This is a genomic window from Bradyrhizobium canariense (genome assembly GCF_018130465.1).
Classification (GTDB): domain Bacteria; phylum Pseudomonadota; class Alphaproteobacteria; order Rhizobiales; family Xanthobacteraceae; genus Bradyrhizobium; species Bradyrhizobium canariense_C.
Genome location: NZ_JAFCKJ010000006.1, coordinates 170469 through 227727 on the forward strand (window position 1 = coordinate 170469; position 57259 = coordinate 227727).

The 57259-nt window shown below is 64.4% G+C and carries 53 protein-coding genes and 1 other RNA gene (2 of these 54 only partly in view); 42 read left to right on the forward strand and 12 right to left on the reverse strand.

The genetic code is table 11. The features are described from left to right. The 7 genes from feoB to ssrA all read right to left on the reverse strand — a co-directional run. Positions 1 to 1163: the 5' portion of a ferrous iron transporter B gene (gene feoB, locus JQ591_RS18260; protein WP_211397401.1), read on the reverse strand. It extends 709 nt beyond the left edge of the window; the window shows 1163 of its 1872 coding nt (coding positions 1–1163); its start codon is at positions 1161 to 1163; its stop codon lies beyond the left edge, outside the window. A 34-nt stretch (positions 1164 to 1197) separates the two neighbouring features. Then, complete coding sequence (locus tag JQ591_RS18265) at positions 1198 to 1473, reverse strand: FeoA family protein (RefSeq protein WP_007600961.1); 276 nt, start codon at positions 1471 to 1473, stop codon at positions 1198 to 1200. Positions 1474 to 1600: 127 nt separating this feature from the next. Next, positions 1601 to 1855, reverse strand: coding sequence for a ribbon-helix-helix domain-containing protein (locus JQ591_RS18270; RefSeq protein ID WP_211397402.1), 255 nt, complete (start codon positions 1853 to 1855; stop codon positions 1601 to 1603). Next, positions 1852 to 2040 carry a DUF4169 family protein gene (locus tag JQ591_RS18275; RefSeq protein ID WP_211397403.1) on the reverse strand — a complete coding sequence of 63 codons (189 nt, stop codon included), beginning with the start codon at positions 2038 to 2040 and terminating at the stop codon, positions 1852 to 1854. The genes JQ591_RS18270 and JQ591_RS18275 overlap by 4 nt, the downstream gene beginning before the upstream one ends. Before the next feature lie 279 nt (positions 2041 to 2319). After that, on the reverse strand, positions 2320 to 3822 hold the full coding sequence (gene fumC, locus JQ591_RS18280; protein WP_211397404.1) for a class II fumarate hydratase: 1503 nt from the start codon (positions 3820 to 3822) through the stop codon (positions 2320 to 2322). An 87-nt stretch (positions 3823 to 3909) separates the two neighbouring features. Further along, on the reverse strand, positions 3910 to 4428 hold the full coding sequence (locus tag JQ591_RS18285; RefSeq protein WP_211397405.1) for an SspB family protein: 519 nt from the start codon (positions 4426 to 4428) through the stop codon (positions 3910 to 3912). Positions 4429 to 4540: 112 nt separating this feature from the next. Beyond that, positions 4541 to 4907: a transfer-messenger RNA gene (gene ssrA / locus JQ591_RS18290) on the reverse strand. A gap of 84 nt (positions 4908 to 4991) precedes the next feature. Between ssrA and JQ591_RS18295 the strand changes: the two genes are divergently transcribed. The 11 genes from JQ591_RS18295 to JQ591_RS18345 all read left to right on the forward strand — a co-directional run bounded on the left by JQ591_RS18295 (position 4992) and on the right by JQ591_RS18345 (position 14688). Next, the gene (locus tag JQ591_RS18295; protein WP_211397406.1) at positions 4992 to 5609 is read left to right on the forward strand and encodes a chromate transporter; all 618 of its coding nucleotides are present in this window, start codon (positions 4992 to 4994) and stop codon (positions 5607 to 5609) included. Continuing rightward, positions 5606 to 6136 carry a chromate transporter gene (locus tag JQ591_RS18300; protein WP_211397407.1) on the forward strand — a complete coding sequence of 177 codons (531 nt, stop codon included), beginning with the start codon at positions 5606 to 5608 and terminating at the stop codon, positions 6134 to 6136. Before JQ591_RS18295 ends, JQ591_RS18300 begins: the two co-directional genes overlap by 4 nt. Positions 6137 to 6231: 95 nt before the next feature. Further along, complete coding sequence (locus JQ591_RS18305) at positions 6232 to 6993, forward strand: tripartite tricarboxylate transporter TctB family protein (protein ID WP_211397408.1); 762 nt, start codon at positions 6232 to 6234, stop codon at positions 6991 to 6993. Between the two features lie 7 nt (positions 6994 to 7000). Continuing rightward, a complete protein-coding gene (locus tag JQ591_RS18310) occupies positions 7001 to 8566 on the forward strand; it encodes a tripartite tricarboxylate transporter permease (protein WP_211397409.1) in 1566 nt (521 codons plus the stop codon). Positions 8567 to 8788: 222 nt separating this feature from the next. After that, the gene (locus JQ591_RS18315) at positions 8789 to 9583 is read left to right on the forward strand and encodes a thymidylate synthase (RefSeq protein ID WP_211397410.1); all 795 of its coding nucleotides are present in this window, start codon (positions 8789 to 8791) and stop codon (positions 9581 to 9583) included. 5 nt (positions 9584 to 9588) lie between these two features. Further along, positions 9589 to 10074, forward strand: a complete 486-nt coding sequence (locus JQ591_RS18320) for a GNAT family N-acetyltransferase (RefSeq protein ID WP_211397411.1) — start codon at positions 9589 to 9591, stop codon at positions 10072 to 10074. Further along, complete coding sequence (locus JQ591_RS18325) at positions 10074 to 10583, forward strand: dihydrofolate reductase (protein ID WP_211397412.1); 510 nt, start codon at positions 10074 to 10076, stop codon at positions 10581 to 10583. Before JQ591_RS18320 ends, JQ591_RS18325 begins: the two co-directional genes overlap by 1 nt. 154 nt (positions 10584 to 10737) lie before the next feature. Beyond that, the gene (gene hflK / locus JQ591_RS18330; RefSeq protein WP_211397413.1) at positions 10738 to 11874 is read left to right on the forward strand and encodes an FtsH protease activity modulator HflK; all 1137 of its coding nucleotides are present in this window, start codon (positions 10738 to 10740) and stop codon (positions 11872 to 11874) included. Further along, entirely contained in the window at positions 11871 to 12767 is an 897-nt protein-coding gene (gene hflC, locus JQ591_RS18335) for a protease modulator HflC (RefSeq protein ID WP_211397414.1), read from the forward strand. The genes hflK and hflC overlap by 4 nt, the downstream gene beginning before the upstream one ends. Positions 12768 to 12838: 71 nt before the next feature. After that, positions 12839 to 13045: a DUF2065 domain-containing protein gene (locus JQ591_RS18340; RefSeq protein ID WP_211397415.1), complete on the forward strand. Its 207-nt coding sequence runs from the start codon at positions 12839 to 12841 to the stop codon at positions 13043 to 13045. Between the two features lie 143 nt (positions 13046 to 13188). Beyond that, entirely contained in the window at positions 13189 to 14688 is a 1500-nt protein-coding gene (locus JQ591_RS18345) for a Do family serine endopeptidase (RefSeq protein WP_211397416.1), read from the forward strand. Positions 14689 to 14847: 159 nt separating this feature from the next. Here the strand turns inward: JQ591_RS18345 and serB are convergent, their stop codons facing one another. Then, the gene (gene serB / locus JQ591_RS18350; RefSeq protein WP_211397417.1) at positions 14848 to 15753 is read right to left on the reverse strand and encodes a phosphoserine phosphatase SerB; all 906 of its coding nucleotides are present in this window, start codon (positions 15751 to 15753) and stop codon (positions 14848 to 14850) included. Positions 15754 to 15764: 11 nt separating this feature from the next. On the opposite strand from serB, the gene miaA reads away from it, so the two are divergent. The 11 genes from miaA to JQ591_RS18405 all read left to right on the forward strand — a co-directional run bounded on the left by miaA (position 15765) and on the right by JQ591_RS18405 (position 29630). Further along, positions 15765 to 16721, forward strand: a complete 957-nt coding sequence (miaA, locus tag JQ591_RS18355; RefSeq protein ID WP_211397418.1) for a tRNA (adenosine(37)-N6)-dimethylallyltransferase MiaA — start codon at positions 15765 to 15767, stop codon at positions 16719 to 16721. 329 nt (positions 16722 to 17050) lie between these two features. Continuing rightward, positions 17051 to 18826 (forward strand): acetolactate synthase 3 large subunit, encoded by a 1776-nt coding sequence (locus tag JQ591_RS18360; RefSeq protein WP_211397419.1) that lies wholly within the window; start codon positions 17051 to 17053, stop codon positions 18824 to 18826. 4 nt (positions 18827 to 18830) lie between these two features. After that, positions 18831 to 19814, forward strand: a complete 984-nt coding sequence (locus JQ591_RS18365; protein ID WP_211397420.1) for a threonine dehydratase — start codon at positions 18831 to 18833, stop codon at positions 19812 to 19814. 24 nt (positions 19815 to 19838) lie between these two features. Then, positions 19839 to 20381 carry an acetolactate synthase small subunit gene (gene ilvN / locus JQ591_RS18370; RefSeq protein WP_007613340.1) on the forward strand — a complete coding sequence of 181 codons (543 nt, stop codon included), beginning with the start codon at positions 19839 to 19841 and terminating at the stop codon, positions 20379 to 20381. Positions 20382 to 20384: 3 nt separating this feature from the next. Then, the gene (locus tag JQ591_RS18375) at positions 20385 to 21074 is read left to right on the forward strand and encodes a class I SAM-dependent methyltransferase (protein ID WP_211397421.1); all 690 of its coding nucleotides are present in this window, start codon (positions 20385 to 20387) and stop codon (positions 21072 to 21074) included. Between the two features lie 69 nt (positions 21075 to 21143). Beyond that, positions 21144 to 22037, forward strand: coding sequence for an EamA family transporter (locus JQ591_RS18380; protein WP_211397422.1), 894 nt, complete (start codon positions 21144 to 21146; stop codon positions 22035 to 22037). 2 nt (positions 22038 to 22039) lie between these two features. Further along, positions 22040 to 22642: a LysE family translocator gene (locus JQ591_RS18385; RefSeq protein WP_211397423.1), complete on the forward strand. Its 603-nt coding sequence runs from the start codon at positions 22040 to 22042 to the stop codon at positions 22640 to 22642. Between the two features lie 147 nt (positions 22643 to 22789). After that, positions 22790 to 23809: a ketol-acid reductoisomerase gene (ilvC, locus tag JQ591_RS18390; protein ID WP_007600992.1), complete on the forward strand. Its 1020-nt coding sequence runs from the start codon at positions 22790 to 22792 to the stop codon at positions 23807 to 23809. 372 nt (positions 23810 to 24181) lie between these two features. Beyond that, the gene (locus JQ591_RS18395) at positions 24182 to 27565 is read left to right on the forward strand and encodes a bifunctional diguanylate cyclase/phosphodiesterase (protein ID WP_249137200.1); all 3384 of its coding nucleotides are present in this window, start codon (positions 24182 to 24184) and stop codon (positions 27563 to 27565) included. Between the two features lie 57 nt (positions 27566 to 27622). Next, positions 27623 to 28717, forward strand: a complete 1095-nt coding sequence (locus JQ591_RS18400; RefSeq protein WP_249137202.1) for a DUF2336 domain-containing protein — start codon at positions 27623 to 27625, stop codon at positions 28715 to 28717. Between the two features lie 61 nt (positions 28718 to 28778). Next, complete coding sequence (locus JQ591_RS18405; RefSeq protein ID WP_211397426.1) at positions 28779 to 29630, forward strand: SDR family oxidoreductase; 852 nt, start codon at positions 28779 to 28781, stop codon at positions 29628 to 29630. 7 nt (positions 29631 to 29637) lie between these two features. Here JQ591_RS18405 and JQ591_RS18410 read toward each other — a convergent pair whose 3' ends face one another. Continuing rightward, complete coding sequence (locus tag JQ591_RS18410) at positions 29638 to 30258, reverse strand: hypothetical protein (RefSeq protein ID WP_211397427.1); 621 nt, start codon at positions 30256 to 30258, stop codon at positions 29638 to 29640. A gap of 106 nt (positions 30259 to 30364) precedes the next feature. On the opposite strand from JQ591_RS18410, the gene JQ591_RS18415 reads away from it, so the two are divergent. The 3 genes from JQ591_RS18415 to JQ591_RS18425 all read left to right on the forward strand — a co-directional run bounded on the left by JQ591_RS18415 (position 30365) and on the right by JQ591_RS18425 (position 33531). Next, complete coding sequence (locus JQ591_RS18415; protein ID WP_249137205.1) at positions 30365 to 31018, forward strand: TetR/AcrR family transcriptional regulator; 654 nt, start codon at positions 30365 to 30367, stop codon at positions 31016 to 31018. Positions 31019 to 31212: 194 nt separating this feature from the next. Then, positions 31213 to 32925, forward strand: a complete 1713-nt coding sequence (locus JQ591_RS18420) for a sulfatase-like hydrolase/transferase (protein ID WP_211397428.1) — start codon at positions 31213 to 31215, stop codon at positions 32923 to 32925. A gap of 228 nt (positions 32926 to 33153) precedes the next feature. Further along, on the forward strand, positions 33154 to 33531 hold the full coding sequence (locus JQ591_RS18425) for a rhodanese-like domain-containing protein (RefSeq protein WP_211397429.1): 378 nt from the start codon (positions 33154 to 33156) through the stop codon (positions 33529 to 33531). Positions 33532 to 33557: 26 nt separating this feature from the next. On the opposite strand, the gene JQ591_RS18430 is transcribed toward JQ591_RS18425, so the two are convergent. Together JQ591_RS18430 and JQ591_RS18435 are read right to left on the reverse strand one after the other, a co-directional pair. Then, entirely contained in the window at positions 33558 to 35117 is a 1560-nt protein-coding gene (locus JQ591_RS18430) for a glycine betaine ABC transporter substrate-binding protein (protein WP_211397430.1), read from the reverse strand. Next, positions 35114 to 35896 carry an ATP-binding cassette domain-containing protein gene (locus JQ591_RS18435; protein WP_211397431.1) on the reverse strand — a complete coding sequence of 261 codons (783 nt, stop codon included), beginning with the start codon at positions 35894 to 35896 and terminating at the stop codon, positions 35114 to 35116. The genes JQ591_RS18430 and JQ591_RS18435 overlap by 4 nt, the downstream gene beginning before the upstream one ends. Positions 35897 to 36038: 142 nt before the next feature. On the opposite strand from JQ591_RS18435, the gene JQ591_RS18440 reads away from it, so the two are divergent. Then, positions 36039 to 36857: an ABC transporter ATP-binding protein gene (locus JQ591_RS18440; RefSeq protein ID WP_211397432.1), complete on the forward strand. Its 819-nt coding sequence runs from the start codon at positions 36039 to 36041 to the stop codon at positions 36855 to 36857. Further along, entirely contained in the window at positions 36857 to 37642 is a 786-nt protein-coding gene (locus tag JQ591_RS18445) for an ABC transporter permease (RefSeq protein ID WP_018454351.1), read from the forward strand. The genes JQ591_RS18440 and JQ591_RS18445 overlap by 1 nt, the downstream gene beginning before the upstream one ends. A gap of 39 nt (positions 37643 to 37681) precedes the next feature. On the opposite strand, the gene JQ591_RS18450 is transcribed toward JQ591_RS18445, so the two are convergent. Continuing rightward, entirely contained in the window at positions 37682 to 38131 is a 450-nt protein-coding gene (locus JQ591_RS18450) for a cupin domain-containing protein (RefSeq protein WP_085350257.1), read from the reverse strand. Between the two features lie 137 nt (positions 38132 to 38268). On the opposite strand from JQ591_RS18450, the gene JQ591_RS18455 reads away from it, so the two are divergent. The 15 genes from JQ591_RS18455 to JQ591_RS18525 all read left to right on the forward strand — a co-directional run. After that, on the forward strand, positions 38269 to 39294 hold the full coding sequence (locus JQ591_RS18455) for an ABC transporter substrate-binding protein (protein WP_211397433.1): 1026 nt from the start codon (positions 38269 to 38271) through the stop codon (positions 39292 to 39294). Between the two features lie 29 nt (positions 39295 to 39323). Continuing rightward, positions 39324 to 40028: an NUDIX hydrolase gene (locus JQ591_RS18460; RefSeq protein WP_211397434.1), complete on the forward strand. Its 705-nt coding sequence runs from the start codon at positions 39324 to 39326 to the stop codon at positions 40026 to 40028. 95 nt (positions 40029 to 40123) lie between these two features. Continuing rightward, the gene (locus tag JQ591_RS18465; protein WP_211397435.1) at positions 40124 to 41446 is read left to right on the forward strand and encodes an ABC transporter substrate-binding protein; all 1323 of its coding nucleotides are present in this window, start codon (positions 40124 to 40126) and stop codon (positions 41444 to 41446) included. A gap of 31 nt (positions 41447 to 41477) precedes the next feature. After that, entirely contained in the window at positions 41478 to 42248 is a 771-nt protein-coding gene (locus JQ591_RS18470) for an ABC transporter ATP-binding protein (RefSeq protein ID WP_211397436.1), read from the forward strand. Next, positions 42248 to 42952 carry an ABC transporter ATP-binding protein gene (locus tag JQ591_RS18475; RefSeq protein ID WP_211397437.1) on the forward strand — a complete coding sequence of 235 codons (705 nt, stop codon included), beginning with the start codon at positions 42248 to 42250 and terminating at the stop codon, positions 42950 to 42952. Before JQ591_RS18470 ends, JQ591_RS18475 begins: the two co-directional genes overlap by 1 nt. Positions 42953 to 42965: 13 nt before the next feature. Beyond that, a complete protein-coding gene (locus tag JQ591_RS18480) occupies positions 42966 to 43847 on the forward strand; it encodes a branched-chain amino acid ABC transporter permease (protein ID WP_211397438.1) in 882 nt (293 codons plus the stop codon). Beyond that, complete coding sequence (locus JQ591_RS18485) at positions 43844 to 44863, forward strand: branched-chain amino acid ABC transporter permease (protein ID WP_211397439.1); 1020 nt, start codon at positions 43844 to 43846, stop codon at positions 44861 to 44863. Before JQ591_RS18480 ends, JQ591_RS18485 begins: the two co-directional genes overlap by 4 nt. Continuing rightward, a complete protein-coding gene (locus JQ591_RS18490; RefSeq protein WP_211397440.1) occupies positions 44823 to 45758 on the forward strand; it encodes a polyphosphate kinase 2 family protein in 936 nt (311 codons plus the stop codon). The genes JQ591_RS18485 and JQ591_RS18490 overlap by 41 nt, the downstream gene beginning before the upstream one ends. An 850-nt stretch (positions 45759 to 46608) precedes the next feature. After that, entirely contained in the window at positions 46609 to 48939 is a 2331-nt protein-coding gene (locus tag JQ591_RS18495; RefSeq protein WP_211397441.1) for a mechanosensitive ion channel domain-containing protein, read from the forward strand. A 104-nt stretch (positions 48940 to 49043) separates the two neighbouring features. Further along, complete coding sequence (locus JQ591_RS18500) at positions 49044 to 50057, forward strand: tripartite tricarboxylate transporter substrate-binding protein (RefSeq protein WP_211397442.1); 1014 nt, start codon at positions 49044 to 49046, stop codon at positions 50055 to 50057. Between the two features lie 324 nt (positions 50058 to 50381). Then, complete coding sequence (locus JQ591_RS18505; protein WP_349630388.1) at positions 50382 to 52034, forward strand: NAD-dependent malic enzyme; 1653 nt, start codon at positions 50382 to 50384, stop codon at positions 52032 to 52034. Between the two features lie 349 nt (positions 52035 to 52383). After that, a complete protein-coding gene (locus JQ591_RS18510) occupies positions 52384 to 52776 on the forward strand; it encodes a BlaI/MecI/CopY family transcriptional regulator (protein WP_211397443.1) in 393 nt (130 codons plus the stop codon). Then, positions 52773 to 55292, forward strand: a complete 2520-nt coding sequence (locus JQ591_RS18515) for a M56 family metallopeptidase (RefSeq protein WP_211397444.1) — start codon at positions 52773 to 52775, stop codon at positions 55290 to 55292. Before JQ591_RS18510 ends, JQ591_RS18515 begins: the two co-directional genes overlap by 4 nt. A gap of 166 nt (positions 55293 to 55458) precedes the next feature. Beyond that, positions 55459 to 56925, forward strand: coding sequence for a DUF1800 domain-containing protein (locus JQ591_RS18520; protein WP_211397445.1), 1467 nt, complete (start codon positions 55459 to 55461; stop codon positions 56923 to 56925). 2 nt (positions 56926 to 56927) lie between these two features. After that, positions 56928 to 57259 carry the 5' end (the start) of a DUF1501 domain-containing protein gene (locus JQ591_RS18525; RefSeq protein ID WP_211397446.1) on the forward strand. The gene runs 919 nt beyond the window's last position, so 332 of the gene's 1251 nt are visible here — the first part of the coding sequence; it begins with the start codon at positions 56928 to 56930; the stop codon falls past the right edge of the window.

Genomic DNA, 57259 nt, shown 5'->3' on the forward strand with positions numbered 1-57259 from the left:
GGAATGAAGGCGGAGATGATCAGCGTGTAGACGGGAATGCGCGCCGAGCAGGTCATCAGGGGCGCGATCAGGATCGTGGTCAGCCGGTCGCGCTTGTTGTCGATCACGCGCGTCGCCATGATGCCGGGGATGGCGCAGGCAAAGCTCGACAGCAGTGGAATGAAGGCGCGGCCGTGCAGGCCGGCGCCGCCCATGATGCGGTCCATCAGGAACGCGGCGCGCGCCATGTAGCCGAAATCTTCCAGCAGCAGGATGAACAGGAAGATGATGATGATCTGCGGCAGGAACACGATCACGCTGCCGACGCCGGAGATCACGCCGTTCTGAAGGAAGCTCTGCAGCAGGCCGGCGGGCAGGGTAGCATGCACGAACTCGCCGAGCGAGTCGAAGCCCGAGTTGAGCAGCTCCATCAGCGGCTGCGCCCAGGCGAACACCGCCTGGAACATCACGAACAGGATCGCCGCGAGCACGATCAGCCCGCCGACGGGATGCAGCACGATCGCGTCGATCCGCGCGGTCCAGGTGTCGGGCCGGCTCGGGAGGCTGACGCAGTCTGCGATGATGCGGTCGGCTTCGCGCTGGGTGGCGCGCAAGTCGGCCACGCTGAGCGCCCGCCAATTGTTCTCCCCCGGTTCGGCGGCGAGCTTTGCCGAAATCTCGTCGGTCAGCGACAGCAGGTCGGCCGTGCCGCCCTTGCGCACTGCGATCGAGGTCACCACCGGCACGCCAAGCTCGCCGGCGAGACGCTCGACGTCGACAGTGATGCCGCGTCGGTTCGCGATGTCGAACATGTTGAGCACGAGGATCATCGGCCGGCCGGTGCGCTTGAGCTCGAGCAGCAGGCGGATGGTCAGTCGCAGATTGGTCGCATCGGCGACGCACAGCACGAGGTCGGGCACGGTCTCGCCGGTGGCCTTGCCGAGCACGAAGTCGCGGGTGATCTCCTCGTCCGGGCTGCGGCCGCGCAGCGAATAGGTGCCGGGCAGGTCGACCACGGAGACCTGGCGTCCCAACGGCGTGACGAAGAAGCCTTCCTTGCGCTCGACGGTGACGCCGGGATAGTTCGCGACCTTCTGCCGGCTGCCGGTCAGCGCATTGAACAGCGAGGTCTTGCCGCTGTTTGGCGTGCCCACCAGGGCGAGATGCAGCAGGGGTGCTTCCATGTGATTAAAGGCCTGGAATTGGGGTCCGGTCGCTTCAGGCGACGATAATGGCCATGGCTTCGCGCCGACGCACCGCGATGGTGATGCTGTCGACCCGCACGGCGATCGGGTCGCGCCCGACCAGCCCCTCGTGCAGGACCTCGACCCGGGCGCCTTCGACGAAGCCGAGCTCGATCAGCCGGCTCTCGAGCTCGATGTCCGAGAGCGCCGAGCCCGCGTCCTTGGGGGAAAGGTGCTGGATGACGCCGGTATAGCCGCGCTGGGCCAAGCCTAGCGGCATCTGCGGACGCGTATCATGGATGTCGGTCATGCCCTGTATTTTCAACGCAGGGCATCGAGGTCAAGCGCGCTCGGTCGTCGAAACTGCACCTTAGAGCGATTTTAAAGTACGAGCTTCGTGACGGAGGCGATTGGCGCCAGGATCAGTGTCAACTCGGCTACTGGGCCGGGACCTTTTCCGGCTGGATCGCGGCCATGGCGCGGCTCTTGAAGTAGTCGAGGACGAACAGGCGGATCGCCGAGGACAGATTGCCCTGCTGGCGGTTGCCGTCGATCTCGCCGACCAGCTCGGACAACGTCATGTTGCGCAGGCCCGAGATCTCCTTCATGCCTTTCCAGAACGCCTCTTCCAGGCTGACGCTGGTCTTGTGGCCGGCGACGACGATCGACCGTTTCACGACGGGCGACTTCATGGCTGCTCCTCGCGATCGATCTGGTGCTGGTCCAGGTGTGCCTTCGCCTGGTCCGCGCGCGTCTCCTCCGCCGACCGCTCCGCCTTCGTGCGGCCGAACTTCGTTCGGTTGGCGTCCGCCTGCTTCGCCGTGGCTTCCCGCTCGGCGCGCTTCCGGAAACGATTCAGGTTGATGACGTTCCCCATGCCGCGTCTCCATCATCCGATCCTCCGTGGGCAGGATGAAACATTCAGAAACTGGGTGCCGCGTTGCGCCCTACAAGACTTGATCGCCATTCGCTCGCCCTCGTCAATCGGCCCTTTGGGCCATTAAACGATGAATTTCGCCCCGTGGAGGGCAGAGGGGCTGCGTAACACGCTTTCCCGCCGCGACATTGACGGTAATCAAATCCCGTCCTTTAAGCCCTACATTTAATGGAGTTTGCAGCTCCGTATCATTACGGATGACTATCGGAATTCGGAATTTTATCCCGGGCTGGTCATCTTCTCGGGGCGCACCAGGCGGTCGAACTCGTCCGCCGAGACGAAGCCGAGCCGGAGCGCCTCCTCCTTCAGCGTGGTGCCGTTGGTATGCGCCGTCTTGGCCACCTTGGCCGCGTTGTCGTAGCCGATTTTCGGGGCGAGCGCCGTCACCAGCATCAGCGAACGCTGCATCAGCTCCTTGATGCGCTTCTCGTCGGCGCGGATGCCGCTGACGCAATGCTCGGTGAAAGAGCGAGCGGCGTCCGCCATCAGTCGGATCGAGTGCAGCATGTTGTAGGCCAGCACGGGCTTGTAGACGTTGAGCTCGAAATGCCCCTGGCTGCCGGCGACCGTGATCGCGGTGTGGTTGCCGAACACCTGGCAGCACACCATGGTCATCGCCTCGCACTGCGTCGGATTGACCTTGCCCGGCATGATCGAGGAGCCCGGCTCGTTCTCCGGCAGCATCAGTTCGCCGAGGCCCGAACGCGGACCCGATCCGAGCAGGCGGATGTCGTTGGCGATCTTGAACAGGCCTGTCGCGACCGAATTGATGGCGCCGTGCGCCAGCACATAGGCGTCGTTCGAGGCCAGCGCCTCGAATTTATTGGCCGCGCTGGTGAAGGGCAGCTTCGTGATCCCGGCGACGTGCTTTGCGAACAATTTTGCAAAGCGCGGCTTCGAATTGAGGCCGGTGCCGACGGCGGTGCCGCCCTGCGCCAGCGGATAGAGCTCCTTCACCGCGACCTTGAGCCGGGCGATGCCGCTCTCGACCTGCGCGGCATAGCCGGAGAATTCCTGGCCGAGCGTCAGCGGCGTCGCATCCTGGGTGTGGGTGCGGCCGATCTTGACGATTTTTGCGAACTCCTTCTCCTTCTTGCGCAGCGCGCGCAGCAACTCGCCGAGGGCAGGGACGAGATCGACGGTGATGCGGCTTGCCGCCGCGATATGCATCGCGGTCGGGAACGAGTCGTTCGACGACTGGCTCATGTTGACGTGATCGTTGGGATGCACCGGCTTCTTGGTGCCGAGCTCGCCGCCCAAGAGCTCATTGGCGCGGTTGGCGATGACCTCGTTGAGGTTCATGTTGCTCTGCGTGCCCGAGCCGGTCTGCCACACCACCAGCGGAAAATGATCGTCCAGCTTGCCCTCGATCACCTCGCGCGCGGCGCGGATGATGGCGTTGGCGCGGCGCTGGTCGAGCAGGCCGAGCTCCTGGTTGGTCTGCGCCGCGGCGAGCTTGACGATGCCGATCGCATGCACGAGCGAGATCGGCATGCGATCGATGCCGATGCGAAAATTCTGGCGCGAGCGTTCGGTCTGCGCCCCCCAATAGCGATCGGCGAGGACCTCGATGGGGCCGAAGCTGTCGGTCTCGGTGCGGGTCGCCGGGCGCGAGGAGCGGTCGGTCTTCGCGCGGGAAGTCTTCGAACTGGAGGTCTTCGAACTGGAGGTCTTGGAGCGGGAAGTCTTGGAGCGGGAAGTCTTGGCCATGAGCACATCCATTCCGCCGCACGAAATGCCGCGCGGCCTCTTCATGTGCCTCTATATAGGGAGTTTGGCCGCCTGCGACGGGCTCTGGCCCAATCTAGATCATTTCTTGCGGAAACGATCCAATCGCACGACTTCGGCGCCGCCCTGGTTCGGAGCCGCCGGCTCTTCAGCGCCTTCCGCAGGTTCGGTGGCAGGCGTCGTGACCGCGACCGCGGACGGGGCGGGAGTGGCCGGCAATGTCTCGGGCGAGACGTCGGCGACATCGGAGGTGTCGAACTGGAGGCCGAATTTCACGGACGGATCGAGGAAGCTTTTGATCGCGCTGTACGGCACGATCAGCCGCTCCGGAATGCCGCCGAAGGACAGCCCGACCTCGAAGCGGTCCTCGAGCACGGTCAGATCCCAGAACTGGTGCTGCAGGATGATCGTCATCTCTTCCGGATATTGCGCCAGCAGCCGCGACGACAGCTTCACGCCCTCGGCCTTCGACACGAAGGTGATGAAGAAATGGTGCTCGCCCGGCAGGCCATGAGCCGCGGCATCGGTCAGCACCTTGCGCAACACGCCGCGCAGCGCGTCGCGTGCCAGCACATCGTATCGGATATGATCGGTCGCCATGGTGGTCCTGTTGCATTCCAGGAGCTGGGCCCTGCCGGCCCGACTCGCCAAGCCGCAATAGTACCGCGCCTGACGGGTCAGCAGGAGTCCCCGCCAGTAGGAAATAGAGGTAAGTGGAGGCTTCTGTTGCCAGGTGCCTCCGAACCCCGCCTAACGGAGCTTAACCCGTTAGGACTTCAGAATGGTCTTTCAAACTGCGTTACGCAGCCTGAGCAACCGGAGCAAAGTTGTCGTTGGCAACTATTGCATAGCCCGATAACGGCGGAACAATACCGAGAAAAAGAACGCCCTTTACGCCCTCGTCGATCCTATTTCGCCCCCGCCAAAACCCGCTTTCAGGGCTAGCCCGCTGGTGGGCTTTGGTGGAGGCGCCGGGTACCGCCCCCGGGTCCGAATGGTTTATTGCGACGACCGTTTATTTCCATAGCCGGCGAACCGGCACCCCCAATATAGGGGGCAAAGGTTTCAAATGACAGGTGTTTCGAGCGACCGTCCCGAGGTTCCCTTTGGATAGGTTCCCGACAGGCTTGGCCGCGCAACGGCCGGCGTTCTAAGCTCCTGACATGTCCGAGGATTCCGCACCGCCTGCCCAGGAACGCGATCGAGAGCCGGACCGTCCGGCCACGCGCGCCGTTCCGCCGGGTTTGCTCGCGCTGTTCCTGGCCTTCGCCCGGATGTCGCTGGCGGGTTTCGGCGGGGTCTTGGTCTTCGCCCGGCAGGCCATCGTCGAGCAGCACCGCTGGATGACGGCGGACGAGTTCAACGAGACCTTTGCGCTCTGCCATTTCCTGCCCGGGCCCAACATCGTCAATCTGTCGATGGTGTTCGGCGCGCGGCTGCGCGGGATCGCCGGCGGTATTGCCGCCTTCGCAGGGCTGTTGCTGCCACCCACGCTGATCATGACGGTGCTCGCGATCATCTACGCCCGGTTCGGCGATGTGGAGGTGCTGCGCCGCATCCTCGCGGGCATCTCCTGTGCGGCCGTCGGCCTCTTGATCGCGGTGGTCTTCCGGATGATGACGCCGCTGCTCAAGCGGCTGGACGCCGTCGCGCTCATCCTGATGCTGGGCGTGTTCCTCGCCATCGGGGTCGTTCGCCTGCCGCTCCAGGCCGTGCTCCTGGTCGCGATCCCCGTCAGTGTCGGCGCCACCTTCCTGATGCGGCGGAAGGTAGCAGCATGAACGCCGAGAATCCGATCTGGGCGCTGATCTCCACCTTTGGTCTGATGTCGCTGTTCGCAGTCGGCGGTGCCGCGGCGGCGGTGCCCGAGATGCACCGCATCGCGGTCGATGTGCATCACTGGATGACCGACAAGCAGTTCGCCGACGCCTATGCGATCGCGCAGCTCTCACCAGGTCCGAACGTGCTTATCGTCACGTTAATCGGCTATGCCGTCGCCGGCATCCCCGGCGCGCTGGCGGCGACCTTGGCCATGTGCCTGCCCACCGCGCTGCTTGCCTATTATGTCAGCCGGCTCCTCAACCAGCCCAGCCAATCGCGCTGGCCCGGGCTGATTCAGGCTGCACTGGTTCCGCTCTCGATCGGATTGATGGCGGCGAGTGCCCTGATCCTGGCCCTGTCGACCGATCGCACCATTGCTGCGCTGCTTCTGACCGCGACGGTTGCAGTGATCGCCTCGGTCTCGCGCATCAATCCACTATGGCTTTTGCTCGTCGGGGGCCTGTTGGGTTTTGCTGGCATTGTGTAATGAAAATCGCTAGGCAGTGATCCGGGCGGGGGGATCGTTTTCCAGCCGATTAGAACAACATTGCTCGTGGCTTACGGGTCGCGGAGGAGACAGGCATGGCCGATACGATGGGCCACTCGGCGACAGCCAACCGAAACACGTCGGTGGTGGTCAGCTTTTGTCTGCTGGCCATAGCGCCGCAGATTTTCGAATTCATCTGGTCGTTCGGGACGATCTTTGGCTGGGGCGCGGGACGCGGCCCGGCCACCGTCGTGATCAGCCACGCCACGGCGCTGCTCGCGGGCGCCCCCGGCGCGCTGATCGGAGCGATCGGCGGTGACACCAAGAAGGCGTCATCCGATGTGCTGCTGGCGCTGATCTATTCCTATCCGATCTTTGCGGTGGCAATCCTGACGATCTTCATGACGATCAGGTCGGCGCAGGACTATGTCGGCGGGATCGTTCTGATGGCGCTCGCCTTGTTCGCGCTGTGGGCTTCCAGCGATTTGCAGGGGATGCGCGGCTTCTCCTTCGGCGCCGGCACGGCACCGCGAATGTTTGGCGGGCTGCTCGTCGCACTTGGCGCCGGCATCGCGTTGACGGGACTGCTGACCGATGGGCCGGGCATGGCGCACTATGCCTGGCGTGGGCCGCTCTTCGTGATGATCTCGATCGTCTTCTTCGCGCTGGCGATTCGTCCGCTTGGGGTGGTGGTTACGGCGTTCACGAGCTTCCTGATCGCGGCGATGGGCACGCATGAGACGCGCTGGGTCGAAGCGATCATCGTCGGCGCCTGCCTGACGCTCGGTTGCGCGCTGCTCTTCCCCTACGTGCTCGGGCTGCCGATGCCGATGTTCCCGCGCTTCCTGGTTCAGTGAGGGTGTGATGTTCGATCTCTTCCACAATCTGGGCCTCGGTTTCGGTGTGGTGTTTCAGATCTCCTGGTGGTCACCCTGGTGGCTCTACGGTCTGTCGCTCCCGATCTCGATCAACATTCTCATGTGCCTGATTGGCGCATTGGTCGGCACGCTGGTCGGCGTGCTGCCCGGTATCGGCACCGTCGCAACCGTGGCGATGCTCCTGCCAATCACGTTCGGATTGCCGCCGGTCGGCGCGCTGATCATGCTCGCCGGCATCTATTACGGTGCCCAGTACGGCGGCTCGACCACCTCGATCCTGGTCAACATTCCCGGTGAGGCGACCTCGGTCGTCACGGCCATCGACGGCCACCAGATGGCGAAGCAGGGCCGTGCCGGCCCGGCGCTGGCGATCGCGGCGATCGGCTCGTTCTTCGCCGGCTGCGTCGCGACCGTGCTCATCGCCGTGCTCGGTGCGCCGCTGACCAAGCTCGCGCTGGCGTTCGGTCCGGCCGAATATTTCTCGCTGATGGTGCTCGGTCTGATCTTCGCGGTGGTGCTGGCCAAGGGCTCGGTGCTGAAGGCGATCGCGATGATCGTGTTCGGCCTGTTGCTGTCGATGGTCGGCTCTGACATCGAGACCGGCGCCTCGCGCATGGCGTTCAACATTCCGGAGCTCGCCGACGGCCTCGGCTTCGCAACGGTGGCGATGGGCGTGTTTGGTTTCGCCGAGATCATCCGCAACCTCGACGCCGGCGCCGAGATGAACCGCGATCTCGTGCAGCAGAAGATCACCGGCCTGATGCCGACCAGGAAGGACCTGATCGACTCGGCGCCCGCGATCCTGCGCGGCACCGTGCTCGGCTCGATCCTCGGCATCCTGCCGGGTGGCGGCGCGGTCATCGCGTCCTTTGCGTCCTACACGCTCGAGAAGAAGATCGCCAAGAACCCGTCGCGGTTCGGCCGCGGTGCGATCGAGGGCGTGGCGGCGCCGGAAAGCGCCAACAACGCCGCGGCACAGACCTCCTTCATCCCGCTGCTGACGCTCGGCATCCCTCCGAACGCCGTGATGGCGCTGATGGTGGGCGCGATGACCATCCACGGCATCGTGCCGGGCCCGCAGGTGATGCAGAAGCAGCCGGAGCTGGTCTGGGGCATGATTGCCTCGATGTGGATCGGCAATCTGATGCTGATCATCATCAACCTGCCGCTGGTCGGAATCTGGGTGCGGCTGTTGCGCGTTCCCTACCGGCTGATGTTCCCCTCGATCGTGATCTTCTGCGCGATCGGCATCTACTCGGTGAACAACGCGCCGGTCGACGTCATCCTCGCAGGCGTGTTCGGTCTGGTCGGCTACTGGCTGATCAAGCACGATTTCGAGCCGGCGCCGCTGCTGCTCGGCATGGTGCTCGGACCGCTGATGGAAGAGAACCTGCGCCGCGCGCTGCTGATCTCGCGCGGCGACTGGAGCGTGTTCCTGACGCGTCCGCTGTCGGCCGTGCTGCTCGCGATTGCGGCATTCCTGCTCGTGCTCACGGTGCTGCCCGCGTTGCGTGCCAAGCGCGACGAGGTGTTCACCGAATCCGAGAACTGAGGGCGACGCGCCTGCGTCGGCGCGCCGTGGCTGGAGCCCGAGCCGGCAAGTTGGCCAGCAAGATCAATCTGATAGACGAGGGCGGGACGCCGAGCTCCGCCCCTTGTCGTTTGCACCGGGAACGCTCACTTTTCCGGGTATAATGCGTATGGATGGCGAATCGCCGCTGTCGCAGCGCGGGGGCGGCCGCTAAGTTCGCCGCCTCCCCAAAGGCTCACGCACATGCACCAGTATCAGGACCTGCTCGAGCGGATTCTTTCAGACGGCGCCGAAAAGACCGACCGGACCGGCACCGGCACGCTGTCGGTGTTCGGCCATCAGATGCGCTTCAACTTGTCCGCCGGTTTTCCGATGCTGACCACCAAGCGCCTGCCGCTGAAGGCGATCGTGCATGAGCTGTTGTGGTTCCTGAAGGGCGATACCAACATCAAATATCTGCGCGACAACGGCGTCACCATCTGGGACGAGTGGGCCGACGCCAATGGCGATCTCGGCCCCGTCTACGGCCATCAGTGGCGCTCCTGGCCCGCACCGGACGGACGCAGCATCGATCAGATCGCCAACGTGATCGACATGATCAAGCGCAATCCGGACTCGCGCCGCCTGATCGTCTCGGCCTGGAATCCGGCCGAGGTCGACAAGATGGCGCTGCCGCCGTGCCACTGCCTGTTCCAGTTCTACGTCGCCAACGGCAAGCTGTCGTGCCAGCTCTATCAGCGCTCGGCCGACGTGTTCCTCGGCGTGCCCTTCAACATCGCCTCCTACGCGCTGCTCACCATGATGGTGGCGCAGGTCACGGGCCTGAAGCCCGGCGACTTCGTGCATTCGTTCGGTGACACCCATCTCTATTCCAACCATCTGGAGCAGGCGAAGCTCCAGCTCACGCGCTCGCCGCGCGTGCTGCCGGTGATGCGGATCGCCCCCGACGTGAAGGACATCTTCTCCTTCCGTTACGAGGACTTTGAGCTCGTCGGCTACGATCCGCATCCGCACATCAAGGCCGCGGTCGCGGTCTGACGCCGATGTCGCTCAATATCCGCAGTGCGCAGCCTGGAGAAGCCGGGCTCGTTCTTGCTTTCATCCGCGAGCTTGCCGAGTACGAAAAGCTTTCGCACGAGGTCGAGGCGACCGAGGCGATGATCGCCGACGCACTCTTCGGCGAGCGACCGCAGGTCCATTGCGCCCTTGCCGAGTGGAACGGCGAGCCGGTCGGCTTCGCGGTGTGGTTTGCGAATTTCTCCACGTTCAGCGGCCGCCACGGCATCTATCTCGAAGATTTGTATGTGCGGCCGTCGCATCGGGGCAGGGGCCTCGGCAAGGCTCTGCTCGTGCACCTTGCCAGGGAATGCGTCGAGAACGGCTGGTCGCGGCTGCAATGGGCGGTGCTCGACTGGAACGCGCCGTCGATCGCGTTCTACAAATCGCTTGGTGCCGTCATGCTGGACGACTGGACGCTGTGCCGCGTCACCGGGCCTGCGCTGAGCCGGCTTGCCGGGAGCGCGTCCTGATGGAAATCGTCTTCGTGGTGGCGATCGCGGAGAACGGCGTCATCGGCGCCGGCAACGCGATGCCGTGGCGAATGAAATCCGACATGGCGCGCTTCAAGGCGCTCACCATCGGCAAGCCCGTGATCATGGGCCGCAAGACCTTCGAATCCCTGCCCCGGCCGCTTCCGGGCCGCACCAACATCGTGATCACGCGCGATGCGGATTATCGCGCCGCTGGTGCCATTGTCACGACATCGGCCGCGGATGCAGGCGCGGTCGCACTTGGCGATGCCCTGCGGCGTTCGGTCGCCGAGATCGCCGTGATTGGCGGCGCCGAAATCTATTGGCAATGGCTCGATCGCGCCGATCGCCTCGAAATCACTGAAGTGCATGCGCGCCCCGAAGGCGACACGCATTTCGACATCGACAGGGCAGAGTGGGATGAGGTTGAGCGCATCCGTCATCCTGCTGGCCCCCACGACAGCGCCGACTACTCCTATGTGACATATCGTCGGCGGGCGGGCCATTAACTGCATTTGCCAATGTTAACATTGACTTTTCTGCCCCCAAGCTTAGCTCGGAGGGCGGCGAGGGCTGCGTTGTAAGGGACCTGCCTGTCCCCTATAAAGCCGGACCGGACAAAGCGGGCGGGGGGCGATTTCACCCTGCCGAGGAGAGCGTCGAATGCCGTGGAAGAATCAGGGCGGTGGCCCATGGGGCTCGGGTCCGAAGGGGCCATGGGGCAACGGCCCGCAACCGGTCGGGCCGAGGCCGCCGGATCTGGAAGACCTTCTGCGTCGCGGCCAGGACCGCCTCCAGCAGATCATGCCGGGCGGCTATTTCTCCGGCATCGGCATCACGCTGATCGTGCTGCTGATCGTCGCATTCTGGCTGCTGTCGGGCTTCTTCCGGGTTCAGTCCGAAGAGCTCGGCGTCGTGCTGCGCTTCGGCAAGCATGTCCGCACCGTGGATCCCGGCCTGAACTATCATCTGCCCTATCCGATCGAGACAGTGCTGCTGCCAAAGGCATTGCGCGTTTCCACCATCTCCATCGGCATGACGCTGATCGACGATCCGGCGCGGCGCGGCCGTTCCATTCGTGACGTGCCGGAAGAGAGCCTGATGCTGACCGGCGACGAGAACATCGTCGACGTCGACTTCACCGTGCTCTGGCGCATCAAGCCCAACGGCGTCGGCGATTTCCTCTTCAACATCCAGAATCCCGAAGGCACCGTGAAGGCGGTCGCCGAGAGTTCGATGCGCGAGGTGATCGGCCGCTCGCAGATCCAGCCGATCCTGACCGGCGCGCGCAACGTCACCGAACAGGGCGTGCAGGAACTGATCCAGAAGACCCTGGACACCTACGGCGCCGGCATTCAGATCAGCCAGGTGCAAATGCAGAAGGTCGACCCGCCGGCGCAGGTGATCGACGCCTTCCGCGACGTCCAGGCGGCGCGCGCCAATCTCGAGCAGCTGCAGAACGAGGCGCAGACCTATGCCAACCAGGTCGTGCCGCAGTCACGCGGACGTGCGGCGCAGATCATGCAGGCCGCCGAAGGCTACAGGGAGCAGACGGTCGCCGAGGCCAAGGGCCAGAGCTCGCGCTTCCTGAAGGTTTACGAGGAATACAAGAAGGCGCCCGACGTGACGCGTGAACGGATTTATCTGGAGACGATGGAGCGCGTGCTCGGCGGCTCGGAAAAGCTCATCTATGACGGCGGCCAGTCGGGCCAGGGCGTCGTGCCTTATCTGCCGCTCAGCGAATTGACGACCAAACGGCCGCCTGCAACCGGCCAGCAGACGACCGGAGGCAACCGATGAGGTCTCCAGTTACAGGCATCGTCACGCTGCTCGGACTCCTGCTCGTCGTGATCGTGGGCTACATGTCCCTGTTCACGGTGGCGCAGACCGAGCAGACCATCGTGCTGCAGTTCGGCAAGCCCGTCGACGTCGTCACCGATCCCGGCCTGCACTTCAAGGCGCCGTGGAATTCGGTGATCAACATCGACAAGCGCATCCTCGATCTGGAGAACCCGTCGCAGGAAGCGATCGCGTCCGACCAGAAGCGCCTGGTGGTCGACGCCTTCGCACGCTACCGCATCAAGGACGCGCTGCGCTTCTATCAAAGCATCGGCTCGATCCAGGCCGCCAACATCCAGCTCACCACGCTCTTGAACGCGGCGCTGCGCCGCGTGCTCGGCGAGGTCACCTTCATCAACGTGGTCCGCGACGATCGCGAGAAGCTGATGCAGCGCATTCGTGATCAGCTCGACCACGAGGCCGACGGCTACGGCATCCAGGTGGTCGACGTCCGGATCCGCCGCGCCGATTTGCCGGAGCAGAACAGCCAGGCGGTCTATCAGCGCATGAAGACGGAGCGCGAGCGCGAAGCCGCCGAGTTCCGCGCGCAGGGCGGCCAGAAGGCACAGGAGATCCGCTCCAAGGCCGACCGCGAGGCGACCGTGATCGAGGCAGAAGCAAGGTCGCTGGCCGAGCAGACGCGCGGCGTCGGCGATGCCGAGCGCAACCGGCTGTTCGCCGAAGCCTACGGCCAGGATGCGGAGTTCTTCGCCTTCTACCGCTCGATGACCGCCTATGAGAACGGGCTGCGTGCGAACGATACCCGCTTCCTGCTGCGGCCGGACTCGGATTTCTTCCGGTTCTTTGGTAACCCGTCCGGCAAGACGGCGACCACGACGCCAGCGAAGCCGTAAGCTAGACGAGGACGGCAGGTCTGGCCGCCCTTCGTCCAGACAAGAACAGCACAACGGGAGGTTCCAATCCGATGAGGTCCATTGCGTTCGCCGACTTCCTCATCGGTTTGGGCATCCTGTTCGTACTGGAAGGCTTGATGTTCGCGGCCAGTCCGGCCTGGATGCGCAAGGCCATGAAAAGCGCCATGGCCACACCGGACAATGTCCTGCGCGCGGTCGGCATTGGTTCGGCCGTGGTCGGCCTGGTCCTGATCTGGGTTATGCGACGTCCAATTTAGCCGTCGCGCCAACGCCAAAGTGAAGGCGAGGGACGGGTTTTCGCCTTATTATACAGGTTTGAGGCCCGTTAAGGTCCGCGCTTGCGCCGTCCCCCCGTTCGAGCGCAGTCTTGACGCCGAATCCTTGTTTTCTGGAGATCACAATGACCGCTGCCACCATTGCCCCGACCCGTTTGCGCTTAGGGCTGGCCGCGCTCGCCGTTGGCGCTTTCAGCGCATTCGGCGCACCGGCCTATGCGCGCGGACCGGACGGCATCGCCGATGTCGCCGAGAAGGTGATCGACGCGGTCGTCAACATCTCGACCTCGCAGACCGTCGAAGCCAAGGGTGGCGGCGGCGGCAATGCCATGCCGCAACTGCCGCCCGGCTCGCCCTTCGAGGAGTTCTTCGACGACTTCTTCAAGAATCGCAAGGGTCCCGGCGGCGGCAGCAAGGGCGGCGAGAACGGCCAGGCGCCGCGCAAGACCAACTCGCTCGGAAGTGGCTTCATCATCGACACATCAGGCGTCGTCGTCACCAACAACCACGTCATCGCGGACGCCGACGAGATCAACGTCATCCTCAACGACGGCACCAAGATCAAGGCCGATCTGGTCGGCGTCGACAAGAAGACCGACCTTGCCGTGCTGAAGTTCAAGCCGCCGAAGCCGCTGGTGTCGGTGAAGTTCGGCGATTCCGACAAGCTGCGCCTCGGCGACTGGGTCGTCGCGATCGGCAATCCTTTCAGCCTCGGCGGCACCGTGACGGCCGGTATCGTCTCGGCGAAGAACCGTGACATCTCGTCAGGTCCCTACGACAGCTACATTCAGACCGACGCCTCCATCAACCGCGGCAATTCCGGCGGTCCGCTGTTCAACCTCGATGGCGACGTCATCGGCGTCAACACACTGATCATCTCGCCCTCCGGCGGCTCGATCGGCATCGGTTTCGCCGTACCGTCGAAGACGGTCGCGGGTGTCGTCGACCAGCTGCGCCAATTCGGCGAATTGCGCCGCGGCTGGCTGGGCGTGCGCATCCAGAGCGTCACCGACGAGATCGCCGAGAGCCTCAACATCAAGCCGCCGCGCGGCGCGCTGGTGGCCGGCGTCGACGACAAGGGCCCGGCCAAACCGGCCGGCATCGAGCCCGGCGACGTCGTCGTCAAGTTCGACGGCAAGGACGTCAAGGACCCGAAGGATCTCTCTCGCGTGGTCGCCGACACGGCAGTCGGCAAGGAGGTCGACGTCGTCGTCATCCGCAAGGGGCAGGAGGAGACCAAGAAGGTCACGCTCGGCCGGTTGCAGGATCCCGACAAGGTGCAGGCCGCAGTGAAGACCGACGAGCCCGCGCCTGAAAAGACTGTGACGCAGAAGGCGCTCGGCCTCGATCTCGCGGCGTTGAGCAAGGATCTGCGTACGCGCTACAAGATCAAGGATACGGTCAAGGGCGTGGTCGTAACCAATGTCGACGCCAATTCGGATGCCGCCGAGAAGCGCCTCTCCGCCGGAGACGTCATCGTCGAGGTGGCGCAGGAGGCCGTTTCCAGCGGCGCCGACATCCAGAAGCGCGTCGACCAGCTCAAGAAGGACGGCAAGAAGTCGGTGCTGCTGCTGGTGTCGAACGCCGACGGCGAGCTGCGCTTCGTGGCGTTGAGCGTGCAGTAAGGCACGCTGCTGCCTCATACACCGCTGTCATGCCCCGCGAAAGCGGGGCATCCAGTACGCTGCGGCTCTTCGGTTCCAGCGTCGCCGCCTTTGGAATCCTGGATCACGCAGTTCAGTGCGCGATTGCGCAAAAGGCGGGTTACGACGGCGGAGAGGACACTACGCCTCCACGAACTCCTCGCGCCGATACCCCTGCGCATACAGCAGCGCGGTGAGGTCGCCATGATCGATCCGCGCCGCCGCAGCCGCGGCCACCGCAGGCTTGGCATGATACGCCACGCCGAGCCCCGCCGCCTGGATCATCGCGAGATCATTGGCGCCGTCGCCGACCGCCAGCGAGTCGATGTCGTCGAGATCGAACGACTCCATCAGATCCACCAGGGTCGCGAGCTTTGCCGCGCGCCCCAAAATCGGCTCCTTCACCTCGCCGGTGAACTTGCCGTCGCGGACGACGAGCTCGTTGGCGCGGTTCTCCTGGAAGCCGATCTTGGCGGCGACCGCGCTGGTGAACAGCGTGAAGCCGCCGGAGACAAGACAGGCATAGGCGCCATGGGCGCGCATGGTCGCGACCAGTTCGCGGCCACCCGGCGTCAGCGTAATGCGCTTGGCCAGCACCTCGTCGACGGCACTGGCAGGGAGGTCCTTGAGCAGCGCAACGCGCTCGCGCAGCGCCGGCTCGAACTCGACCTCGCCGCGCATCGCGCGTTCGGTGATGGCGGCCACATGGGCCTTCACCCCGACGAAATCGGCGAGCTCGTCGATGCATTCCTGGCCGATCATGGTGGAATCCATGTCGGCGAGAAAAAGCTTCTTGCGCCGGAAGCCGACTGGCTGCACGACGATGTCGATGGGCAGGTCGCCACGAAGCTCGCCAAGCCGCTGTTCGATGGCGTGACGGTCGCCGTCGAGGTTACTGTCGGCGCCGAAGGGGATGTCGACTGCAACCCCGTCGAACAGCCAGTGCGCGGGAGCTGCCTGAGGCAGCACGGCGCGGGCGCCGTCGACGATGGTCGAGTCGAGCGCGGGATTATTCGGGTTGCAGATCAGCGTGGCGACGAGGGACATTTGAGGTTTTCGTGAGCGAGGGGCAAGTCGGAAGAAGGCATGTTGGCAAGGCCGTGCTTATCGCAGGCCCGACCGCCAGCGGCAAGTCGGCGCTGGCGCTCGAGCTTGCGCTCGCCACGGGCGGGGCCGTGATCAATGCCGATTCCATGCAGGTCTACCGCGACCTCCGCATCATCACCGCGCGCCCCACACATGGCGACGAGGCGCGGGTGCCTCATCGCCTGTACGGGCATGTCGATGCGGCCGTGAATTTTTCGGCCGGTGCCTGGGTGGGCGACGCGGCGAAGGCGCTCGAAGAGGCGAAATCCGAAGGCCGCCTGCCGATCTTCATCGGAGGCACCGGGCTGTACTTCAAGGCGCTGACGGCAGGCCTTTCCGTGGTGCCGCCGATTCCCGCCGAGGTGCGCGAGGACGTTCGAGCGCGGCTGGAGCGGAACGGCGTGGAGGCGCTGCACGCGGAACTCGCAGCCTCCGATCCTCGAGCCGCCGAGCGATTGAACCTTCGCGACCGCACCCGCATTGCGCGCGCGCTCGAAGTGGTCGAAGCCACCGGCCGTTCACTACTGGACTGGCATCATGAGGGCCAGCCGCCGCTCCTGCCCAAAGACAGTTTTCGCGCGGTGTTCCTCGCGCCCGAGCGCGACGAGCTCTATGCACGCATCGACGCCCGCTTCGACGCCATGTTAGGTGCCGGCGCGCTGAAGGAGGTCGAGCGTCTCGCCGCCCGAAAGCTCGATCCGCTGCTGCCGGCGATGAAAGCTCATGGCGTGCCGGCCCTGATCCGGCATCTGAGCGGTGAGCTCAGCCTGGAGCAAGCGGCCACGATCGGCCGCGCGGACACCCGCCACTACGCCAAGCGGCAGTTCACCTGGTTCCGGCACCAATTGCCCGAATTCGAGTGGGTGAAGCCGGAGGAGGCGAGGGGCTGGCTGGCGGCGATTGTGAACGCGGCACGGGACCCCAGCTGACGCGCTTTTGTGCCCCGGTTCCCGAATTTACCTCTCGCCCAACCCCGGGAACACCGCTACACTGCCAAAATCGCGCGGGAACGGCCGCATCGCCTTGACATCGGGGCATTGGCCGCTATGTTTCGCGCAACCTTTGGGAAGCCGGGCACCTGCCATGCGTAACATTATTACCAAACTCCTTATCGCCGTCGTACCCAGGCACACCGCCGGGGGTGGCTAGCTGCCATCCACATGACAGGCGGTGTGCATGGGCCCTCTTCGGGGCCTTTTTTATTTCCCGAACCCGACACGAACGAAGCCGCTGACAACAGCGCATCCGGAGCAAGCCAATGAGCGACAAGAGCCACGATCCGAACCAGATGACCGGCGCCGCGATGATCGTCCGCGCGCTCATCGATCATGGCGTGACCGATATTTTCGGCTATCCCGGCGGCGCCGTGCTCCCGATCTACGACGAGATCTTCCAGCAGAGCCAGGTCCAGCACATCCTGGTCCGCCACGAGCAGGGCGCGGGCCACGCCGCCGAGGGCTATGCGCGTTCGACCGGGAAGCCGGGCGTTGCACTGGTGACCTCCGGCCCCGGCGCCACCAACATGGTGACGCCGCTCACCGACGCGCTGATGGACTCGATCCCGCTGGTCTGCATCTCCGGCCAGGTGCCGACGCATCTGATCGGCAACGACGCGTTCCAGGAATGCGACACCGTCGGCATCACGCGCCCCTGCACCAAACACAACTGGCTGGTGCGCGACGTCAACGATCTCGCAAAGGTGCTGCACGAGGCGTTTTACGTTGCGACAACGGGCCGTCCGGGCCCGGTGCTCGTCGACGTGCCCAAGGACGTGCAGTTCGCGACCGGCACCTATCATCCGCCGCGCAAGTCCGACGTGCACCGCTCCTACGCGCCGCGCGTGAAGGGCGATGCGACGCAGATCCGCAAGGCGGTGTCTCTGCTGGCCAATGCCAAGCGCCCGGTGATCTACAGCGGCGGCGGCGTGATCAATTCCGGCCCCGAGGCGACCAGGCTGCTGCGCGAGCTGGTCGAGGTCACCGGCTTTCCGATCACCTCCACGCTGATGGGACTGGGTGCCTATCCGGCCTCGGGCAAGAGCTGGCTCGGCATGCTCGGCATGCACGGCACCTACGAGGCCAACATGACCATGCATGATTGCGACGTCATGCTGTGCGTCGGCGCGCGCTTCGACGACCGCATCACCGGCCGCGTCGACGCGTTCTCGCCGGGCTCGAAGAAGATCCACATCGACATCGACCCGTCCTCGATCAACAAGAACATCCGCGTCGACGTGCCGATCATCGGCGACTGCGGCAACATCCTCGGCGACATTCTCCAGGTGTTCAAGGCGGAGGCGAAGAAGCCCGACGTCAAGGCGTGGTGGCAGCAGATCGCACAATGGCGCGCCCGCAACTCGCTCTATTACAGGAAGAGCAACGACGTCATCCTGCCGCAGCACGCGATCCAGAGCCTGTTCGAGGCGACGCGCGGCAGGGACACCTACATCACCACCGAGGTCGGCCAGCATCAGATGTGGGCCGCGCAGTTCTACGGTTTCGAGGAGCCGCATCGCTGGATGACCTCGGGCGGTCTCGGCACCATGGGTTACGGCTTGCCGGCCGCGGTCGGCGTGCAGGTTGCCCATCCCGACAGCCTCGTCATCGACATCGCGGGTGATGCCTCGGTGCAGATGACGATGCAGGAGATGTCGACGGCGGTGCAGTACGAGCTGCCGATCAAGATCTTCATCCTGAACAACCAGTACATGGGCATGGTGCGGCAGTGGCAGCAGCTGCTCCATGGCAACCGGCTGTCGCATTCCTACTCGGAGGCGATGCCGGACTTCGTCAAGCTCGCGGAAGCCTATGGCGGCGTCGGCTTCCAGGTGCACAAGCCCGGGGATCTCGACGGTGCCATCCAGGAGATGATCTCGGTCAAGCGCCCGGTGCTGTTCGACTGCCGTGTCGCGTCGCTGGAAAATTGTTTCCCGATGATCCCCTCCGGCAAGGCGCACAACGAGATGCTGTTGCCGGAGCAGGCGAACGACGAAGCCACCGCAAAGGCGTTCGCCGGCGGCAAGGCGCTGGTGTGATGTGATGTTCGACCTGGCGGAGCTCGAACGCGCACACGACATCGTGGGGCAGGCGGTGCCGGCGACGCCGGCGCACGCCTGGCCGCTGCTCAGCCAGCGGCTCGGCACGCGCGTTGTGGTCAAGCACGAGAACCACACGCCGACCGGCGCCTTCAAGGTGCGCGGCGGGCTGGTCTATCTCGAACGGCTGAAGCGCGAGCGGCCGAACATTCCGGGAATCATCTCTGCGACACGCGGCAATCACGGTCAGAGCCTTGCCTTTGCGGCCAGCCGCCACGGCGTGCCCGCGGTGATCTACGTGCCGCGCGGCAACTCGGTCGAGAAGAACCGGGCCATGAAGGCGTTTGGCGCCGAGCTCGTCGAGCACGGCGAGGACTTTCAGGCCGCGCGCGAGGAGGCGGGACGCCACGCGCAGTTCGCCGGGCTCCACATGGTGCCGTCGTTCCATACGGACCTGGTGCTGGGCGTTGCGACCTACGCGCTGGAGCTGTTCAGGGCTGCGCCCGATCTCGACGTTCTCTACGTGCCGATCGGGCAAGGCTCGGGCATCTGCGGCTGTATCATGGCGCGCGACCTGCTTGGCCTGAAGACCGAGATCGTCGGCGTGCAGTCGACCGAGGCGCCATCCTATGCGCTGTCGTTCGCGGCAGGCCGCGTCGTGACCACGGAGACCAGCAATACGCTCGCCGACGGCATGGCGACGCGGATTCCCGATCCGGAAGCGCTTGCCATCATCCGCAAGGGCGCCTCGCGCATCGTAGAGGTCACCGACGACGAGGTGGCGGCTGCGATCCGTGCGCTCTGGACCGACACGCACAATCTCGCCGAAGGCGCCGGCGCCGCCGCGCTCGCCGCGGCGCTTCAGGAAAAGACAACATTGTCGGGCAAGCACGTCGGCCTCGTGCTGTCCGGCGGCAATATCGATTTCGATCTGTTCCGCGGTTGGGTCGGGACGGATGCGCCGGTCGCTCATCGGGCGACGGCGTAACGACGAGAATAAGAGGGGACGACAATGAACCAGCCCGCATCCGCCTATTTCATCGAGGAGCGCCACGATCCGAACGAGACGCACACGCTCTCGGTGCTCGTGCAGAACGAGCCCGGCGTGCTCGCGCGCGTCATCGGCCTGTTCTCGGGGCGCGGCTACAACATCGAGAGCCTCACCGTCTCGGAGACCGAGAGTCAGAAGCATCTCTCGCGCATCACCATCGTCACCACGGGTACGCCGATGGTGATCGAGCAGATCAAGCATCAGCTCGACCGCATGATCCCCGTCTATCGCGTCGTCGACATGACGCTGACCAAGCGCTCGATCGAGCGCGAGCTGGCGATGGTGAAGGTGCGCGGACAGGGCGAGCATCGCGTCGAGGCGCTGCGGCTGGCGGACGCGTTCCGCGCCCGCGTGATCGACGCCACCACCGAGAGCTTCGTGTTCGAGATCACAGGCAATACCGACAAGATCAACCAGTTTATCGACCTGATGCGTCCGCTTGGCCTCGTCGAAGTGTCGCGCACCGGTGTTGCCGCGATTGGTCGCGGGCCTGAAGGAATGTGAACCATGCTGGCGCGCGACTGGTATTACAACGAGCGGAACCGGATGGGCATCGGGCCCGCTGTGGCGTCGATCTACGACAGCCACGACGATGCCGACCTGCGGGCGCGCGCCGCGCTGAAAATGCTTGGGGTCCAGCGCGGCTGGCGCATCGCCGACATCGGTTGCGGCAACGGCGTGCTCGCGACCGAGGCTGCGCTGATGGGCGCCGAGGTCGACGCCATCGACATCTCGCCCGCGATGCTGGCGCTCGCCGAGATCTACGCGCGCGACCGCAAGGCACCCGTGCGCACGCAGTCCGCCGGGCTGCTCAGCTTCGCCTACCGGCCGGAGTCCTATGACCTGATCGTCAGCGAGTTCACGCTGCACCATCTGCCGGATTTCTGGAAGGCGGTGGCGATGTCGCGGATCTATCGCGCGCTCAAGCCCGGTGCCACCTTCTATTTGCGCGACATCGTCTACGCCTCGATGCCCGATGCCGTCGAGCGCGACGTCGAGCAATGGGCCGACTTTGAGATCAAGAACCACGATGTCTCGCGTGAAAGCGTCGTCAACCACATGCGCGACGAGTATTCCACTTTTGGCTGGGTCATGGAGCGGATGCTGACCGACGTCGGCTTCACGCTGGTCTCGGCCGATTACCACGCCCCGATGCACGGCACTTATCTGCTGCGGAAACCCAATTCGTCGACGTAAAGGCCGGCAAGCAAGGCTCGACCAGAACAACAAACAGGGCTGCACGACAGAGCAGAACCGGGAACAACAATGAAGCCGGCCGACATCCTCATCGCCATCCTGGTGGCGATCATCTGGGGGCTTGCCTTCGTGGCGAGCCGGATCGCGCTCGACGAGTTTTCGCCGGAGCTGATGACGGCGATGCGCTTCACCATTGCGGCGGTGCCCTGCCTGTTCGTTCGCAAGCCGAAGATTGCCTGGTCGCTCCTGATCGCGATCAGCTTCACGCTCTTTCTCGGCCAGTTCCTGAGCCAGGCCTATGGCATCGCCCATGGCGTGCCGGTGGGGCTGACCTCTGTCGTCGTGCAGAGCCAGGCGCTGTTCACGATCGGCTTTGCCGTGATCGCATTCGGCGAGCGGCCGACGCCGGCCCAGACGCTGGGCATCGTCATCGCAGCCGTCGGCCTTTTGATGATCTGCGGCACCGTCGGTTATGATTTCAGCGTCGGTGCCTTCGCTGTGCTGATGATCGCGCCGGTCAGCTTTGCTGTCGGCAACGTCCTTCTGCGCGGTGCCCGTGGTGCGCCGATGTTCGATCTGTTCGCCTGGCTGTGCCTCACGTCCGCGGTGCCGTTGTTCGCGCTGGCGCTCGTCGTCAACGGGCCGGCGCCGACCTGGCAGGCGCTGATCCACATGTCGCTCACCGGCCTGATTTGCCTGCTGGTGATCGGCGGCATCTCCACCAGCATCGCCTATTGGCTGTGGGGCCGGCTGCTGCGTGACTATCCCACCGCGCAAGTGGTGCCGTTCGCGCTGCTGGTGCCTTTCGTCGGCTCGGCCGCGTCCAGCATCGTGTTCGGCGAGCGGTTCGGCTCGCTGCGCCTCGCCGGCATGCTCACCGTGATCGGCGGTATCGCGGTGATGGTGCTGGCGAAGCGCCCCGAGGCGTTACCAAGAGCCGCAGCCGAAGGCCGCGTGAGATGAGCATGTCCCAGTCGCTGCTGTATGCCTTCCTCGCCTTCATGGCCGTGATGTATTTCACGCCTGGGCCGAACAACATCATGCTGATGTCCTCGGGGCTGACCTATGGCTTCCGGCGCACCATCCCCCACATCGCCGGCGTCGTCATCGGCTTCGCCTTCATGGTTGCGGCGGTCGGCCTCGGGCTCGGCACCGTGTTCCTGGCCTATCCGATCCTGCAGACCATTTTGAAATATGCCGGCGCCGCCTACTTGCTCTACCTGGCCGCCGTGATCGCTTTCTCGGGCCCGGCCAAGCCGGGCGAGGGGGATGGCCGCGGCCCGATGACCTTCTTGAGCGCCGCCATGTTCCAATGGATCAACGCTAAAGGCTGGGTGATCGTGATCGGCACCATCACCGCCTATGCGGCCATCGCCCAATTCCCGCTCAACATCGCGATCCAGACCTTGATCAGCCTGCTGGTGGGCACGGTCTCGACGGTGGTCTGGGCCTTCTTCGGCACGGCACTGCGGCCGGTCCTGACCTCCGTGCGGCTGGTCCGCGCCTTCAATATCCTGATGGCGATCCTGCTCCTGGCGTCCCTCTTTCCCGTCTTCATGGATGCATGATGCCGCAGTTTTCCATGCAGAAACGGGTTTCCCAGGGGGCCGAAAATGCTCTAGACAGCCCCCGAAATCCGCAAATTTCACTATCCGAGACCTGACTGACGAGATCTGACCAACGGCCGATTCCGGCCCCTGAACGAGGAAACGACCATGCGTGTTTATTACGATCGCGACGCCGACCTGAACCTGATCAAGGGCAAGAAGGTCGTCATCGTCGGCTATGGCAGCCAGGGCCACGCCCATGCGCTGAACCTGAAGGATTCCGGCGTCAAGGACGTGGCGATCGCGCTCCGCAAGGGCTCGGCCTCGGCCAAGAAGGCGGAAGCTGCCGGCTTCAAGGTGATGGAAGTCGCCGAGGCCGCCAAATGGGCCGACCTCGTCATGATGCTGACCCCGGACGAGCTCCAGGGCGACATCTATCGCGAGCACCTGCACGACAACATGAAGAAGGGCGCCGCTCTCGTCTTCGCGCACGGTCTCAACGTCCATTTCAACCTGCTCGACCCGCGCGCCGATCTCGACGTGCTGATGATCGCGCCGAAGGGCCCCGGCCACACTGTGCGCTCGGAGTATCAGCGCGGCGGCGGCGTGCCCTGCCTGATCGCGATCGCCAAGGACGTCTCTGGCAACGCCCATGACCTCGGCCTGTCCTACGCCTCCGCTGTCGGCGGCGGCCGCGCCGGCATCATCGAGACCACCTTCAAGGAAGAGTGCGAGACCGACCTGTTCGGCGAGCAGGTCGTGCTCTGCGGCGGCCTGGTCGAGCTGATCAAGGGCGGCTACGAGACGCTGGTCGAAGCCGGCTACGCCCCTGAGATGGCCTATTTCGAGTGCCTGCACGAAGTGAAGCTGATCGTCGACCTGATCTATGAAGGCGGCATCGCCAACATGAACTACTCGATCTCCAACACCGCCGAGTACGGCGAGTACGTCACCGGTCCGCGCATCGTCACCGACGAGACCAAGAAGGAGATGAAGCGGGTTCTGAACGACATCCAGTCCGGCAAGTTTGCTCGCGACTGGATGCTCGAGAACAAGGTCAACCAGACCTCGTTCAAGGCGACCCGCGCCAAGCTCGCCGAGCACCCGATCGAGGAAGTCGGCGCCAAGCTGCGCGACATGATGCCCTGGATCAAGAAGGGCGCGCTGGTCGACAAGTCGAAGAACTAAGCACCGTCGTTCCGGGGGCGTGACGAAGTCGCGCCCCCGACCTCGATCCATATCCACCAGGGCATTTTCGGTTCTGATTGAATCAGAACCGAAGCTCTGGATTGTTGTTTTGACGCGGCGAGACAATGTCCGTCTGTCTCCGCGCGATCTCGCTGATCATGCGAGCCCACTCGCCGACGCGAAGCTCCTCGCTGAAGCCGCCTTCGGTTCAACACGGTAGGATGGTGCGCTTTCCATGCTTTCCGAGTATTGGGACACCGTTACTGTCGTAGTTCCGTACGATTACGGAGTGAATTTGCGATAGGCAACTCAACCAAATCTTAGCGCGACCGGGCGATGGTGAAAGCCGATTGCTCAAACCATAGAAGCGCAATGCTGAGAGCTTGGCAGAGGCTGGCCGGATCGCCGGGATCGTCCGTCACGATCCTGGGGCTGCTGTTTTCGTTGGTTGTCGTCACCTTGTTTCTGGTTGATCTGGCCGTTCGCTATCGAGACGCGGTCGCGTCTGCGAAAACCGATGCTCTCAACCTTTCGGCCATTCTGGCCGAGCATGCCGCGGTGACGTTCGAAGACATCGATCGTGTCCTGCTTGAGGCGCAGGCAATCCGCAACGAATCCTTGTCTGGAAAATACGCTGACCTCGGCACGGCCAACACCGCGCTCCGTCAATTGGTCAAGAGTTCGTCGATCATGGTCGCGGTCGGCTGGACCGATGCATCCGGAGCCGTCGTTGCGCATTCCTACGATCGTGCACCGCCGCGTGGCAACATCTCCGACATGCCGCACTTCATCGCGCAACGCGATGGCGCCGGCACCGAACTGTTCGTTGCCCCGCCCTATCGCTCGGCAGGCGGTGACAAATGGTTCAGCGCGGTGTCGCGCCGGTTGAACAATCCGGATGGAAGCTTTGCGGGCGTGGTGACTGCGCCGCTGGATCAATCCTTTCTGTTGAAGATCTATCGCAAGATCAATCTGGGCCCCGACGGTTCAGTGGTCTTGATCCATCGCAGCGGTCGGATCCTGGCGCGCGTACCGGAACAGAACAACGTTCTGGGCATGTCGGTCGCGGGCGGCCCGCTGTTCACCAAGTATCTGGGAGCATCCGAGGCGGGCTCATATGAGCTGATGAGTCCCGTCGACGGCGTCGCGCGCATCGCAGGCTACAAGACCGTGTCCGGCCTGCCGCTGGTACTGGTTGTGACCTATTCGCGCAATTACGCGCTGCAGCCGTGGTATCGGCATCTCTACACCTTCGGCCCCGTGGCTGTCGCGATCGTCACCATCATCCTGATCGGAACCTTCCTGCTGCGACGACAAACTAACGCAATCGCGGCCGCGAGTGCCCGGTTCGACGCGGCGTTGAGCAATATGCCGCATGGGCTCAGCATGTTCGACGCCGATGAGAAGCTGCTGGTCGCCAACAGCCGCTATCGCGAGATGTATGACCTCACGGAGTCACAGGTCGAACCTGGAACGCCGCTCGGCAGCATCGTCGGCAACTACAAGAGCGCTGGGGGGAATCTCGACGTCAAGGAATTCCTCGACGGTGCAAGACACCGAACTCCGAAGATCGTCATGCTCGCCGATGGCCGGATCATCTCGATCGTGCGTACGCCGATGCAGGATGGTGGCTGGGTCGCGACCCATGAGGACATCACCGAGAAGCGGCGTGACGAGACCCAGCTGGCGGAAAATGCCGCCGAGCTGAAGCTCATCAACACCCGGTTCGATGTCGCCATCAGCAACATGTCCCAGGGTCTCTGCCTGTTCGATGCAGACAAAAATCTGGTGGTATCGAATAGTCGCTATCAGCAGATGTACGGTCTGCCCGACGAACTCGTCAGGCCCGGCACGCCCCTGCAACTCATATTGCAGCACTATGCCGACCGCGGCGAAGCCAGCTCGCTAACCGTCGACCAGCATGTCCGGCTGATGCCGACCCAGCGACAGCAGGCCTACGAGCTGAAAGACCACCGCCAGATCCTGATCCAGCGCAAGCCACTGCCGGACGGCGGCTGGGTCGCGACGCACGAAGACGTTACCGAGCAAAAGCGCGGCGAGCAGATGCTGGCGCAGAAGGCCGCGGAGCTCGAGGCCATCAACATGCGCTTTGACGTCGCTCTCAACAACATGTCCCAGGGGCTCTGCATGTTCGATGCGGACCAGAGGATCGTGGTGTCGAACGCGCGCTATAGCGAAATCTACCATATTGACCCCGATCGGATAAGGCGGGGAACCACGCTGGCCCAGATTCTCGAATATCGACGCGAGCAAGGCACGCATTTCACCAGCGTCGCGCCGGAGGTCTATCTCAATCAGAACGTGAAGCAACCCAACGAAATACAGGAGCTTGCGGACGGGCGGGTGGTCGCCATTGCGCGTCACATGATGTCGGATGGCGGCTGGCTCACGACCCACGAGGATATCACCGATCGGGCGAGAAACGAGAAACGCATCGCATATCTGGCGCAGCACGATCTGCTCACGGGCCTGGCGAACCGCGCCGTGTTCGCGGAAAAGCTGGACGAAGCGGCAAGACGGTCGCAGCGTCATGGCACGACATTCACCGTGCTGATGCTCGATCTCGATAGATTCAAGCTCGTCAACGATACGCTCGGTCACGCCGTAGGCGATCAGCTGCTGGTCGAGGTCGCGCGGCGACTGAGCTCATCACTGCGGGATACCGACGTGCTGGCCCGCCTCGGCGGCGACGAATTTGCGATCATCCAGGAGAACGAAAGCGATCAGAGCGAAGGCGCCATCGCACTGGCGCTGAGGATCATCTGTCTGATCGAGCAACCGTTCGATCTTGGCAGCAACCGTGTCAGCGTCGGTACCAGCATCGGTATCGCGTTCGCGCCCGAGCACGGCATCGACGCCGAGACGTTATTGCAGAAGGCGGACGTCGCGCTCTACGCGACGAAATCCTCGGGCCGGAATGATTTCAGGATCTTCCAGCGAGAGATGACGGAGGCTGCCGACACACAGAAGTCGATGGAGGGCGAACTGCGAGAGGCGCTGGCCCGCAACGAGTTCGAGCTGCACTACCAGCCGGTGATCGACGCCGGAACGCGCGCGATGACCGGGCTGGAATGCTTCGTGCGCTGGCATCATCCCTCGAAGGGCGTGCTGGCGCCGATGCAGTTCCTTGGTGTCGCCGAGCAGGCCGGATTGATGCTGCCGCTCGGTGAATGGATCTTGCAACAGGCCTGCCTCGACGCGGCCGCCTGGCCGGCGCACATCAAGGTCGCCGTCAACATGAGCGCCGCCCAGTTCCACCGGAGTAACGTGCTCGATATTGTCCTGTGCGCGCTGGTCGAATCGGGATTGTCGCCCGAGCGCCTCGAACTCGAAATTCCCGACGCTGCGCTCCTGGGCGGAAATCCTGCGGCTCACTTGCTTGCGGTCCGACAACTGAAGAACCTCGGTGTCGGCGTCGTGCTCGACAATTGCGGGATAGGCTATTCCGCGGCCAGCTACCTCCAGAGTTTCCCATTCGACAAGTTCAAGATCGACCGGGCGATCGTGCAGGGCTGCACGACGCGGAGGGATTGCGCCGCGGTCGTCGCCTCCGCCGTGGCATTGGCTCGCGGTCTGGATGTCGCGACGGTGGCCAAGGGGGTCGAGACCCCTGCGCAGTTGGATGCTCTGCTTGCGGCAGGAGTGGACTACGTGCAGGGCTATCTGATCGGGCGGCCCGTGCCGAATTCCGAAATCAGTTTCGAGTCGCCGTTACCGGCGCGAAACGTCGCGTGATCTCATGACCGCCGTCGAAACGCAGGCAACTCAATCTCCAGCACGCGAGAGATGACTATGGAGAACGGTCTGATCGATCAGCTCGAGATCGCGCTGGCGAGCCCGGAGCTGTCGAAGCGCGCCGAACTCCTGCGCAAGGTCGCCGATCTCTTCGTGTTCGGCTCGGGCAAGTTCACCGACAAGCAGATCGATCTGTTCGATGAGGTGATGAGCGCGCTCCTCGAGAATATCGAATGCGCCGCCCGAGCGGACTTCGGAAGCCGGCTTTCCAGATTGCCCGACGCGCCGCGCCGGACGATCCGCTTGCTGGCGTTTGACGACGCGCCCGAGGTGGCGGCGCCGGTCCTGGAGCACTCGCCACAGCTCGACGAGGCGAGCCTGGGGGAGAATGCGCGGACCAAGAGCCAGGATCATCTGCTGGCTATCGCCGGCCGCAGCCGGTTGACGGAACCCGTGACCGACGCCCTCCTCGCGCGCGGTAACAACGATGTCGCCATGCGGACCGCCGGCAACGATGGCGCCAGCTTCTCGACCCTGGGAATGTCCAAGCTCGTCAGGCGGGCGCGGGACAATGGCGCGCTCGCGATGTGCATCTGGGCTCGCCCCGATATTCCGCGCGAGACCCTGCTGAAGCTGTTCGTTCATGCATCCGAGATGGTGAGATGCAAGCTGGAGGCAGCCGATCCCCGCCAGGCAGCTCTGATCCGGAGTGCAATTGCGGAGGGCTCGGATGAGCTGCAAGCGATGGCTCGCGCAGGCTCCAGCGAGCACGCCCGGGCGTTGGCCGAGGTGACGTCCCTGCATTCGGACGGGCAACTGGACGAGGCACGCGTGCTCGGCTTCGTCAGCGAGCGAAGCTTGGACAAGACCGCCGTCGCGCTATCGCTCATGAGCGACCTACCGATCGGAGCGATTGAGCGTGCGCTGGTCCGTTCGGAGCCCGAGCAGATTCTCATCCTCGCGAAGGCGATCGGTCTGTCTTGGGACACGACGAAGGCGATCCTGACGTTTTACCCCGGTGTGGCTCACGAGAGCCGAGAGCGATTGGAGCAGTGCTTCGCGAGCTTCTTCCGGTTGAGTCCGAATACCGCGAAGGCTGCACTCCAGTTCTACAGGCTCCGCGAGCGTGCCGGCCCAAGTCCTGTCCACTAACGGCATTGCGCCCCCGGCAGCTTTCTCCTACATGATCGCGGGAACTCGAGGGGGGGAGACCATGCGATCCGTCGTCGTCACCGGCGCGTCCACCGGCATCGGCTGGGCCATTGCGAAATTCCTGGTCGGGCGCGGCTATCGCGTGTTCGGCAGTGTCCGCAAGCAGGCCGATGCGGATCGGCTCAAGGGTGAGTTCGGCGCGAACTTCACCCCGCTGCTGTTCGATGTCACTGACGAGGCTGCCGTGCTGGCCGCCGCACGAGAGGTGCGCGAGGCGCTGGGCGGCGAGACGCTGGCCGGTCTCGTCAACAATGCCGGCGTCGCGGTCGCCGGTCCCGTGCTCGAACTGTCGGCCGACGACTTCCGCCGGCAGATGGATATCAACGTCATCGGCCCAGTCATCGCGACGCAGGCTTTTGGGCCGCTGCTCGGCGCCGACCCGTCGCTGAAGGGGCCGAAGGGACGGATCGTGATGATCAGCTCGGTCGCGGGCAAGAACGGCAATCCATTGTCGGCGCCTTACTGCACCTCCAAGCATGCCATCGAGGGCCTATCGGAGAGCTTGCGCCGCGAGCTGATGCTGTTCGGCATCGACGTCATCATCGTCGCCCCCGGCGCCGTCAAGACGCCGATCTGGAGCAAGGCCGAGCAGTTCGATCTCTCGGTCTACCAGAACTCGCCTTATCTGCCGGCGCTGAACAAGGTCATGGCGTACATGATGAAGCTCGGCGAGACCGGGCTGCCGGCCGAGCGGATCGCGGAGGTCGTTTTCGAGGCGCTCACCGCCGAGAGGCCCAGGGTTCGCTACCAGATCACGCCGGACCGGATGCGACATTTGATGACGGCCACGCTGCCCAAGCGCGTGGTCGACCGCATCATCGCCAAGCGTCTTGGGCTGCTGCCGCAGGCATGACCGATGCTCAGCCCGCCTCGGCCGTCCGCCCGCGCGGATGGGCGGCCATCGCGATCAGACGCAGTGCCATCACCGCCAGGAGCGGAATGAGAAACGCGGTGTAGAGCGGCATCGCCGGCACCCGCTTGCCGAACGACACCATGAACTGGAACCAGAGATAGTATCCGGCTGTCAGATGCAGCGCGCGCCAGGCGTTGGGCCCGAGCAGCGCGGCGGTGCGATCGAACGAGGTCGCGCTCATGGCGACGATGAAGGCATAGCCGACACCGCCGAAAATGTAGGAGACCGCCGAGGTGGCCCCGGCAAAGCCGGTCGGATCCATCCTGGCGAACGCGACGATCGCAACCGCGTGGATGGCGTGGGAGGCAGCGAAGCTTAAGCCGAGATAGCGCCGGTTGCGGCGCTGCCAGCGCGTCCAGGCGTTGGGCCACAGCCGTGCCAGTGCCGAGGCACTGAAGGCGAGACAGAACAGCAGCAGCGAGCTTCGCGCGGTGAAGCGGATCACCATCCGCACGCCCTCGACCTCGAACTGCCGCATCGAGGCGATCCACAGGCTGAGCACGATCAGGCTCAAGGAGAGGGCGGCAAGCAGACGCCAGCCTTCAAACCAGCTTTGGCGTTGTGACATGGCAATTTCCTCCGCTAATGTAATCACCGATTACATTTTGCTTGGCCGCGCGGTCAATGGTGTAATCGCTGCTTACATTCACGTTCGGGTGATGCTAGGAAGCTCCATGCCCGCCCGACAGCCGGCCAAGCCCCGCGCTCGCCGCAACAGCTCTGAAGTCCGGCCCTATCACCACGGTGACCTCCGCCGCGTGTTGATCGACGCTGCGCTGCAATTGGCGGCGGAAGGGGCCGAAATCTCGGTGCGCGAGGCCGCACGCCGGGCCGCGGTTTCGCCGGGGGCACCGTTCCGGCACTTCCCCAACCGCGACGCGCTCATGTCAGCGGTGGCCGAGGAGGCGCAGCGGCGCTTTCGTGCCGAGATCGAGGTGGCGCTGGAACAGGCACCGGCCACCGACCCGTTTGGCCGGTTCCGCGCCTTCGGCCTCGCTTACCTGCGCTGGGCGATGCGCAATCCCGCGCATTTCGAGATCATCTCCACCGGGCGCTATTTCGCCCATGGCAGCTCGGCGGAGCTGACGCGCGATAATGCCGAATTGATCGCCCTGACCGAGGGAATACTGATTGAGGCGGCCAGGCAGGGCCTGCTGCGGTCGGCCGACCTCAAACGCATTCAGGTCGCCGGCCGCGCCCTGGTCTATGGTTTTGCCAGGATGAATCTCGACGGCCACTTTCCGCGCTGGGGCGTAGAGGAGGGCGAGATCGAGCAGATGGCGGAAGGGGTCATCGACCTCTTCATCGCGGGCATCGCCAAAGCCTAGCGTGGCCGGCCCATGCGGCCCATTCGCCCATCACTAACATTAAGCGAAGGTCGGATCGCGACACGCGTTGCTTGTGGGTGACCGTTCAATTACAGTTTTATGACACGGTGCAGGCCTTCCGGCTGCGCCGAACGCCGCAGGTCCGGTCAGCCGGCTCGGCATCACCGTGCCGGACCAGCAGTTGCGTGTCGTCGATGGCGTCCGCGCCCAATCCAGGTCCTTCTGCCACGACCGCCGTGCTGGCGAGCGTCGCCGCGCTCGGTGTCTGGCGACTGCTTGCGGTTGCCGCGCCGCATCTCGCAGCGCTCGTGCTGATGTACGAGACCGAGACGGATTTCGGCGCACGGCTCTCCTTCGTGCTGGCCTGGGGCATCCTCAACTTCTTCTGGATCACGCTGCTGCGGCGTCCGGCGCTGTCGGGTGCGTTGTCGCTGACCCTGGTCGTGGTGCTGGTGCTGCTGTCACGGCTGAAGCACGACGTCGTGCAGATGACGGTCAACTTCATCGACCTGATGATGATCGACCGCGACACGGTGGCGTTCCTGTTCACGATCTTTCCGAATTTGCGCTGGTCGGTGATCGGGGCCGGCCTCGTCACGCTGCCGCTGATGTATGCACTGTGGTGGCTCGACCCATTCCGCATCCGCCGCCTGCCGGCGCTTGCCTGCAAGCTCGCCTGCCTCGCCGCGCTGGTCGGCTATTCGCTCTATCATCCGGACGAGGCCTGGCGCGGCTATTACGACGACGGCTATCTCTCGAAGTTCTTCCGCTCCGGCGTCAGCGCGGTCTCCGACTTCGCGCAATACGGCTTCATGGAATCGGCCGCTTCCACCGACGAACGGCTCAACATGCCGCTGGTCGATGCCTGCCATCCCGCCGGTCGGCGGCCGAACATCATCATGGTCCATGACGAATCGAGCTTCGACATCCGCGCCGCTGATGGCATCAAGGTGCCGCCGGGCTACGGCAGCCATTTCAAATCCTGGGACGGCAAGGAGCGCTCGTTTCTGGCCGAGAGCAATGGCGGACCGAGCTGGTTCACCGAATACAATGTGCTCGCCGGACTGTCGTCGCGCTCGTTCGGCCGCTTCGCCTATTTCGTGACGCGCATCGCAACAGGTCGTGTCGAGCGCGGCCTGCCGCTGGCGCTGCGCCGCTGCGGCTACGATACGATGTCGCTCTACCCCGCCTATGGCGGCTTCATGGCCGCGCGCAGCTTTCAGATGACGACCGGCATCGAACGCTTCCTCGACTCCAAGGATCTCGGCGCCAAGGATGTCGAGCCGGACAGCTTCTTCTACGACAAGGCGCTCCGGCTGATGGGTGAGCGGACGCCGAACAAGCCGCTGTTCACCTTCATCTATCTCGGCGCCAATCATTTCCCCTGGGAGACGCGCTTCCGCCCGGATCTGCTGCCGAACTGGCGCGCACCGGGCAATGTGCCGTCCATCGACGAATATCTGCGCCGGCAGGCGATGAGCGCCGAGCAGTACAAGGCTTTCCTCGCAGGCCTGAAGAAGAAATTTCCCGGCGAACCCTTCCTGATCGTACGCTATGGCGATCATCAGCCCGAGTTTGCACCTGCTATCCTCGAGCCAGGACTCGACGAGGGTGCCATCGGCAAGAAGCTCGACGCCTACGATCCGCGTCTCTACGCCACCTATTACGCGATCGATGCCGTCAATTTCGAGCCGGTGAAGAGCGAGGCCGTGATGGACACGGTCGACGGCCCGTATCTGCCGCTGGTCATCCAGGAAGCCGCCGGCATCCCGCTCGATCCGTCCTTCGCCGAGCAGAAGGAGATCATGCTCCGCTGCAAGGGCATCTTCTACGGTTGCAAGGACGGGGCCGAAGCGCGCCGGCTGAACCGGCTGCTGATCAATGCGGGGATGATCAGGGGGCTTTAGCCTTTATCGCCGTCATCCCCGCGCAACCGCGAAGCGGTTGTCGCTGGAGGTCCCGGGGCGTAGCGAAGGCTTCTAAGGATGCACGGCCCGGCTGCGTCGCGGCCATTCATTCGCCATCGTATCCGTCGATATCTTAGTCTTCCGTCCTCCTCCGAATGAGGGACGCGACAAAGGACGATGCCGACTAAGGGGGGCGTTCGGCAAACCGCGAGCCCAAGGAGAATTCATTTGGCAATTTCCGTGAAACAGATGCTGGAGGCCGCCAACGCGGCCGTGCCGAAGATCACGCCGGCCCAGGCCAAGGAGATGATCGGCAAGGGCGCGCTCGTGCTCGACGTGCGCGATGCGCCTGAGCTCGAGAAGAGCGGCAAGATCCCCGGCGCCCTGAATGTCTCCCGCGGCATGCTGGAGTTTCGGGCCGATCCGGACTCGCCCTATCACGACAAGGCCCTGGCCAAGGACAAAGTCGTGATCCTTTATTGCGCCTCCGGCGGTCGCTCTGCTCTCGCCGGCAAGCTGCTTCAGGACATGGGCTACAGCCACGTCTACAACGTCGGCGGCTTCAAGGATTGGGTCGATTCCGGAGGGGCAACCGAGAAGGCGTAGCAAAGGCGCCGGCGCGGAGCCATGTCCTAGCGCCGGCCCACCTTCTCCCACAGCCACCTCGCCACCGCATCCGGCGACGAATTCGCATCATTGCCGGCGGCGTGCAAATTGGCTTCGCGCATCGTCGCGATGTCGATCTTGCCGAGCAGCGGGTTGAGCGCCGTCTTGAGCCGCTCGTCGCCGGCGCGCTTCGGGGCCAGCAGCAGGATCGCGTCGTAGGGTGGGATCGCGTGCCTGGGATCGTCGAGCGCAACGAGATCGTATTTCGCGATCAGCCCGTCACTGGTGTAGCCCGCGATGACGTCGACCTCGCCGCTGGCGACGGCCGCATACATGAAATCCGGCTGCATCTGGCGCTGGGCGCGGAACGAGAGGCCATAGGCCTTTTGCAGCGCCGCCCATTCGGGTCGCGAGAAGAACTCGTAGTCGCCGGCGATCGACAGGGTCGAAGCATGGGCGGCGAGATCGGCGATGGTGCGGATGCCAAGCGCCTCGGCGCGCTTCTTCGGGATCACCAGCGCATAGGCATTCTCGAAACCGAGCTCGCCGAGCAGGGTGATGTTCTCCTTCGCAAGCGTTGTCTGCAGCTCCGCCAACAGCTCCGCGCGCGGCTTGATGTCCGTGCGGTGAAGCTGATTGGCCCAGAGCGTGCCGGAGTAATCGATATAGAGATCGATATCGCCGGCTTTCAACGCCTCGAAGATCACGCTCGAGCCGAGACCGGATCGTGCGACGGCGGAAAGACCGGCCGCCTGGAGCCGGTCCCTCATCAGCGCCGACAGCACATACTGCTCGGCAAACGTCTTGGCGCCGACGACATAGCTGTGTGACGAGCGCCCCATCGTCGGCACCAGTGTTGCGACCACCAGTGCCGCGATCCCGGCCGCGCCAAGCGCCGTACGCACGCGGCTGCGCCAGCGCAGGCCGCTCTCGATCAGGCCGAGCAGTTGATCGACGGCGAGCGCCAGCAGGGCCGAGGCAAAGCAGCCGAACAGCACGAACACCCAGTTCTGGGTCTGGAGCCCGGCAAAGATGTAATTGCCGAGGCTGGTCTGCCCGATCGGGGTCGACAGCGTCGCGGTGCCGATCACCCACACTGCGGCAGTGCGGATGCCCGCCATCATCACCGGTAGCGCCAGCGGCAGTTCGATCATCACGAGTGATTGGCGTGCGGTCATTCCGACGCCTTTCGCAGCCTCGATCAGCGCGGGATCGATGCCGTTGAGGCCGGTGATGCCATTGCGCAGCACCGGCAGCATCGAATAGAGCGCCAGCGCCAGCACCGCCGGCAGGAAGCCGAAAGCGGAGAAGGAGACGCCGAACCAGGCCAGCGTCACGGAGGCCGCGAGCAGCAGTAGCGGATAGAACAGCGCGAGCAGCGCCAACCCCGGCACGGTCTGCACGATGCTGGCGAGCGCGAGCAGGACGGCGCGCGGGGTGGGGCGGTTGCGCGTCAGGATCGCCAGCGGCAGGCTGACGATCAGGCCGAGCGCAAGCGCGGCGAGACTCACCCGGACGTGGTTGCCGAGATAGTCGGGCAAATGCGCCAGCGCCTCGCCCCAGCGCGGATCGGTGAAAAGGCTCATGCCGCCCCGCTCTGTGGCAGCAGCGCGTTCAAGCGCTCGACCTGGCGTCGCGGCGTCCGCAGCAGCTCCAGTACGTAGTCGTCGCTGCTTTTCGAGAGCTCCACTGGCGTGCCCTGCGCCAGCAGCTTTCCGCTGCGCATCACCGCGATGCGGTCGGCGAGCAGGATCGCTTCCGTCATGTCGTGGGTGATCATCACGGTAGTCAGGCCGAGCTGGCGATGCAGCTCGCGAAAATCGTCGCCGAGCGCATCGCGGGTGAGGGGATCGAGCGCGCCGAATGGCTCGTCCATCAGCACGATGCGGGGCCTTGCCGCAAGCGCCCGCGCCACGCCGACACGCTGGCGTTGGCCGCCCGAGAGCGCATCCGGCAACCGGTCGTGATGCGCGGCCCGGTCGAGCTGCACGAGCTCGAGCAACTCATCAACCCGCGTTGCGATATCCGCCGCCGGGACGCCGAGCAGCTTCGGCGTGATCCCGATATTGTCGGCGACGCTCAGATGCGGGAACAGCCCGCCGCTCTGGAAGACGTAGCCGATGCGGCGCCGCAGCGCGACCGGATCGACGGATTGCACGTCGTCGCCCTCGACCGTGATCGTGCCCCCATCCGCCTCGATCAGCCGGTTGGCGAGCCGCAGCAGCGTCGTCTTGCCCGAACCCGAGCCGCCGACGACGGCCACAAATTCACCTTCGGCGATGTCGAGTGACACATCGTCCACGGCCTTGAGCGAGCCGAAGCTCTTGGTGACGTGGGCATAGCCAATCATCGGCCTGGACGGCATCGGGCGGGGGCTCACTGCGCTGACCCGCCCCAAGGAGGGAGGGAGGGAGGGATGACGAGGCCCATGCGTACCACGCTTGGCGGCTTGATTGAACTTGGCCGCGCGAGCGGCTAAGGCATCGGGCCAAGTTCGGAGGGAACACATGACAACGCCCACGGCAGTGGCGCTGGAAGATGCCAAGGTCGCGTTCCGGCTGGGGGACGGGCGGGTCTATACGGCGGTGGAGAAGGCGCATCTGACGGTCGCGCAGGGCGAGTTCGTCGCCATCGTCGGTCCGACCGGCTGCGGGAAATCGACGCTGCTCAACGTCGCGGCCGGCCTGCTGAAGCCGGCTGCCGGGAGCGTCAGGATATTCAACCAGCCGCTCGCCGGGCTGAACCGGGATGCCGGCTATCTGTTCCAGGCCGATGCGCTGTTCCCCTGGAAGACCGCGCTCGACAACGTCGCGATCGGGCTCGAAGTCAGGGGCACGCCGCGCAGCGAAGCGCTGCCGCGGGCGCAAAAGTGGCTGACCTCGGTCGGCTTGGGCGCCTTCGCCAACCGCTATCCGCACATGCTCTCGGGCGGCCAGCGCAAGCGCGTGGCGCTGGCGCAGGTGCTGATCCGCGATCCGAAGATCCTGTTGATGGACGAGCCGTTCGGGCCGCTGGATGCGCAGACCCGGCAGGTGATGGGCAACCTCCTGCTCGACCTCTGGAACGCCGACCGCAAGGCCGTGCTGTTCGTCACCCATGATCTGGAAGAGGCGATCGCGCTCGCCGACCGCGTCGTGATCATGTCGGCGGGGCCGTCCTCCCGCATCATCGGCGACTGGCGCGTGAGCTTGCCGCGCCCGCGCGACATTTTCGAGGTGCGGCTGGACAAGGAGTTCCATGCGCTTCATCGCGAGATCTGGAGCGTGCTGAAGGACGAGGTCATGAAGGGCTATGCGCAGTCCACGCAAGCGGCGGAGGCGGTCTGATGTCGCGCGTCACGCTGCTTACGCTGCAAGTGCTGGTCGCGGTGGTGTGCCTCGCGCTGTGGCAATTGCTGTCGACCGTGCCCGTGTTCGGCAAGATCCTGCTGCCGCCGTTCTTCTTCTCCAACCCGGTCGATGTCTTCGCCCAGATCGTCAAGTGGTTCTCATCCGGTGTCATCTGGAAGCATCTTGGCATCACGTTGACGGAATCGATCCTGGCCTTCGTGATCGGATCGGCCGGCGGCGTGCTGATCGGCTTCTGGTTCGCGCGCCAGCCGCTGGTCGCCGCGGTGTTCGATCCCTACGTCAAGATGGTCAACGCACTGCCCCGTGTCGTGCTGGCGCCGATCTTCGCGCTGTGGCTGGGGCTCGGCATCTGGTCCAAGGTCGCGCTCGGTGTGACGCTGGTGTTCTTCATCGTGTTCTTCAACGTCTATCAGGGCGTCAAGGAGGTCAGCCGCACCGTGCTCGACAACGGCCGCATGCTCGGCATGAGCGAGCGGCAGCTGATGCAGCACGTCTATTGGCCCTCGGCGCTGTCGTGGATGTTCTCCTCGCTGCACACTTCGGTGGGCTTTGCCGTGGTCGGTGCGGTCGTCGGCGAATATCTCGGATCGGCGGCGGGGCTCGGCTATCTGATCCAGCAGGCTGAAGGCATATTCGACGTTGCCGGCGTGTTCGCCGGCATGTTCGTGCTGTCGGCCTTCGTCATTCTGATCGACTTTGGCGTCACGTTGGTGGAGCGGAGACTGTTGGTCTGGCGCCCGACCGTGGACGGGCGCGGCTAGGCAGCAAGGGGCCCGCGCGCCGCGCGAGCCCCGGATCGATCAATCCAGCAGCTTGGTGTCGTCGGGCGCCTGCGGCGGGGTCTTGATGGCGATCGCCTTGACCTGTCCGCTGATCGGCTTGGTGCCGCCATGCGGCGTCCCCTTCGGGATGATGACGAGGTCGCCCGGCTTCACCGTGACTTCCTTGTCGCCGAACCAGATCGTGCCGGTGCCCTCTAAAATGTACTGGATTTCGTTGGTGTTGGGATGCATGTGCTTGGGCACATTGCCGACCTGGATCGAGATGGTGGCGCCATCGGCGCTTGCGAACGTCTTGGAACGGTAGCCGACGGCGTTGGCGTTCCCGAGCGCGTCGCCCTCCATCTCGCCGGTGTGGATGATCTGCGGAGTGATGTTCTCCGCGGCCAGCGCCGGCCGCAGCAGGTGGGTTGCGCCGCATCCGGCAGCAAAAGCGGTGGCGATCGACAGCCCGATTGCAAGGCGATTCATGGATGATCCTCCCCATCAAGAATTGTTCTTGTGGGCTCATGCTATTGCGCCGAAAGGCCGATGGCCAGTGCCTTAGGCCATGCTTCTCAAGCCAGTCCGGCTGCTCTATGGTGCAGCCAGCCGAACGGAGGAAACCAATGAAGAACACGATAGCCAGGCTCGCCGGCGCGTTGCTCGCGCTGACGCTCACCACCGGTCTCGCCGCGGCGCAAAGCAAGGTCACCATCGCGATCGGCGGCGGCTCCTGCCTGTGCTACCTGCCGACGGTGCTGGCAAAACAGCTCGGCGAATACGACAAGGCCGGTCTCAACGTCGAACTCGTGGACCTCAAGGGCGGCTCGGACGCGCTCAAGGCCGTGCTCGGCGGCAGCGCCGACGTGGTCTCCGGCTATTTCGACCATTGCGTCAATCTCGCCGCGAAGAAGCAGGAGCTTCAGGCGTTCGTCGTCTATGATCGCTATCCCGGCCTCGTGCTGGTGGTTTCGCCCTCGCACACCAACGAGATCAAGTCGATCAAGGACCTCGCCGGCAAGAAGGTCGGCGTCAGCGCGCCCGGCTCCTCCACGGACTTCTTCCTCAAATACATGCTCAAGAAGAACGGCGTCGATCCGGCCAGCACCGCCGTGATCGGCGTCGGCCTCGGTGCTACTGCGGTCGCCGCGATGGAGCGGGGCCAGATCGACGCGGCCGTGATGCTCGATCCGTCGGTGACCGTGCTCCAGGGCAGCCACAAGGATCTGCGCATCCTCTCGGACACCCGTACGCAAAAGGATACGCTCGAGACGTTCGGCGGCGAGTATCCGGGCGGCGCGCTGTACTCCACCGCGGCCTGGGTTGCCGGCCACGAGAAGGAGACGCAGGCGCTGACCAACGCGATCCTGGGCACGCTCGCCTGGATCCACTCGCACTCGCCCGAGGAGATCATGGCGAAGATGCCGGAGGAGACGGTCGGCAAGAACAAGGACCTCTATCTCGCGGCGCTGAAGAACACGATCCCGATGTTCTCAGAAACCGGCAAGATGGACCCGAAGGGGGCGGACGCCGTGCTCGCGGTGTTCAGCGTCGGCTCGCCCGACGTAGCGAACGCCAAGATCGACGTCAGCAAGACCTTTACCAACAAGTACGTCGAGCAGGCCAAGAAGACCACGGGGAGTGCCAAATAACTGACGCGAAGGCGTGGTCATCAGGCGTCATGACGTCACCAGTCATTCACCGCGTCACCACCCTTGATCTCGCCGTGCGGCCGATCGTCTGGCCGTTCGCGGAAGAGCGGCGCGCCGAGATCACCGCGCATTTCGCCGAGAAGCAGCGTGAGCGGCCAAAACTCTGGAACGGTCGTGTCCTGCTCGGGCGGGATGCCGTGTTTACCGACGGCCATCTCGCCGCGACTTATTTCGAGACCGATTTCGCGAGCTTCCTCGCCTGGCGCGACTGGGGCTTTCCCGACAAGGCGGTGTTCAACTGTTTTGGCATGGCCGCGCTGCGCTCCTCCGACGGCGCATTCGTGATGGGCGAGATGGCGCAGCACACCGCCAATGCAGGCCGGGTCTATTTCCCGTCGGGCACGCCCGACCTCGACGACGTCAGGGGCGACACGCTCGATATTTCCGGCAGCGTTGTCCGCGAACTCGAGGAAGAGACCGGCCTGACAGCGGCCGACTATCGAGCCGAGCCGGACTGGCACTGCGTCGTCACCGGTCCCACGATTGCAATGATGCAAGTAATCAACCTGGACATGCCGGGTCACGTGGCACGAGCGCGGATCGAAGCCAATCTGGCGCGCGAGGCCGAGCCTGAGCTCTCGGCTATCCATCTCGTGCGCGGGATGAGCGATCTCACGCCGTCCATGCCGCGATTTGTCACGGCCTTCGTCGAGCAGCAGTTCGCGTCGCGCTGATGCGCAAGGCTTGACATCGCTGCGCCCAGCCCATGTGATGGGCAAAAATGCAAAAGCAAAAAGAATGCGATGCACAATCGTCCAGGGAGGTTTTGATGCGCGTGCGCATGGCTGCCCGTTTGGTACGTGGGCTGTTGGTCGCGATATCAGCGACGGGCTTGGCGGTCTCCGCCCAGGCCCAGGATCAAGGCAAAGAGAAGAAGATCAAGATCGGCGTCGTTTTCGATTTGACCGGGCCTCTCGCCGGCGGCGGCTCCGAGCTCGGCTATATCGGCGCAAAGATCATCCTCGACCATTTCGCCAGGACCGGCGTCGAGGGCTACAAGATCGAAGCGGTCTATGCCGATGCGCAGAGCAAGCCCGACATCGCGATCAACGAATCCGTCCGCCTGCTCGAGCAGGAAAAGGTCGACATGGTGCTCGGCTTCTTCTCCTCGGCGCAATGCGTGCCGGTCGCGGCCCGCGTCGAGCAGCTCAAGAAGTTCATGTGGATGACGACCTGCATCTCGTCGGCCGTGTTCAACGAGAAGGGTTACAAATACGTCTTCCGCCCGCAGGCGAGCGGCGACCAGTTCGGCATGATGACGATGGATTTCATCGCGCAGAACGCCAAGGCGAAGTTCGACAAGGAGCCGAAGGATCTGCGCGTCGCCATCATTCACGAGGACGGTGCTTATGGCGTCGACGTGTCCAGGGGCAATGAGGCCGGCGCGAAGAAGGCTGGCTTCAACGTCGTGATGAAGGAGGGCTATTCGGCCACCGCGCCTGACCTCTCCGCGCTGGTGACCAAATTGAAGCGCGCCAAGCCCGACGTCATTTTCCACACCGGCTACAACCCCGATATCACGCTGTTGCTGCGTCAGGCGCGCGAGCAGGGGCTCAAGTTCGGCGCGCTGATGGGGCACGGTGCGGGTTACGGCGTCTATGAGAAGCTGAAGGAAGGCATGGGGGCCGATGCCACCTACATCTTCAACACCGACCCGATCTCGATCTGGCTTGCCAACCAGAAGACTATGGATCCCAAGCTCCCGCCCGTGATCAAGATGGTCGGCGAGGAGTTCGACAAGATCCGGCCCGGCGTCGCCATCCGCTCGGCGCATGTCGGCATCGGTGCGTCCAATACTTACGTGTTCATGAATGACGTACTGCCGCGCGCGATCAAGAAATATGGCGGGGTCGACCCGGATGCGCTGCGCAAGGCTGCGCTCGACACCGACATCCCCGAAGGGGGCACCATGCTCGGCTTCGGCGTCAAGTTCTATGGCGAGGGCACGCCGATGGCCGGGCAGAACGAGCGCTCGTTCCCGGTCGTGATCCAATACATCGACGACAAATCCTCTGTGGTGTGGCCCAAGAGCCAGGCGCAGCGCGAGGCCGTGCTGCCGTTGCCGAAGGGCACCACCTACAGCAACCAGTAGCGCAAATACTCGGAGCAAGGAGGGCGGGGCGGTGCTGGAAGTCAGCGGGCTGGTGAAGCGGTTTGGTGGCTTCACCGCCGTCAACAACGTGTCGTTCAAGGTCGACCAGGGCGAGATCCTCGGCCTGATCGGACCCAACGGCTCGGGCAAAAGCACGATCTTCAACATGCTCTCGGGCACGCTGGCGCCGACGTCCGGTTCGATCCTGTTCGACGGCTCCGAGATCGCGGGCCTTCCGCCGCACCGGATCATCAACAGCGGCATCGGTCGCACCTTCCAGATCCCGCGGCCATTCCGCCGCTTGACGATCTTCGAGAACGTCGCGCTCGCCGGATTCTACGGCCAGGGCCGCCACAGCCGTGCCAGGGCCGAGGAGGCGGCCGAGCGATCGCTGGCGATGGTCGGCCTGCCGACCGATCGCCATGCCAGCGTTGATGGACTGGGCGCAGCCGGCCTGAAGAAGCTCGAACTGGCGAAAGCGCTCGCCACCGCGCCAAAACTTCTGCTGGCCGATGAGAGCCTCGGCGGTCTCGACGAGGCCGAGATGGGGCAGGCGGCCGACATGCTGCGCAACATCCGCGACGAACTCGGCATCACCATCATCTGGGTCGAGCACATCATGGGCGTCTTGATGCGCGTCGTCGATCGCGTGATGGTGCTCGATCACGGCGAGAAGATCTCGGAAGGTTTGCCGAGTGCCGTTGCCGGCGATCCGCGCGTGATCGAGGTCTATCTCGGCACTGATGCCGAGACCACGCAGGCCGCCGCCGCAGCAGCGCGGCGTCGCGCGGGAGGCCAGTGATGCTCGAGCTCCGCGGCGTAAGTGCCGGCTATGGCACGTTCCAGGCGCTGTTCGACGTCAATCTCGACGTGAAGGCGGGTGAGGCCGTCGGCGTCATCGGGCCCAACGGGGCCGGCAAGACCACCCTGATGCGCGTCATCTCCGGGCTTATCCGCCCCTCGCGTGGGTCGATCAGAATGGAAGGTGTGGACGTCGTGGCCACGCCGCCGCACAAGATCGTCAGCCTCGGGATCGCGCATGTGCCGGAGAACCGGCGGCTGTTTCCGCAGCTCACGGTCGACGACAACCTCAAGATGGGTGCCTTCATGAAGGAGGCACGCGGCCACTATGCCGAGCGGCTGGACGTGGTGTTCGACCTGTTTCCGCGCCTGAAGGAGCGCCGCCACCAGATGGCCGGCACCATGTCCGGCGGCGAGCAGCAGATGTGCGCGATCGGCCGCGCGCTGATGTCGAATCCAAAGCTGCTGCTGCTCGACGAGCCGTCGGCGGGCCTCGCGCCGGTGGTGGTGCAGCAGGTGTTCGAGCTGGTGAAGCGGATCCGCGCAAGCGGGCTGACCGTGCTGATCGTCGAGCAGAATGTGCAGCAGGTGCTGCGGGTGGTCGATCGTGCCTATCTGATCGAGGCGGGCACGATCAGGTCCTCAGGCACCTCGGCGGAGATGCTGGCGAGCGACACGGTCAAGGAAGCGTATCTCGGGGTGTGAGGTTCATGCGGGCATGCAAGCATTTTTTGACATTTTCGACATCTACCTGCTGGAGGCCGTGATCAACGGCATCCTGCTCGGCGGCGTGCTGGCGCTGCTCGCGCTCGGGCTCAATCTGATCTTCGGCGTCATCGACGTGACCTGGATCTGCTACGCAGAGCTGGTGATGATCGGCATGTACGCCATGTATTTCCTGGTGCAGTATTACGGCATCAGCTATTTCCTCGCCGCGCCGCTCACCATCCTGCTGGTCGCGGTGCTCGGCGCGGCGCTGCATTACCTCGTGATCGCGCCGCTGCTCACTGCGCCGCCGATCAACCAGTTGCTCGCGACCGGCGGGGTGCTGTTCGTGCTCCAGAGCTTCGCCACCGTCGCCTTCGGCATCGACTTCCGCAATCTCGGCATCCGCCTGCCGGTGCTTGCCTTCGGCGACATGAATTTCAGCTACGCGCGACTATTGTCCTTTCTGGCGGCGCTGGTCGGCATGGTCGCAGTCTATCTGTTCATGACGCGGACCTTCACCGGCACCGCGATCCGGGCGATCTCGCAGGACCGGCAGATCATGGCGCTGATGGGCGTCGACACCAAGCGCATCTATCTCATTACATCCGCGATCGGCGGTGGGCTGGCCGGGCTCGCCGCCTGCCTGCTGGTTCTGCAATATGACGTGCATCCCTTCGTCGGTCTGTCGTTCGGGCCGATCACCTTCCTGATCTGCGTGCTCGGCGGCCTCGGCAATTTCATCGGCGGCTTCATCGCCGCCTTCGTGTTCGCCGAGATCATCTCGCTTGGTGGCCTGTTCTCCGATCTCGAATGGGGTTACGTGCTCGCCTTCGCGTTCTTCATCGTCATGATGTTCATCCGGCCCGCGGGCCTGCTTGCGAGGCGCCGATGATGGGGCGGGGGCGGCTTGCAGCTTGGGCGATCGGACTTGCGGCGCTGGTCGCGCTGCCCTTCGTTTATCGCGATCCCTATCATCTGCACATCCTGGTGCTGATCCTGATCTGGTCGTTCGCCTATACGTCCTGGTCGATGATGGGGCGGTTCGGCCTCGTCTCGCTCGGCCACGGCGGTTTCATGGGAATCGGCGCCTATGTCACCGCGCTACTCTGGAATCACCTGGGATGGTCGCCCTGGATCGGCATCCCCATCGGCATGGTCGCGGCCGGCGCGCTGGCGCTGATCGTCGGCTATCCCTGTTTCCGCTTCCGCATCACCGGGCACTATTTCGTGCTGGTGACGCTCGCGCTCTCCGGCATCGTGCTCCAGGTCATCACGGCGACGCGCGACTACACCGGTGGCTCGCTCGGCTACACGCCGAACCGGGCCCCGGGCAACAAGCTCTTCGCGCTGCAATTCGACGACAAGATCACCTGGTACCTGATCGCGCTCGGGGTCTGGCTTTTCGGCATCGTGGTCTGGCACTGGGTCGACCGCAGCATGGCCCGCTATGCGCTGGAGGCGATCTCGGAGGACGAGGACGCCGCGGCCGCCGCCGGCGTCGACGTGACCGCGGAGAAGCTGAAAATCACGCTGCTCAGCGCGCTGATGACGGCGCTCGCCGGCGCGATCTACTGCCAGTATCAGATGTTCATCACGCCCGACACCGTCAGCGGCATCGCGGTGTCGCTCCAGATGGTGTTCGCCGCCATCGTCGGCGGCCTGTTCGTCTCGCTCGGCCCGACCTTCGGCGCTGTCATCACGATTATGCTGGCCGAGACCTTGCGCATCGGCTTTGGCACCAAGGCGGTCGGCTGGGACAATCTCGTCTACGGCGTGCTGCTCGTGCTTTTCATCATATTCCTTCCCAAGGGTATCCTTGGTAGCTTGCTTGACCGACTGAAGCCGCAACGCAAGGTGTCCCGCGCTCATGAGCAAGAAGCCGTCCAAATCGCTCGCCCAGGAACTTGACCGCTACATCACGCCGTTCCGCTACGACGGTTCGGGCAAGTTTCATCTCAAGGACCACAAGACCGACGAGAAGGGCGACCTCGACAAGGAGAAGGCGCAGGACATTCTCGATGCCAACAAGAAGCGGCTGATCGCCTTTCAGGAGAAGCTCTACGCCCAGGACCGCTGGTCGGTGCTGATCGTGTTCCAGGCGATGGACGCCGGCGGCAAGGATTCTGCGATCAAGGCGATCTTCGAGGGCATCAATCCGCAGGGCTGCGAAGTCAGTGCCTTCAAGGCGCCGAGCAGCAAGGAGCTCGACCACGATTTCCTCTGGCGCCACGCTATCGCGTTGCCCGAGCGCGGCCATATCGGCATCTTCAACCGCTCCCATTACGAGGAATGCCTGGTGACGCGCGTGCACCCGGAAATCCTCGCCAAGGAGAAGCTGCCGCAGAGGCTCGTCACCAAGAACATCTGGAAGGAGCGGTTCGAGGACATTTCCGCCTTCGAGCGCTATCTCTGCCGCAACGGCACCGTGGTGTTGAAATTCTTCCTCAATCTCTCGAGGGAGGAGCAGCGCGAGCGCTTCCTCGATCGGCTGAACGACCCGGCCAAGCAGTGGAAGTTCTCGATGGACGACATCAAGGAGCGCGCGCTGTGGCCGCGCTACCAAGCGGTTTATCAGGACATCGTCCGCCACACCGCAACGTCGCATGCGCCGTGGTACGTCGTGCCGGCCGACCACAAATGGTTCGCCCGCGTCGTGATCGGCTCGGTGATCAATGCCGCGCTCGAAAAGCTCGACTTGCGCTTCCCCCGCGCCGACAAGGCCTCCGAGGGCGAATTCGACGAGGTGCGCATGGCGCTGGAGAAAGAGGAGAAGGCGGGCAGGAAGCGAACACAAAAAACGTGAAAACAACCCCATGCACAGTAGCCGGGGACAGTGAAATCAATGACTTGAAGGCCAGCGCGATGCTTGCGGATTTAACGAAACTGTTTGACCCGTCGGGCAAAACAGGGGCATGATGTCATCGTCCCCAAATTCCTCAGGACCCGCGCCCCGCCAGTAGCAGAAGCGCTCCACATTGGCGGGAAGGGCGGTCTCGTAATTCGCCCACTTCTCGTATTTTCGCTGCGGCCCGCCGCGGTGGATGGAACGCGCCCTCAAATGTGATGCCGGGGCCGTTGATCCCCGCTTGACAGTTTTGTGTCACGGGAGGACCATCCCAATGGTCGCTAACAGGCGACGCGCAACGTCCACATCTAGAGCAAGGGGAGGTCTATGACACCACCTCCGCAGAACCAGCCGCGTTAAGTGCGATGGAGCTCGTTCGGACTATCGCATAGCGGCAGAACCGCGAACGACACGCCGGGTCAAGGTCTAGAGGGCTGCATCAGTGTGGCATAGCCCCTACCTGCCCGGCGCTGTATTTTGCATCACACCGATCATGTCGGATGGCCGTGACGAGGCCTCCGCGCTTTTTGCATCCTGATTCTCTCCTCCTCATCGCCGTCATTCCGGGCCGATTCCCGGAATGACGGGAGAGGTTTTACGCGTGCCCGCATTCCAGTCGTTGCACGTCCGGCCTTGAGATCGCGGTTCCCGCTTCCTGCACCGCGGCAAATGCCAAGAGAATGTCGCCTCATTGGCCAACTTCCGACACAGCGCCCGGGCGAATAGCGTCGATCCGACATGATGCATGTGCTTCGGCGGTGACGGTCCCCACGTCGCCGTCGCATTCATTTTTCCCAGGGAATCCCTCGTGTCGCATAAGCTTGCCTCCGCGCTGCTCGCCGCGCTCTTTATCGCGATCTCGTCTCTCTCCAGCGCCCGCGCCGAGCCGCCTGCGCCGGCGGCAAATAGCGCTGCCGTGTTGTCGCCCGAGGAGGCCAAGCGCGCGCTGGAGACGCTCCAGGACGACAAGAAGCGCGCGCAGATGATCGACACGTTGCGCGCGATCGCCAATGCGTCTGGTCCACAGCAGCCCGCGCCCGAGCAGAAATCGCCGATCCCGCTCGCGGCCGACGGCCTCGGTGCGCAGCTCCTGCTCACGGTGTCGGAAGAGATCGGCGAGATTTCGCGAGACGTCGCCGATATGGCGAGGACGCTCACGCACTTCCCGGCCTTCTATTACTGGATCGTGCGCACCGCGAACGATCCCGCCGCCTACAACCTCCTGATCGAGATCGCCTGGAAGCTGGCGCTGGTGCTCGGATGCGCCCTCGCGGCGGAGTGGGTGATCTTCCGGCTGATCCGGCGCCCCGTCATATTCCTCGAAGCGCGCGTGCCGCAGATTGTGCATGTACCGGCACAGGCGCTCGCTGCCGGCGATCCGCCATCTTCCGCGGCCGGCGTCGCCGTCCAGCCCGAACAACACCGGCGCCGCGTCAGCCTGGCGCGGGCGTGGCAGTTGCTGCTCAGGTTGCCTTTCGTGTTCGGTCGCCTGGTGCTCGAACTGCTGCCCGTGCTCGTGTTCGTGGGCGCGGCCACGGCGCTGCTCGGAACGGAAATCGGTGATCCCGCAACCGTCCGCCTCGTGATCCTCGCCGTCGTCAATGCTTATGCATTCTCGCGCGGGCTGATCTGTCTCGTTCGCGCGCTGGCTGGACCGTACGGCCTGTTTCCGGTTCGCCCTGAAACGGCGGCCTATATCGAGATCTGGGCGCGCCGCATCGTCGGCGTCGGGGTCTCCGGCATCGCGTTTGCCAATGTGGCGCTATTGCTCGGGCTGCATCGCGCCGGCTATGCGGCACTGCTGCGCATGGTGATGCTGGTCGTGCATCTCTTCATCGTCGTCATCATCCTGCAATGCCGCCGCCAGGTCGCCGAAGCCATCCGCGCGCCGGCCGATCGGCAGGGGATCGCGGCGCGACTACGCAACCGCATTGCGGGCGGCTGGCACTATCTTGCCATCGCGCTCGACCTCGCGCTGTGGGCGGTGTGGGCGCTCAACATCCGCAACGGCTACTCGCTGCTGCTGCAATACTTCGTCGGCACTGTCGTGGTGGCGCTGGTTACGCGCGTTGCCATCATGGTGACGCTGAGCCTGATCGACCGCGGCTTCCGCATCAAGCCGGAGATCCTCCAGCGCTTTCCGGGCCTCGAGATTCGCGCCAACCGTTATCTGCCGCTGCTGCGCAAGATCGTCTCCAGCGTGATCGCCTTCATCGGCTTCGTCGCCGTGCTCGAGGTGTGGGGCGTCGACGCCATCGTCTGGTTCTATGGCGGCCAGATCGGCAGCCGGCTGATTTCGGCGGTGGCGACGATCGGCATCGCCGTTTTCGTCGCTGCGGCGATCTGGGAAGGCAGCAACGCGCTGCTGGACCGCCAGATCAATTCGCTGTCGCGGGACGGGCATTATGCCCGCGCCGCGCGGCTGCGGACCTTTCAACCGATGCTGCGGACGGCCTTGCTTTGCGTGATCGCCGCCGTCGTCGGCCTCACGACGCTCAGCGAGATCGGCGTCAACGTCGCGCCGCTGCTGGCGGGCGCCGGAATCGTCGGCATCGCCATCGGTTTCGGTTCGCAAAAGCTGGTGCAAGACCTCATCACCGGCCTGTTCCTGCTATTGGAGAACACCGTCCAGGTCGGCGACAGCGTCAGCGTGTCGGGGCTGTCGGGCGTGGTCGAGAACGTCTCGATCCGCACCATCAGGCTCCGCGCCGGCGACGGTGCCGTGCACATCGTGCCGTTCAGCGCGGTCACCACCATCACCAATGCCAGCCGCGGCGCCGGCAATGCGTCCGTCAGCGTCAACGTCGCCTACAAGGAAGATACCGACCGCGCCGGCCAGATCCTCAAGGATATCGTCGACGAGATGCGCCGCGAGGTGGAATTCCGCAGCCTGATCCGCGGCGATCTCGAACTCTGGGGCATCGACAAGGTCGACGGCGCCATGGTGTCGATCGTCGGCCAGATCCGCTGCACCGAGGCCGGCCGCTGGCCGGTGCAGCGCGAATTCAACCGCCGCATGAAGCAGCGTTTCCAGCACAACGGCATCGAGGTCGCATCCGCCACCCAGACCATCCTGATGCACATCGCGCCGCCGGCTGATAGCGCCGCCAATTTGACGCCAAGGCGGGCAGCAGGATAGTCGCCCCGCCAAATTTCCGACTTGCCTCTGTCTGTCCGGCAGCGTTCACTCCGGCCCCAGCCCGTCGACAACATGCGGGCGGCAAAAAAGGGTGGGAGAGACTGATGCGGGGGCTGTGGGCCGGATTGCGCGGCCATGTATTGCGCGGCTATGTGATGGTCGTGTGCGCCTTGATTGGAAGTGCGGCGTGGACCGGACCGGGCAACGCCCAGTCGTTTCCCTCGCGTCCCATCACCCTCGTGGTGCCATTCGCGGCGGGCGGCCCGACCGACACGCTGGCGCGCATATTGTCCGAACGCATCGCCGCCGAATTGCACACGACGGTCGTCGTTGAAAACGTGGCGGGCGCCTCCGGCAGCATCGCCGGCGCCCGCGTCGCGCGCGCAACGCCGGACGGCACCACGATCACGATCGGCCATTGGGGCACGCATGTGCTCAACGGCGCGATCTTCAAGCTGCCCTATGACGTGATCGCCGATTTCGAGCCGGTCGCGACGATCGCAATGGGCACGCAGCTCATCGTCGGCCGGAAGACGCTCGAGGCCAACACTCTGAAAGAGATGATCGCGTGGCTGAAGGCCAACCCCGGCAAGGTGACTGCCGGCACCGCCGGCGCCGGCACGGGTGCCCACGTCGCCGGTGTCTTCTTCAAGGAGAGGACCGGGACCGACTTCCAGTTCGTGCCGTATCGCGGCGCGGGGCCCGCCATGATCGACCTCGTGGCCGGGCAGATCGACATCATGTTCGATCAGGCCTCGAACTCGCTGCCGCACTACAAGAACGGTGCGATCAAGGCGTTCGCGGTGACGTCGCCGACGCGGCTCGCATCCGCGCCCGATATCCCGACTGTCGACGAGGCGGGGCTGCCCGGTCTCTACATCTCCTACTGGCACGGCATCTGGGCACCGAAGAGCACGCCGAAGGAGATCGTCACGAAGCTCAACGCGGCCATCGTCACCGTGCTTGCCGACGCTTCCGTCAAGCAGCGTTTTGGCGAATTGGGGCAGGAGATTCCTCCGCCCGATCAGCAAACGCCCGCAGCGCTTGGAGCCTTCCAGAAGGCCGAGACCGAGAAATGGTGGCCGATCGTGAAGGCCGCCGACATCAAGGCTGAATAGCGCTGTCGCTGCATAACTCTCCCTCATCCTCAGGAGCCCGCGAAAGCGGGCGTCTCGAAGGATGGCCGCGAGCGAGATCGGGGGCCTTCATGGTTCGCCCGGCGATGCAAAGCATCGTCCGGAGACGCGCGTTCCGCGCTCCTCACCATGAGGAGCGGGAGCTTCGCGGGTTAACCTTTGCCTCGCGCTTGATCTGCGATCTGCACTAAAATTCTCGCTGCGGTGCGAGATCACAATCGATGCGCGGGTTGCTACGTCCTTGATATCGGGGGAGCGGTAGCCGACAATGGCTTTGGTTCAATAAGAAAATCCTTGGGGGAATTCGTGAATAGACCTGCCCGGGTCGTTGCCCAGCCGACATCGTCCGATCCATCGCATGGCATGGCGCTGCTGCGCGATCCCTTGCTCAACAAGGGCACCGCCTTCACGGAAGCGGAGCGTGCCGCGCTCGGCTTGCGCGGTCTGTTGCCGCCCTGCGTGCTGACGATGGAGACCCAGGCCGAGCGCGTGCTCGTCAATCTGCGCACGCTGCCGACCGATCTCGAAAAATACGTCGCGCTGAATGCGTTGCATGACCGCAACGAGGCGCTGTTCTTCCGCGTCGTCGTCGACAATATCGACGAGATCCAGCCGATCATCTACACGCCGACGGTCGGGCTCGCCTGCCAGAAATACGGCCTGATCTTCCAGCGCCCACGCGGCATGTTCATCTCCTCGCGCGATCGCGGCCAGATCGCCGATATCCTGAAGAACTGGCCCTATCCGGCCAAGCTGATCGTCGTCACCGATGGCGAGCGCATCCTCGGCCTCGGCGATCTCGGCGCCAACGGCATGGGCATCCCGGTCGGAAAGCTCTCGCTCTATTCGGCCTGCGCCGGCGTGCATCCCGAACTGTGCCTGCCGATCGTGCTCGACGTCGGCACCAACAATGAAGAGCTCTTGAAAGACCCGTATTATCTCGGCTTGCGCGAGCGGCGGCTCACGGGCGAGGCCTATGACAGCTTCGTCGACGAGTTCATGGCCGCCGCGCGAAAGACCTTTCCGGGTGTGCTGATCCAGTTCGAGGATTTCGCCAACCACTCGGCGTTCAAGCTGCTGCACAAATACCGCGACGAAGCCTGCGTCTTCAACGACGACATCCAGGGCACGGCTGCGGTGGCGCTCGCCGGCCTGTTTTCGGCGCTACGCGTCAGCGGCGGCAAGCTGAAGGATCAGCGCATCCTGTTCCTCGGCGCGGGCGAGGCCGCGACCGGCATCGCCGATCTCGTGACGTCCGCCATGATGGCGGAGGGCGCCTCCGAGGCGGAAGCGCTCCGGCGCAACTGGCTGGTGGATTCCCGCGGCCTCGTCGTCGGCGGCCGTGAAGGCCTGTCCGGCCACAAGCTCCGTTATGCCCATGCCGGCCAGGCGCCGATCGCCGACTTCCTCACCGCGATCAGGACGCTGAAGCCGACGGCAATCATCGGTGTTGCCGCGGTCGGCGGCGCCTTCACGCCCGATGTGCTCAAGGCGATGGCCGAGCTCAACGAACAGCCGATCGTGTTCGCGCTCTCCAACCCGACCTCAAAGGCCGAATGTTCGGCGGAGGATGCCTACCGCTACACCGAGGGCCGCGCGCTGTTTGCCTGCGGCAGTCCGTATGACCCGGTCAAGCTCAACGGCCGCACCTTCGTGCCGCGTCAGGGCAACAACTCCTACATCTTCCCGGGCGTCGGCCTCGGCGTCATCGCCAGTCGTTCGCGCCTCGTCACGGACGAGATGTTCATGGCAGCCGCCCATACGCTCGCCGATTGCGTCGGCAAGGACGATCTTGCGCAGGGCAGCCTCTACCCGGCGCTGCCGCGCATCCGCGAGGTCTCGGTCCGCATCGCTGCCGCCGTCGCCGACGTCGCCTTTCAGCGCGGGCTCGCGGACGGTCCCGCGCCCAACGACGTGAAGGGCCTGGTCCAGTCGCAGATGTACGAGCCGAAGTACTGAGGCTCGTAGTTTCAGCGGAATTTGCGGAGGCGGCCCCTCTCCCCGTAAGAACGGGGCGAGGGAGTGCGACAGTGGTGCGTCCCTTACATCGATAGCAGTCAGATCGTTCGCGGTGATGCTTCTTAACCTCTCCCCGCTCTTTGGCGGGGAGAGGTCGGATCGCGTGAGCGATCCGGGTGAGGGGCAGGGCACTCCGCTAACCAAATCAAAGGTCCATCCGACTCGTAACTGGTTCTGATGGGCGTCAGGCCCGCCCACCGCCGCCATTTCCGGTGGAATCGCCGTTGCCCGGCACGGCCCGATATGCGACAGTCTGTAGCGTTACAAGAAAACTCAAAGGTCAGGTGCCATGGACGATCGTTTGCCCGAACTGGGCGACCTTGAGCACGAGGTCATGCAACTGGTTTGGGCCCATGGTCCTGTGACGGCCGAAATCGTGCGCGAAAAGCTGTCGCGTCGGCTGAAGGAATCCACGGTCCGCACGGTGCTGCGCAGGCTGGAAGAAAAGGGCTATGCTCGGCACACGGTGGACGGACGCACCTATGTCTACCACGCAGCCGAAGAGCGCTCGCGGGTTGCGGCCAAGGCGGTGCAGCGCATCGTCGACTGGTTCTGCAACGGCTCGATGGAGGAGGTCCTCGTCGGCATGGTCGACAATGCAATGCTCGACCAGCAGCAGTTGCGCACACTGGCCGACCAGGTGGCCAAGGCGAAGAAGGCGAGGGGAGTGAAGAAAGAATGATCGCAACTCTGGCGGAGGCGGCGCTGCGCTCCCTTGTGCTGGGAGGCGTCGTCTGGTTCGGCCTCAACCTGTTTCGCGTGCGCAATCCGCACGTCCACATGACGGCGTGGGTCGTCGTGCTGCTGGCATCGCTGGCGATGCCCTTGGTGATGCATTGGCCGACGGTCACGATCACCCGGCTGCCATTGCCGGTATCCATGCCGGATGATGTCCTGCCGGCTGACCTCTCGATGCTGGAGACGCCGCAGCCCACGCAGCCGATCGCGCCCGGCGCGATGATTGCTCCGCCGGCGAGGAGCGGCGTCTCGATCAATTGGTGGCTGGTCGCCACCGTCGTCCATGCCGGCGTCGCCAGCCTGTTGCTGCTGCGGCTGGCCATCGGCCTCTGTCTGACCTGGCGCCTCGCGCGCGCGGCAAGGCCGATCAACGCTCCGCACTTGGTCGATGCCGATGTGCGCGTCAGCCGCGACGTCGGCGGTCCCGTCACGTTTGGCTCGACCATTCTGGTGCCGCCGCAATTTGCCGGCTGGGAGCCGAAGAAGCGCCTCGCGGTGCTCGCGCACGAGGGCGCGCATGTCGCCAACCGCGATTTCTATATCCTCTTGCTCGCCTCCCTCAATCGCGCCGTGTTCTGGTTCAGCCCGTTCTCGTGGTGGCAGCTCGCGCGTCTTGCCGAACTTGCCGAGATCATCAGCGACGCCGAGGCAATCGAGGTGATCGACGACCGGCTGTCCTACGCCGAAATCCTGCTCGATTTTGCCAGCAGCGTGAAACCGCGTCCCCTGGAGCTCGCGATGGCGCGGGCCTCGACCGTGCGTGCGCGCGTCGAACGCATCATCGCGGCTGCCGCGATGCCCGTCGCGGTCGGCTGGCGCAAGCGGCTGTGGATCGCGGCCGCGATCGTCCCGGCCGTGATCGTGTCGGCCGGCATGATCGCCTATCGCACGCCGGACCCTGCGCCCGGCGTCGCCGATAGCGGCGAGGTGCCGGCCCAGCATTACCGCCCCTTCGTCAATTTCTACGCCATGGGCCCGGCCTCGGTGTTCGCCATCTTCCGCGAAGGTGACGAACTCTACGGCCAGCTCACCGGGCAGCGCAAATTGCGTCTGACGGTCGGCAGCGACGGCACCGCGTCCTACTCTGCTTCGTCCGGCGAGATCACCTTTCCGCTCGATGCCGAGCGCCGCTCCACCGGGCTGACGCTGCGCATGAACGGCCGCGACATCCGCGCGGTTCGCGTCGCCGAGATGCCGACGGCGGCGGCTGATTCCGCGTCACTCGATCAATATGTCGGCTGGTACAGGGTCGCGCCGAATCGCGTGCTCACCGTGCGCCGCGACAGCGATCGTCTCCAGGTGCAGGAAACCGTGCAGGGCCGGGCGACGCTTCTCACTGAGGGTGCCGACGTCTTCTCGATCCACGGCGAGAACCTCCTGATCTTCCTGCGCGACGAGCAAGCCAAGGTCTCGCGCGTGCTGGTCCAGAACGCGGTCTTTGGCGCCCGTCTCGCACCGCGGATCGATGCGGCGGTGGCGCAGGCGATCGAGGCCGACTTCGCGCGCCGTGTCGCGGAAGTGCCGGATCGTTTCCGCGAGCAGGTTCCGGTCGCGGGTGGCAAAGACATGATCCTGCGCGGGATCGAGGATCTGCGCCGCGGCACGCCGAACTACGATCGCATGAGCGCGCCGCTGGCTGCCAAGATCCAACGTCAGCTCAATGAAACGCAGGCAACGTTCGTGGCGCTCGGCGCGGTCGAGTCGATCTTCTTCCGTGGCGTCGGGCCCGGCGGCTACGACATCTACGGCGCCAAGTTCGACAACGGCACCGCCGAATTCCGTCTGCTGCTCGAGCCCGACGGCAAGGTCGGCGACGTGCTGTTCCGGGCCGACGGCAATGACGAGCTCGGCGGCATCGTGCCCTGCGCGGATGAGGCGAATGTGCGCGGCCGCGCCGGCACCTCGCCGATCCGGATCATGGTCTACAACGAGATGGGCGAGGACATCGGCGTCTTCAATCTCGATGCCGACGGCAATCGCAAGAGCCAGAGCGTGGTGAGGCCCAACATGAGCTGGGCCGCGACGACCACCGTGAACAATCCCTGGGTGATTGCCGACAAGTCCGGACGTTGCCTCGAGGTCCTGGTGCCGGGCCGGCAGACTCGCTTCCACAATGTCGAGGCTTCGAACATCGGCGCAAAGCCGGGGCGTGCCGCGCGCCGCGCCGTTCCGATCGCCAATGGCGAGGAGATGCTGCGCAGCTATATCGAGGGCGTCGGCAAGGGGCAGCCCGATTACGAGCACATGACGTCGGAAGTTGCCGACATCACACGCCAGCAGCTTCCGTTCGACCAGGCGATCCTGGCGAAGCTTGGCACGCTGCGTGCGGTCTCGTTCCGCGGCGTCACCGCGCTCGACAGCGACATCTACATCGCCCAGTTCGCCAACGGCTCGGCGGAATGGCGGATCGGTGTCAGGAACGGCACGATCACCAAGATCGCGCTTGGGCCCAACTTCTAGGTGACTGCCGCCGTCGGTCTGCGGGACCGGTGGCTCCCGAGTTCTTGACGGCGGTCTCTCAATCTCCGCTTGCCGGTCCCCGCCATTAATGCTACGGTGTGTAGCATTACGGTTCGTAGCTTAGCGCTGACACCGTCGGCAGGCTCGAAAGAATTGGGCGACCGCCATGAGCAGTTCTGCAAAGGCCGAGGCTGTGCTGGCGCTTCATCGCTTCGGGATGGGGCCGCGTCCGGGATCGATTGCGGCTGTCGGGACCGACCCGCGTGGCGCGCTGATAGCCGAGCTCGACCGCCCGCTCGTCCTGAACGCTGCCGCCGGCCTTCCCTCCAGCGCAAAGGCCTATCGCACCGTGGCCGATGCCAATGCGCGTCGAACGGCGCGCGCCAAGCAGGCTCAGCAACAGGCCAAGAAACAGCAGATCGCCGCGGCGCCTGTCATGTCCGAAGATCAAGCGCAGACGCAGGGACAGGCGCAAGGCCAGGGAGAGAAGGACGCCGCCGAGATGGCGGCGAAGCAGGCGGCCGACGCCATTCCCGATCCCGGACGTCCGATCTATTTGCAGGAAGCCAAGTTGCGCACCGAAGCTGCGCTTGCCGCCGACATCGGCTTTGCCGAGCGGCTGGTGTGGTTCTGGTCCAACCATTTCTGCGTCTCGGCCAATCGGATCCAGAGCATGTCCGGCGCCTATGAGCGCGAAGCCGTTCGCGCAAACGCGCTCGGCCGCTTCGTCGATCTGCTGCTGGCCGTCGAGGGTCATCCGGCGATGCTGGTCTATCTCGACAATCTTGGTTCGATGGGAGCGAACTCGACGGCCGGCATCAACCGCAGCAGCGGCCTCAACGAGAACTTTGCGCGCGAGATCATGGAGCTGCATACGCTCGGCGTGCGCACCGGCTACACCCAGGACGACGTCATCAGCTTCGCCAATGTCATGACGGGATGGACGCTTGTTCCGCCCGGAGACAATCCCGAGCATGGCGGCGAATTCACCTTCAACCCGCGGCTGCACGAGCCCGGCGGACAGACCGTGCTCGGCAAGCGCTACGAGCAGGAGGACGTCGAGCAGGGCCGCGCCGTGCTGCGCGACCTTGCAGCGCATCCCGCGACCGCGACCCATATCACGACCAAGCTCGCGCGCCATTTCGTCGGCGACGAGCCGCCGCCGGTGCTCGTCGAGAAGATGGCAAAAACCTTTCGCGACACCGAGGGAGATCTCAAGCAGGTTTCGATTACGATGGTGTCCTCGGACGATGCGTGGCGCGGACCGCCGTCAAAACTCAAGCGTCCGAGCGAATGGGGCGTTGGCATGGTGCGCGCGACCGGCATCACAAAAGTCGATCCCGTCCGCTTCACCGGCGGCCAGGAACTGCTCGGCGAGGCGCTGTGGCGTCCGTCGGCGCCGAAGGGCTATCCGGATGACGAGGCGAGCTGGATCGACGGCGTCGGCCGGCGGCTCGACGTCGCCAACAATTTTGCCGAGCGCCTCGCCGGCATGGCCGATCCGCAAGCCATCATCGAGGACGTCTTCGGATCCGAGATCGCGCCCGAGGTAAAGCAGGCAGTCGGCCGTGCCGAGAGCCGGCAGCAGGCGCTGGCGCTCCTGTTCATGTCGGCGGATTTTCAGAGGAGGTGAGCATGGGCGTCGTCAATCATTTGCCCACGCGGCGCGAGCTTCTGGTCGGGTCCGGCGCGCTGTTCGCGTGGAGCCAGATGCCGCGGATCGCGCGCGCCGAAGGGCGCGATCCGCGCCTGCTGGTCATTGTGCTGCGCGGCGCGCTCGACGGCCTCGGTGCGGTTGCGCCGGTCGGCGATCCCGACTGGATCTCCCTGCGCGGCGATCGTGCGCTGGTGCTGGACGGCAAGCCGCCGGCACTGCCGCTCGATGCCTTCTTCGCACTCAATCCGGCGATGCCGAATCTGCATCGGCTCTACAAGAGCGGCAAGGCTGCGATCGTCCATGCCGCCGC

Bases quoted from the DNA above. Each gene is read 5' to 3' on its own strand.
- JQ591_RS18265 (WP_007600961.1), bottom strand. From the start codon at position 1,473: ATGACCGACATCCATGATACGCGTCCGCAGATGCCGCTAGGCTTGGCC.
- JQ591_RS18270 (WP_211397402.1), bottom strand. From the start codon at position 1,855: ATGAAGTCGCCCGTCGTGAAACGGTCGATCGTCGTCGCCGGCCACAAG.
- JQ591_RS18275 (WP_211397403.1), bottom strand. From the start codon at position 2,040: ATGGGGAACGTCATCAACCTGAATCGTTTCCGGAAGCGCGCCGAGCGG.
- fumC (WP_211397404.1), bottom strand. From the start codon at position 3,822: ATGGATGTGCTCATGGCCAAGACTTCCCGCTCCAAGACTTCCCGCTCC.
- JQ591_RS18285 (WP_211397405.1), bottom strand. From the start codon at position 4,428: ATGGCGACCGATCATATCCGATACGATGTGCTGGCACGCGACGCGCTG.
- JQ591_RS18295 (WP_211397406.1), top strand. From the start codon at position 4,992: ATGTCCGAGGATTCCGCACCGCCTGCCCAGGAACGCGATCGAGAGCCG.
- JQ591_RS18300 (WP_211397407.1), top strand. From the start codon at position 5,606: ATGAACGCCGAGAATCCGATCTGGGCGCTGATCTCCACCTTTGGTCTG.
- JQ591_RS18305 (WP_211397408.1), top strand. From the start codon at position 6,232: ATGGCCGATACGATGGGCCACTCGGCGACAGCCAACCGAAACACGTCG.
- JQ591_RS18310 (WP_211397409.1), top strand. From the start codon at position 7,001: ATGTTCGATCTCTTCCACAATCTGGGCCTCGGTTTCGGTGTGGTGTTT.
- JQ591_RS18315 (WP_211397410.1), top strand. From the start codon at position 8,789: ATGCACCAGTATCAGGACCTGCTCGAGCGGATTCTTTCAGACGGCGCC.
- JQ591_RS18320 (WP_211397411.1), top strand. From the start codon at position 9,589: ATGTCGCTCAATATCCGCAGTGCGCAGCCTGGAGAAGCCGGGCTCGTT.
- JQ591_RS18325 (WP_211397412.1), top strand. From the start codon at position 10,074: ATGGAAATCGTCTTCGTGGTGGCGATCGCGGAGAACGGCGTCATCGGC.
- hflK (WP_211397413.1), top strand. From the start codon at position 10,738: ATGCCGTGGAAGAATCAGGGCGGTGGCCCATGGGGCTCGGGTCCGAAG.
- hflC (WP_211397414.1), top strand. From the start codon at position 11,871: ATGAGGTCTCCAGTTACAGGCATCGTCACGCTGCTCGGACTCCTGCTC.
- JQ591_RS18340 (WP_211397415.1), top strand. From the start codon at position 12,839: ATGAGGTCCATTGCGTTCGCCGACTTCCTCATCGGTTTGGGCATCCTG.
- JQ591_RS18345 (WP_211397416.1), top strand. From the start codon at position 13,189: ATGACCGCTGCCACCATTGCCCCGACCCGTTTGCGCTTAGGGCTGGCC.
- serB (WP_211397417.1), bottom strand. From the start codon at position 15,753: ATGTCCCTCGTCGCCACGCTGATCTGCAACCCGAATAATCCCGCGCTC.
- JQ591_RS18360 (WP_211397419.1), top strand. From the start codon at position 17,051: ATGAGCGACAAGAGCCACGATCCGAACCAGATGACCGGCGCCGCGATG.
- JQ591_RS18365 (WP_211397420.1), top strand. From the start codon at position 18,831: ATGTTCGACCTGGCGGAGCTCGAACGCGCACACGACATCGTGGGGCAG.
- ilvN (WP_007613340.1), top strand. From the start codon at position 19,839: ATGAACCAGCCCGCATCCGCCTATTTCATCGAGGAGCGCCACGATCCG.
- JQ591_RS18375 (WP_211397421.1), top strand. From the start codon at position 20,385: ATGCTGGCGCGCGACTGGTATTACAACGAGCGGAACCGGATGGGCATC.
- JQ591_RS18380 (WP_211397422.1), top strand. From the start codon at position 21,144: ATGAAGCCGGCCGACATCCTCATCGCCATCCTGGTGGCGATCATCTGG.
- JQ591_RS18385 (WP_211397423.1), top strand. From the start codon at position 22,040: ATGTCCCAGTCGCTGCTGTATGCCTTCCTCGCCTTCATGGCCGTGATG.
- ilvC (WP_007600992.1), top strand. From the start codon at position 22,790: ATGCGTGTTTATTACGATCGCGACGCCGACCTGAACCTGATCAAGGGC.
- JQ591_RS18395 (WP_249137200.1), top strand. From the start codon at position 24,182: ATGCTGAGAGCTTGGCAGAGGCTGGCCGGATCGCCGGGATCGTCCGTC.
- JQ591_RS18400 (WP_249137202.1), top strand. From the start codon at position 27,623: ATGGAGAACGGTCTGATCGATCAGCTCGAGATCGCGCTGGCGAGCCCG.
- JQ591_RS18405 (WP_211397426.1), top strand. From the start codon at position 28,779: ATGCGATCCGTCGTCGTCACCGGCGCGTCCACCGGCATCGGCTGGGCC.
- JQ591_RS18410 (WP_211397427.1), bottom strand. From the start codon at position 30,258: ATGTCACAACGCCAAAGCTGGTTTGAAGGCTGGCGTCTGCTTGCCGCC.
- JQ591_RS18415 (WP_249137205.1), top strand. From the start codon at position 30,365: ATGCCCGCCCGACAGCCGGCCAAGCCCCGCGCTCGCCGCAACAGCTCT.
- JQ591_RS18420 (WP_211397428.1), top strand. From the start codon at position 31,213: ATGGCGTCCGCGCCCAATCCAGGTCCTTCTGCCACGACCGCCGTGCTG.
- JQ591_RS18430 (WP_211397430.1), bottom strand. From the start codon at position 35,117: ATGAGCCTTTTCACCGATCCGCGCTGGGGCGAGGCGCTGGCGCATTTG.
- JQ591_RS18435 (WP_211397431.1), bottom strand. From the start codon at position 35,896: ATGCCGTCCAGGCCGATGATTGGCTATGCCCACGTCACCAAGAGCTTC.
- JQ591_RS18440 (WP_211397432.1), top strand. From the start codon at position 36,039: ATGACAACGCCCACGGCAGTGGCGCTGGAAGATGCCAAGGTCGCGTTC.
- JQ591_RS18445 (WP_018454351.1), top strand. From the start codon at position 36,857: ATGTCGCGCGTCACGCTGCTTACGCTGCAAGTGCTGGTCGCGGTGGTG.
- JQ591_RS18450 (WP_085350257.1), bottom strand. From the start codon at position 38,131: ATGAATCGCCTTGCAATCGGGCTGTCGATCGCCACCGCTTTTGCTGCC.
- JQ591_RS18455 (WP_211397433.1), top strand. From the start codon at position 38,269: ATGAAGAACACGATAGCCAGGCTCGCCGGCGCGTTGCTCGCGCTGACG.
- JQ591_RS18460 (WP_211397434.1), top strand. From the start codon at position 39,324: ATGACGTCACCAGTCATTCACCGCGTCACCACCCTTGATCTCGCCGTG.
- JQ591_RS18465 (WP_211397435.1), top strand. From the start codon at position 40,124: ATGCGCGTGCGCATGGCTGCCCGTTTGGTACGTGGGCTGTTGGTCGCG.
- JQ591_RS18475 (WP_211397437.1), top strand. From the start codon at position 42,248: ATGCTCGAGCTCCGCGGCGTAAGTGCCGGCTATGGCACGTTCCAGGCG.
- JQ591_RS18480 (WP_211397438.1), top strand. From the start codon at position 42,966: ATGCAAGCATTTTTTGACATTTTCGACATCTACCTGCTGGAGGCCGTG.
- JQ591_RS18485 (WP_211397439.1), top strand. From the start codon at position 43,844: ATGATGGGGCGGGGGCGGCTTGCAGCTTGGGCGATCGGACTTGCGGCG.
- JQ591_RS18490 (WP_211397440.1), top strand. From the start codon at position 44,823: ATGAGCAAGAAGCCGTCCAAATCGCTCGCCCAGGAACTTGACCGCTAC.
- JQ591_RS18500 (WP_211397442.1), top strand. From the start codon at position 49,044: ATGCGGGGGCTGTGGGCCGGATTGCGCGGCCATGTATTGCGCGGCTAT.
- JQ591_RS18510 (WP_211397443.1), top strand. From the start codon at position 52,384: ATGGACGATCGTTTGCCCGAACTGGGCGACCTTGAGCACGAGGTCATG.
- JQ591_RS18515 (WP_211397444.1), top strand. From the start codon at position 52,773: ATGATCGCAACTCTGGCGGAGGCGGCGCTGCGCTCCCTTGTGCTGGGA.
- JQ591_RS18520 (WP_211397445.1), top strand. From the start codon at position 55,459: ATGAGCAGTTCTGCAAAGGCCGAGGCTGTGCTGGCGCTTCATCGCTTC.